This window comes from Bacteroides sp. An269, from assembly GCF_002159755.1.
In the GTDB taxonomy this organism is placed as follows: Bacteria; Bacteroidota; Bacteroidia; order Bacteroidales; family Bacteroidaceae; genus Phocaeicola; species Phocaeicola intestinalis.
The window spans coordinates 1-46,954 of the sequence record NZ_NFJG01000020.1; the positions used below are offsets into that span (position 1 = coordinate 1).

A 46,954-nucleotide genomic window follows, 5' to 3' on the forward strand; every position below is an offset into this window, starting at 1 on the left:
ACCAGAGCGGATACCTTACCATTAAGGACTATAAACCACGCCGAGGCACATTCCTGCTCGACTTCCCCAACAATGAAGTGAAGAAAGGATTTGTATCTCTGGTGGCTTCTGACTATTTCAAGCCCCAACGGGAAAATGTAAACAGTTGGATACAAGACCTTATCGATGCGCTGGAGGAAGGTGATACAGACAAGCTGCATAAGCTGTTCACCTCCTTCCTTGCCGACATCCCCTACACCATGCGTCGCAAGCAGGACGAGAGGGAAAGGGAGCGTTATTTCCACTATACGTTCTACCTGATATTCCGCCTGGTCAGCGTCTACACGGTCTATACCGAAAAGGAACAGAGCGAAGGACGGGTGGACTGCATCGTAGAGACACCCGATTACGTCTACATTTTCGAGTTCAAACTGGACGGTTCGGCAGATGAAGCCCTAAAGCAGATAGAGGAAAAAGGCTACGCACGCCCCTACGCTTCCGACAGGCGGCCTGTATATAAAATAGGTGTAAGCTTCTCCTCGCAGACCGGGACCATTGACGACTGGAAGATTCAAGGCTAATCTTCCAGACGGAACGCTGCCATTAACTGTTTTGAATTTATCGTCCAAAGTATACACGAAAACGGATACATCAAGACTAGAAAAACTTTTTATAGAAATTCAAAACTAATTTCCTGATTAAATTTATTCCACAAACATTCCATGTAGGGGCGTATCGCATACGCCCGAATGCGTTCACTTATCCACGCGGATGTCTTTAGGGCGTATGCGATATGTCCCTACAGTCAATTAGGCAAAATGCGGTATTCATTTTAAATTTCGTAAGCATTCGAGTCAATAACTTACCGACTACTGCCTTTCCGGGTAGAATCATAGCAAGGCGCAGGCGGTTGCGGAAGCCTGCGGATATAGGTGGGTCGGCAAAAACATATAGGTCCATCTGCTGTAAGATTATTAATCTTCAGGCTGCAAGATTATTAATCTTACAAGCGGAAGATTATTAATCTTACACCAGACGAAGTTTTCTGCGTGTCTTTTCCTGATTTTACTAGACACTTTTTCTTTTGATAAACTAATTCAGTAGACACTTCCTTCACTTGTGGTACTGTATAAGTAGACACTCTCCTGAAAGCTGTGCTTTTTTAGTTGCCTGATACCCCGGACATGCAGAGCCCGGCCTTGTTGTTTGGCAAAACCGGATGCCCTTCGATAGGGCATTCGATTTTTGGTCAGGTACTCCGGCATACGCTTTCGCCCTGCCCTGTCGTCTGGCTTTGCAATGATACGTCATTATTTTCATTTTTGGACGCTTTTGGGTCATATATTTTCTTCTTCCACATCTTTTTTTGTTCTCCCCGCTCCAAATGCACAAGAGCCGGGACTTTGTAACCGACACTCATGTGCGGCCGGCGGTAGTTGTAGAAATGGATATATCTGCCGATGACGCTGCGGGCATGTTCCATATCGTTGAAATGCCGCTGGTTGTAGATACGCTCCACTTTTATAATCCCATTGGCACGCTCGGCTATGGCGTTGTCCGTAGGGTTGTAGTCCTCAGTCATGCTGACGGCGATGCCATGGGCCTGCAGCATGGCCACATAATCGTCACAACAATACTGCACGCCACGGTCGGAGTGGTGGATCAGCCCTTCCAAGTTTTCGTCCCCCTTCATGTCCACCGCCTGGCTGATAGCCTGTTTCAAAGCCTGCATGGTGATGGCGGCACGAAGCGTGTCGGCGAGCACCCAGCCCACTATCTTGCGCGAATAGGCATCGGTTATCAGATGCAGGTAGCACACGTTCCCGTTGGCGAGGTCTATATATGTAATGTCAGCCACCCATATTTGGTTGGCTGCCGTAGGGACAACCCCTTTCACCAGATTCTTCCATTTGTGGTAGCGGTGGTTGGAGTTTGTCGTATGGCGGACTTTACGAGGGGGAAGCATCAGATGATGACGACGCAAGAGCGCGTAGAAACTGTCACGTCCGGGCATGAAACCGGAACCGAACAGGGCACAAAGCATGATCCAAAGCTTGTAACCGCCGATGCCGGGGTCTTCCCCGCGGATTTCCCGCACGTTTGTCTTTTGCTGATTATGGAGATACATTTATTTTGCTAAATTGGGAAAACGAACAAATGCCTTTTTTTGAAAATAAAGACATCGCTTACTTGTCATTTTCAGTAGAAGACCTCAACGAACTGGGATATAATCCACTATGCGAAACACTTGTTCCTGGAAGCAGCCACTTCGCCCTTTTATGGTTTTACCGCTTTCACCCTCATTATGAATATTATTGGAATATCGAATATGATGTGGAATTTACGGGAAACTGGCGATTGCTATTTGACGCATTTTATGATAAGAAAGCTGATTTCATTGCCAGTCACATTGAATATTTCAACGAAAATCTCCATTGGTATTGGTGGAATAGTTATCAAGGAACAACCCTGCATGTCCCTTTGCAAAAACGAATCCGCTCTTTCAATCCTATCTACCGCATATCAAGACAAGCCCTGAGCTTTATGCATTCTTTTCAAAAAGCCGGCAATTGCGGACACTATGAGCTTTTGCTTCCTACCGCATTACATTATTCAGGCTTTTCTCTCTTGGATTTTGGAGGAAAAGGTCAATTTACATTAAGAGGATACGAAGAACGGTTCTATTACGTTGACGCTTGTCCTGAAGCACCATTTCATTTAGGGACAATGCGTCATAAACCGAACTTTAAATATGATGCGTTATTAAATATTCAGAATAAATTATTTCATCCAGTCAAACGTGGGTCAGACAAATATTATGATATTTTGTAACGCTTACTTTAGATTCTTCTTTCTATATTTAGCTACCAACTCACAAATTCAGGTTGTTAATGATTGCTAAAAGCATACGGTTGCAATGACAATTACAAAAAAAAACTATATTCGCAATACAATTTTAACTATTATGGTCATGGAAAAGAAAAAATTAAAGAAAATTCAACTGATTGAAGAACCTAAGAGTGAGGAACTTTTACGTGCGGAACTTGAAGAAGCATTAGGGGGATGGAATTGTGGAACTTATAACGATGGATGGCTTTTTTAATGATGCACTATATAATAAAAGCGCAACAGTAGAAACTTTTTAAACATTTATTGCCATGAAGCAGGTTATCGAATATTCTTTTCTCATAAAGTGGAAACTATGCATTTTGTTTTTTCTCCTTCCTTCATTGGCCTTTGCTAAGGACAATGTAACGGTTACAGGGAAAGTATTGGAAAGCCAAGGTTTTCATAATCCTGTTCCTTTTGCTACAATCAGGGTTTTAAAAGCGGCCGATAGTACCGTTGTCGCCATAGTAAGTGCCGACATGTACGTATACGACCAATACGTAGAAGGAGCAAATAATCAGAAAAGATATACGGGAGAGTTCAGCATCGAATTGCCAAAAGAAGAAGGAAAATACATTTTTTCCATTAGTTCTATCGGCTACCAGCCTGCCTTTATGAATGTAGACCTGACCCAACTCGGCAAGCGTGAATACCTGTTCCAATTGGGGAGCATTTACTTGGCTATGGCTTCCCAGCAGTTGGGTGAAGTGACGGTAAAAGCCTCGAAAGTGAAATTCTATAACAAAGGAGATACCTTGGTATATAATGCCGATGCCTTCAAGCTGACGGAAGGCAGCATGCTCGATGCGTTGATTCAACAAATGCCCGGCGTGGAACTGAAAGATGACGGAGGTATCTACGTGGACGGCAAATATGTAGACGAACTGCTGCTGAACGGCAGACGCTTCTTTGATAACAACAAGCAACTGATGCTCCAGAACTTGGCCGCTTATACCGTAAAGAACATCGAAGTGTATAACAAACGGGGTATGGCAAGCGAATTGGCGGGAACGGATTTAGGAGACAGCCAATACGTGATGGACGTGAAGCTGAAAAAAGAATTCATGGCCGGAACCAGCCTGAATGTGGAAGGAGGATATGGAAGCGAAGACCGCTATTTAGGCAGGCTTTTTGCCATGATGTTCACACCTAAGGGGCAGTATGCAGCCTATTTCAATATCAATAACCTGAACGACAGCCGCAAACCCGGACAGCAGACAAGCTGGACTCCAGAGAAAATGCCCACCGGAGTAAGAAAGACCATTTCGGGAGGCTTCGATTACAATGTCAAGACGTTAGATAACCGTTGGGAAGTGAACGGAAGTATCAACGGCGAAACCTCCCGTGAGGCAGACGGTACGGATGTGGTACGTAACAACTACCTGGTCACAGGCTCTACGTATGATTACCAGTTCAACCGCTCGCGGAACAAGTCGTGGTCACTGGACACCAAGCACAAAATCTATTATAAAACACCCAAAGGATACGGCATTGCCGCCGAACCGTTCTTCAACTACCGGAATTGGGACAATTACAGCGAAGATATCAATGCCACTTTCAATGAATCGTTTAACAACGTAACGACCGATTTCATCCGGCATATCTACGATGGAAACAGCAACGGTGCATTAAAAAGTCTGATAAACCGTAACCTGACGTTGAACAGGCAGGACGGGCATGCTTTATCCGCAGGAACGAATCTTTGGCAAGGTATCCGGATGCCTGGAACCAATGACCTGTTGGTGGTAAATCTGATAGGGAAATACAATAACCGTCATGACGAGCGTTTCAACCGGTATGAAATCAATTACGGGCAAGATGTCGTTCCCGCGCAAACTGTCAACAGGTACTTCAAGAACTATCCCGATTTCAATTCCAACTTAGCTGCGGAAGTCAGCTATTCGCGGACATTGGCAAGGGGCATGGCGTTGACCCTTTCTTACCGCTATGACCGGCTCTATCAAAAAGCGGCTTCCGATCTCTTCTTATTGGAATCACTTGAATCGGCAGACGATTTCCTGTTTGGGAAGATGCCTTCTGTCTTCGATTATGAGGCTTTGTTGGACCGGAATAATAGTTACTTGCGTCGGGAAACGGACAATAACCATCGGATAACCGTAGGATACAGTTATTCTACGCAAAATCTCCATATTCAATATAACTTGCCTGTCACGTTTACGAACCAGCAATTGGATTACGAACGAGGAAAGACGGATACGGCTTTTACCCGCAAATCGGTGGTGTTCGATATAGGAGAAACATTATTGGAGTGGCGTAAGGGTAGCCATAGCCTCCGTTGGGCATGGGGACTGAAAAGCCAGACTCCGGACTTGGTGACGATGGTCAGCTTTACGGATGATACAGACCCACTCTATATCACAAGAGGAAATCCGGACTTGAAAAACGCACTGCAGTTCAACACCCGTCTCCAATACCAGTTGGCAAACAGGGAAACACGAAGCCGTATGCGGATAGAAGGACGCTACTCGGTATTGTCCAATGCCCTGTCGCAAGGCTATACTTACGACACCCGAACGGGTATCCGCGAAGCAAGCTATTACAATGTGAACGGAAACTGGAATGCGGGAGGAAGCATCAGCTATGCACGACCCATAGGCAAAAGCCTGCTTATAGGTAACCAATTTGCCGCTCGACATGCCACGAACGTTGACTTGGTAGGGCAAGACTCTCCACGGCTTACCCGAAGCAAGGTCTACAATTGGAACTTTTCCGATGAGTTTATGGCGGAATACCGTTTCGGCAAACATCAAATGGGATTGAACGTAACTGCCCAACACGACCGTTTCACCTCTAACCGGACAGACTTTTCTCAACAGAACACGTGGACGGTACAATCTGGACTGAATGCCGTGTTCGAGCTTCCAGCCAACTTCCAACTGGCTACGGATTTCACGGTTTACAACCGGAGAGGATATACTGACGCACGGCTCAATACCGACAACTTCGTATGGAACGCCCGCCTGACTTACCGTGTCTTGAAAGGCAAGCTGTTGCTGATGTTAGACGGTTATGACATCCTGCATGATTTAAGCAACGTATCCTATACCATCAATGCACAGGCAAGGACAGAAACCTACCGTACGGTATTGCCCCGTTACGTGATGTTCCATGTGCAATGGCAGTTCAATAGCCAGCCGAAAGGGAAGAAATAAAGAGGAGAATAATTAAGATGTTTCGAAAATTTCGTCTTATACGACAACACGATTCTATGCAATGCGGTGCTGCATGTCTTGCCATGATTTGTTGTTATTATGGAAAAGTGTTGTCGTTGGAAGAAACAGAAGCATTTTGTCCAATAAGTAAACGTGGCGTTTCTTTATTAGGCATTTCCGAGGGAGGACAAGATTTAGGTTTCCATACTCGTGCGGCACGGTTTACAGTTAAACAGATTTGTGAGATAGGAGCTCCTTGTATTTTATAGTAGAACAAAATTGATTTGCGAAAAAATTCTTGATGTATTGTCATCCTGAACGAACGTGAAGGATCTCGTAGACATCCACGTGGGCGCATCCGAGATGCTTCACTTCGTTACCAATGACGAATTTACAATTTGTCATAATCGAATGGATTTTCCGCAGGAAATAGGCACTCAGCATGACAAATGATTTTTCGCATTTTATTTCTGATTGACTATAACAACCAGTTTTTAAATCATCTGAGTATGATAAAATACAGTTTTGTAATGCGTACCGAACGGGACGGAGACAACATGTTGGAACTGTGGTATCAATAGAATGCACAAATTCATGCTGCACACATTATAATATTCTTTCATCAAAAATGCTTAGTTCTTTACTATTTATGCTTAGTTTTTATGCTTACTATTGCTTGTAAGACTTGTATGCAGTTTTTTCAGGTGAGCTTCTAGAAAGCGATATTGATGAATTTCTTTCTTTTTTGACTAATTTTTCTATTTTATTTTTTAAATTAAACTATTATATTTGCGCCATTCGATTAAGTAAAAAACACTTAATGGGATAAATAAGTATTTATATAATAAATATGTTTAACTTAAATCTGAAAAACAAATGAGAGATTCGTTTATCAACAATCGAAAAGCCTTGTTTGCTTTACTGGTGTGTGCAGGTTTTATTGCTGGTCATCCTTTGACGGCAATGGCTGAACCGGCTGCTGCCGTAAGCCAACAGCAAACGAACGAAGTGAGCGGTATCGTTCGGGACGCAACAGGAGAAGCTGTCATCGGTGCAAGTGTAGTAGAAAAAGGTACAAATAATGGTATCATTACCGATTTGGACGGAAAGTTTACTTTGAAAGTAAAAAGCGGCGCTGTATTGGAAATATCTTTTATAGGATATAAGACACAGACCGTAGAGGCTGTTCCGGGCAAAACACTTCAAATCACGTTGCAGGAAGATTCTGAAACATTGGAAGAAGTGGTGGTAGTAGGTTACGGTTCGATGCGCAAGAAAGACTTGACCGGTTCGGTGGTGCAAATTAATCCGACCAAGCTTGCCGACCAGAACCCGAATACCGTGCAGGATGTATTGCGCGGCACACCGGGTCTGCAAATCGGCTATGATGCTTCGGCAAAGAGTAGCCCAAGTATCCAGTTGCGTGGACAGAACTCATTGGGTACCAATGCCAGCCCGATGATTGTATTGGACGGTATGCCGTTTTATGGCGAACTTTCGGAAATCAATCCGGATGATATCGGTCAGATCGATGTGTTGAAGGATGCTTCTTCGGCTGCTATCTACGGTGCACAGGCAGCGGCAGGTGTCATCATTATCACTACCAAGAAAGGTAAAATAGGCAAACCGGTTATCAATGTCAGTGCCAACCTTGCCGTTAATAAAAAGTCGGCTTACCGTGACTATTTTGATGCGGCCGGTTACTTGAAATACCATCAGGATTATCGTAAGATGGTCAATACGTATGGTCAGGGAGAGGACGGACTTTATGGGTATTACCAAGCAAAAGACGAAAACGACAACCTGCTTTATCCACAAGGATATTATGATGACCCTCGCCTGATGAGTGATGCAGACCAACAGGCTTGGATGATGAATACGGGTGTGAGTGGTATCGGTCCGACTACGGGAGAGTCGGCACTGAGTCTTTTTGCCCGCCGTTTGGAATTCAATAATTCTCCGTTGGTATTGCAGAATTTCTTGAACGGACAGGTTACAGACTGGAATGACGCTACGTTCCGCACCGGTTTGAATCAGGATTATAATGCCAGCATTTCGGGGGCTACCGAAAGAGTAAATTATTATATGTCGCTTGGTTATATGAAAAATGAAGGTGCCGTAAGAGGTAATGACTATGATGCTTACCGTGCCAACATGAAAGTAAACGCCAAGATTACCGACTGGCTGGAAATCGGTGCCAACGTCAACTTCCAGGACCGTTCGGACGGTGATATGCAGGTCTCTTTAGGAAGCAATTATTGGGACAACAACATGCTTCGCAACTCTCCATACGCTTCGATGTATGATGAAGAAACTGGTGGATACGAGCAATATCCGATGTCTGGGTTGCCTACCAATGGCGGATATAACTATTATTTCGACCGCCAGTACTATGATTTGGAAAAAGGGTATACCGTATTGAATACCATCTTCAATGCCAAAGTGACTCTTCCGTTCGGCATTACTTACCAATTCAATATTGCGCCCCGTTACCAGTGGTTCTATAACCGCTACTGGATGTCGGCAGACTTACCAAACGCATCAGCTCCCAGTCGGGGTGTTGACCGAGAATGGAGCAAGAACTTCGACTGGAACCTGAACAACACCCTGACATGGGATAAGACATTCGGTGACCATCATGTGACGTTGACCTTGGTACAGGAAGCCGAAGAGCACCGCTACTGGCAAGACCGTATCGAAGCACGCAATATCACACCGAGTGATGCACTTGGTTTCCATTATACTTCTGGTGCCAACAAGACACAGAGTAACTTCAGTACCAACGATACGCATTACACAGCAGCTTCTTATCTGGGACGTCTGTTCTATAGCTACAAAGACCGTTACATGATTACCGGTTCGTTCCGCCGGGATGGATATGCAGGTTTCGGTGCCAACAATCCTTGGGGTAACTTCGGTTCGGTAGGTGCCAGCTGGATTTTTACGGAAGAAAAATTCATGGAAGATACGAAAGAATGGTGGGACATGGGTAAGCTCCGTCTTTCCTGGGGTACCAACGGTAACCGTGAATTTGGAGATGTATATTCTACATTGGCAAACCTTGCCCTGGCTGGCGGTGAAATGGTGTATTACCAAAACGGTAATTCGAATGTTGTAAATCCGCTTTATATGAGCCGTCTGGCTGCGCCCAATCTGGAATGGGAGAAAACAAAGGCATGGAACGTCGGACTTGACCTTTCGTTCTTTGGAGGCCGGCTGACTGCCAACATGGATTACTATTTTAAGAAAACTACGGATATGATTATGAGCCAACGCCTGCCAAGTTTCTCCGGGTTCGGCAGCATTATGGCAAACTTGGGTGAAGTGCAGAACCAAGGTTTCGAAATCGCCGTCAATTCTACAAACATCGAAAACGACAAGTTCGTTTGGAACACTTCGGTAGGTTTCTCCATCAACAAGAATAAGATTAACCACTTGTATTATGACTATGACGAGAATGGCAACGAACTTAGCGATACATCCAATGGCTGGTATATCGGACAGCCTATCGGTACCATCTGGTATTATGAAACCGACGGTGTATGGCAGAATACGCCCGAAGACATTGCCGCCGCGGCTTTGGTGGGTCAGAAACCTGGTGACCCGAAAGTAATCAACCACTATACGGAAGACGACCAGATAGCGGAAGACGGTACCCGTATCCCGGTGTACAACGATAACGATAAGGTATATTTGGGCACTACCGCTCCTCCTATTTACTGGAATTTCCGCAACGACTTTACCCTGTGGAAAGACCTGACTCTCTCTATCTCATTTTATTCGTACATGGGTCATAAGAGTACGAGCGGCAATTGGCTGAATATCGATAACGGCGGTTCGCAGGTAACCAATGGCTTCAATATGCCGGAAAAGGAATATTGGACTCCGGAAAACCCGACCAATGACTATTGCCGCCTGAATGCAGCAGGTCCGAATACGGGTCTGGCAAGTGGTGTCGATAAACTTTATAACCGTAGTTTTGTACGTTTGGATGACATCACCATCGGTTATACCATTCCGAAGAAATGGACCCGCAAGTTCATGGTAGACCGTATCCGTGTAACGGCAAGCTGCAAGAACGTCTGCACTATCAGCGGATGGGAATATGGTGATCCGGAAACAGGTGGTCTGGCTACACGTACCTTTAACTTTGGTATCAATGTAACACTTTAATCTTTAAATGGAAAACAGTTATGAAAAAAAGAAATTCGATATTTGCAAAGGGATGTATGGTGCTGGCATCTGCCGCCCTGCTGAACACCGGATGCTCTGACGACTTTTTGGCACAAGACCCGTTGTCGTTCTACAATCCGGAAAATACTTATACGACGGAATCCGGTCTGCAAGCCGCTATGGCGATGTGTGACTATGGGCTGAAAGAAATGCTGATGGACGGGAATGGTAATGTTTTGCCGATGGCCTCGCTTTATTTTATGACTGATATTGGTCTGTATGCAAAGACTGATGCAGGTGATATGCAGGATGATTTTGCCAATAAAATCACCCCGACATCGGGTATGAAAGGCGGTGGGGACGAAAACGCCATGCAACGTTTTTGGGACCGTACGTGGAACAGTGTGACTTTTGCCAATACCATCATTTCAAATGTAGATAATGTGGAAGGATTGGATCCGACCCTGCGTGACGAATATTTAGGGCGCGCCTATTTCCATCGTGCGTATGCTTACTATCACGGTGTATTGTTGTTTGGCGATATACCTTTGATTACCAAATTGATTGAGGTGCCTAAACAAAACTATAAGTCGACCAGCAAGGAAGCCATCTTCCAGATGTTGGTACACGACCTGGAATTTGCCGTAGAGCACGTGCCGCCACAGAGCGAAATCGGTTATATTGGTACCGTCAACCAGGAAGCCTGCATGCAATTGCTTATCAAGTGCTACTTGGTGGTAGGTGAATACCAGAAGGCAGAACAGATGGCTACGGACCTGATTGACAATCATGGTCTGCAACTGATGACCGAATCTTTTGGCACCAATGTACCTTCGGGCAATCCGGATACTTGGCCGGTAGAACGGAATGTGATGTGGGATTTGCATCGTGGCGTGAACATTACAGATGCTTCCAACAAAGAACTGATTATGCCTATCCTGAATTATTATGCAGAAGGTTTTATCTCTTATCCGCTTATGCGTGCCATGTGTGTACATTGGAGTAATGGTATCATCAGAGACCCGCATAACCTTGGCTCGCCAACTTACAATTATGCACGTAATGCAGGTGAATATGATTCACAGTTGGATTGGGTACGTGCTATGGGACGTGGCATCGGATGTTTCCGTACTTCTTACCATTATAACCAGACCATTTGGAACTATGATGGCGAAACGGACTGGCAGGATTTGCGCCATAACCGTCAGGTAGGTAACTGGATTGAAATGACCGACCTGAAATACAATAATCCCGAATCGGACTTCTATGGTCAAAACATGATGCTTTATGCGCCTGAAGATTATATTGACTCGATAAGTGGTGAAGTAATCGTAAGAAAAGGTGACTTGCTTTGTTCAGATACCATCCGCAGTTGGTTCCCTACTCCTTTGTATAAAGTCTATATACTCGACCAAAGCGCAGAAGAGAATATGGGTGCCAACCAGTTTAACGGTGCGACAAATGGTAATACCACTTCGAATGGCAATTTATATTTGTTCCGTCTGGCAGAAACTTACCTGCTCCGTGCAGAAGCTAAGTTTTATCAGGGACGTGCAGCTGAAGCGGCTGAAGATGTAAATATCATCCGTCAGCGTGCCCATGCACAGAAGATGTTCACTACCGTTACCATTGGTGACATTGCCGATGAACGTGCCCGTGAACTTTATCTGGAAGAATGGCGTCAGCCAGAGCTGACCCGTATCTCGTGGTGCCTTGCCCGCAGCGGACAACCGGATGAATGGGGTGAGACTTACGACCTCAACACTTGGGACAAACAGAGCGGAACTGACCTGAACGGTGGAAGTTACTGGTACAAACGTTGTACACGCTACAACATCTTTAATCACGGTACGATTGTTTCAGGTAGGGAATTGAATTACCGGGTAGACAAACGTAACTTGTTCTGGCCTGTCCCGAACTCGGCTATTACTGCCAACATTGGTGCTCCGTTGCGTCAAAACTACGGTTATGACGGTTATGACGATTCGGTTCCGATGTTTACCAACTGGGAAGAGGCGGTTGCCGATGAAGAAACGACAAATTAAACAGTTTCTCAAAATATCAATATCACAACGAGTTTTCAGTAGGTAAAATGTGGGGCAATCACTGGTCTTTTTCAATCGGTTGGTTGTCCCGCATCTTTGTGATAATCATGCGATTCAGGTGTGCTTTTTTATGGATACTCCGCAAACTTGGATAATACACATTTTGTACAGAAATCGGTTTATTATGATAAGACGTATCGTTGCACTTATATTACTGTCTGGGCTAATAGGTTCGTTGTCAGTTTCGGCTCAGCGTGAATTTACATTCAAACGCTTGAATGCTGCCAATGGCATATCGAGCAATTACGTGGTCGATCTGGCGCAAGACAAAGCAGGTAATATCTGGATTGCTTCCGAATCGGGACTAAGCCGGTTCGATGGAAGCCAGTTTACACAATATAATACTTCCAATTCGGACATAACCAGCAATGAACTGAATGCCATTTACTACAATGCATACGATAATACGCTTTGGGTAGGGACCCAACGCGACGGATTGTGTGTATTTGACTGCCTGCAGCAACGGTTTACGCATTTCTATGATGCCAATAACATGATAACCAATGACGTGACCAATATCGTTCCTGCTACCGATGGAGGATTATGGATTGTACACTATCATTTGGGAGTAGATTATTATGATAATCGGAAACAGTCTTTTACATCTTTTCGCACCAAAGATGTAAAGGGATTGGAAGGCAATTTCTGGTGCGCAGCCGATAATGGGAAAGGTCAGTTGCTGGTAGGACAACATGCAGATGGGTTGAGTGTGATTGACCTGAAAACACGTACTTGTAAAAACTACCGTCACAATCCGGATGACCCGAACAGCCTGCCGGGCAATACGGTGAAATGTATCTATATTGATAAGGGGAAAAACATTTGGGTAGGCACCACGCAAGGGCTTGCCTTGTTTAACATGGAACAGGAACGTTTCATTTCGTTCCGTCACGATGAGAATAACCCGCATTCGCTTATCTCCAACCAAATCAATAGCATAGGGGAAGACTTGGACGGGAATATCTGGATTTGTACTCATATGGGGGGTGTCAGCATGCTGAATATGCATGCCAACACCTTTACTTCGCCCGAGAATATGACATTTTGCAACATTGGTGTGACCGGTGACTTGCATGGACTTTCTTCACCCAATGCCAGTTGTTTCCTGCAAGACTGCTTCGGGAATATCTGGATTGGAAATTATCGGGGAGGGCTGGATTTCCTGAGTTATAAGCGTCCCGATTTCCAGATGCTGGCGTTTGATACTTCCCGCGACGGAAAGGCGGTTGGCAAACAGGTCTGGGGAATTGCCTTTGATAATCGTGGCAGGCTTTGGGTTGGAGGCGAAAACGAAGTGGCTATATTTCAGAATCGCAGCCTTTGGAAGGTAATCCCGCTGGAAAAAGGAATCATGCCTTATACGCATGTATCTGTTATTTATAAAGACAGGAGCGGAATGCTGTGGTTCGGCATGTACCGTGACGGAGTGTTGAGGTGTGACCCGAATACAGGTATGGTTACGCGTATACCGATAAATGAGCCTTATGCCGAGATATGTACTTTTTACGAAGATGCTGACAAGCTTTGGATAGGCACTCAAAACGGATTGTTCTCGTGCCAGAATGATAAAATCCGGCGGGAGGACCGTATCAACGGGCAGCTTGTTGACCCTATGGTGCATGGCATTTTAAGAGACCGGCAAGGAAAACTTTGGGTAGGTACTTTCGGAAAGGGCTTTTTCATATTTAATGCTGAAAATAAACTGGTAAAGCGGATAGATACCTCCGGCGGACTGACTTCTAATGCCGTAAATTATCTTTATCAGGCTTCTGAGGGGGATATATGGGCTGCTACGCGTGGCGGATTGGTACATATTACCGATACAAAGACTTACAGCTTTCAAGTATTCGGTACCTCCCAGGGATTGCCGGACAACAATGTAAGAAGCATCATAGAAGATGATGCAGGACAAATCTGGTTAAGTACGAATAAGGGAATCTCGGTGTGGAAAAACGACAGGGGGCAATTCTGTAACTATACTTACACGCAAGGGGTGCCCCAGGGTGATTTTATGGATGGTGCTGTGGGCAAAGATAAGGATGGAAATCTTTATTTCGGTTCACAGAACGGCATTTGCTATTTCCATCCGTCCTTGATTGAAGACAATGAACAAATCGCTTCTATCAAGATAACGGGCGTACGAAGCTATGGCGACAATGCCCAAAACGAACAAAACGCTACTTTTGAACCCATTGAAGACAATGAAGTGAGAATTCCTTATAACAGCAATACCCTCACTCTGTCGTTTAATGTGATGGACTTTACCCAAAGCCAGCAGGTGGAATATGCTTACCTGATGGAAGGGCTTAACAAAACATGGTTTGAGACACATAGCCAGAACAGCATTACATTCCATAGCCTCTTGCCTGGTGAATATGTGTTTAAAGTTAAGGCGCGTCTTCCCAATCAACCTTTTGGAGATGATTTTGCTGCGGTGAAGATTGTGGTAACTCCTCCGTTCTGGCTGACCTGGTATGCCAAGTTATTATATGTTGTTCTTGTGGGGTGTTTCTGTTATTGGCTGATGCGTTCATACAAGCGGAAACTTACTCTTGAGAGCAGGCTCAGCCTGGAGCATCATCAGCATGAAAATGACAAGAAGCTGAATAACGAACGATTGCGGTTTTATACCAACATAACCCATGAGCTGCGTACACCACTTACACTGATTCTCGGGCCGCTGGAAGACTTGCTTGCCGACAAGACGCTTCCGGCTGGAGTTGTCAATAAAATCAGTATTATTCACGATAATGCCAACCGTCTTTTGAATCTTATCAATCAGATTCTGGAATTCCGGAAAACGGAAACAGAGAACCGGAAGTTGAAAGTGGCACAGGATGATTTGGGCAAACTGGTCCAGGAAATAGGCATCAAGTATAAAGAATTGAATCGTAATCCGAATGTCGGCATCAATATCCGGATTACGGCTGACAATACAGTGATTTATTATGATAGTGAAATTATCACAATTATTATAGATAACTTGATGTCGAACGCTTTGAAATATACTCCTAAAGGAGAAATTACTTTGTCACTCGATGCAAGCGAGGAAAACGGTGTGCGCTATACGGAGATTACGGTGGCTGATACCGGGCATGGCATTTCGAAGGAATCACTGAATCATATATTCGAACGTTATTACCAAGGAGAGGGAAAATACCAGGCTTCCGGCTCGGGTATTGGGCTTTCGCTCGTCAAGTCGCTTGCTGATTTACATCAGGCAACTGTCGATGTACAAAGTGAAGTGGATAAAGGAAGCCGGTTTACCCTCAGGCTGTTGACCGAAAACACGTATCCTAATACCAGTCATCGAAGTATCGTGACCCGAAACAGAAACGAACAGACAGAGTTGGCGGATGCACGAAGTGAGACAAAACCCATTATTCTGCTGGTAGAAGACAACCGGGATATCTGTGAATACATCCGCAGTTCGTTTGGTGAGAAATATGAGGTGTTGGTTGCTAACGATGGAAAAGAGGGATGGGATATTGCTTCGAACCGGATACCCAATATCATTGTGTCTGACATTATGATGCCGGTGATGGATGGCATCGAGCTTTGTAAGGCAGTGAAAGAAGATATGCGTACCAGCCATATACCGGTTATTTTGCTGACGGCAAAAGATACGATTCAGGATAAAGAGGAAGGATATGCAGCCGGTGCCGATTCATTTATCACCAAACCGTTTAGCGCCCGTTTGCTCAACAGCCGTATAGACAATATCCTGGATAACCGTAAGAAACTGGCAAAGGTTATCATTGCTGGATTGAAAACAGAAGATGAACCGGAAAATGCTGGAGAATCAGAACAAAAGCTGAGTAATCTGGATAAAGAGTTTCTGCAAAAAGTTACGGCTATCGTGGAAGAACACTTGAATATGGAAAAAATGGATTTGGCTTTCATTGCGGATAAGATGTGTATGAGCCATTCTACTCTTTATCGGAAAATCAAAGGTCTGACCGAAATGTCTGCCAATGAATTTGTCCGCAAAATCAAGATACGGAAAAGTCTGGAACTTATCAGTGATGGAGGATATTCCATCGCTGAAATAGCAGATTTGACCGGATTTAGTAGTGTGGCTTATTTCCGTCAATGCTTCAAGGACGAATATGGAGTGACTCCTACCGAATACTTAAAGCAGGACAAGAGATAAAACCGTTTCAGAAAGCCGGCATTTAGCCATCAATGAGTTAAAAGGGAGTTAGAAATATTGGCTCTAACTCCCTATAATTCCTGATTCACATGATTCAGGTTTTGCAGGTTAATGGCGGTTGAGCAATTATAAATAATCGGGAATCTGGCTCAATTTCATGCTGTTGGAACCTTTTATTAAAATGGTGTATCCTTCGGGCTTTTCCTGCTTCAAGGTTTCGATAAGTTGGTATACATCTTGATAATGTTCGTATCCGGAAGGTATAGCCGCAAATTCAGGACCCACCAGTACGATTCGCTCGAAAGGACATGTCTTTAAATAGGTTATTACTTTTTGATGTTCCTCAATACTGGATTTGCCCAACTCTTTCATATCGCCCAAAATAACCATCCTGTGGGGAACCTGCATCTGCCGGAAATTTTCCAGTGCAGCGTGCATGCTGGTAGGGTTGGCATTATAGGCATCAATGATGAGGCGGTTTGAAGCGGTTTCTTTCAGTTCTGAACGGTTGTTTTGGGGAAGATAAGAGGCGATAGCCTTGCAAATATCTGTATCGGGAACTCCGAAATAACGTCCTATTGCTACTGCTGCCAATGCATTGTCCAGGTTATAGCTACCTATTAAATGGGTTTGTACTTCGTGTGAAATACCTTCCGATGTCCAGCAGAAGGAAAGATACGGAGAACACCCTGTTGTCTTTCCGCTTACAAACAGACCTGGGGCCTGTCCGTAACGTATGCAATGCAGTTGGCTGGCAATGTTGTTCAGATAAGGGTTCTCGTTTTGGATGAAGATGGTCGACCCGCTTTTCCCGCGTAAATAATCGTATAATTCTCCTTTTGTACGGATAACCCCTTCGAATGAGCCAAACCCCAATAAATGTGCCTTGCCTACATTGGTAATCAGTCCGTAGTCGGGTTCGGCTATATGTACCAAGGTCTTGATTTCTCCCGGATGATTGGCTCCCATCTCTACTACTGCCATTTCATGTTGGGGAGTAAGGCGCAATAAAGTCAGCGGAACTCCGATATGATTGTTCAGGTTTCCTTGAGTGAACAGGGTGTTGTATTTGCAACTCAGTACAGCAGATACCAATTCCTTGGTTGTGGTCTTTCCGTTTGTTCCGGTGATACCGAGTATCGGCGTTTTGAGTTGACGGCGGTGGTAGGTAGCCAAGCGTTGCAAGGTTGTCAGGCAATTGTCTACCAGGATACAATGTTCGCCTGCATATTCCGGTTCGTCTACTACGGCATAGCGGCACCCTTGTGCCAATGCCTGCGCTGCAAAGGCATTGCCGTTGAATGTTTCTCCTTTCAGGGCTACGAACATACTTCCTTGTGGGCAATGACGGCTGTCTGTCGTAATTCCTTTGCATGTCAGAAAAAGGCTATACAATTCTTCCAGTTCCATTTTTCTTTGTAATTAGATAATTTGATATCCGCATTTAGTCCAATTTGCTGTAGGAGCGTATTGCGGATATTCATTTAGATAATGTGGGCACAAATATATACATAATGAATGGGAAATAGGCAAGAACATTAAGAAACTGTTTCGGATTTCCATAAAAAATGTTCTTGGCGTGGTGTCTGATGGAACGCAGCTTCTAACTCTTGAATCGAATAAAAATAAATGAAGATTCATAAACAGCCAATGTAGGGACGTATCGCATACGCCCGAATGCACCAACTTATCCATGTAGAGCTTTTTCAGAGCGTATGCGATATGCCCCCTGCAATCAATTTGAAAATATTCCTTTTACTCTTGTTTGTATCAATTCATTTATATATATTTGTGATATTAAAATAATATCAACTTTAATGTTATGTTTATGGAAACAAAAGAAATGATTTTCAAAGGATTCAGGCTGAATGGATTTGCAATGTTATTCGTGCATCTGATTATCGTAAGTGCTGCTATTGTAGGCTGTTTTGTACAGGTATCCGAAGCGGGATATGCTATCGGCGTATTGCTTTTCCTTGTATGGTGTGTGCTGTTTGCCGGTTATATGCAATTGGAGCCTAATGAAGCGCGTGCTATGGTGTTTTTCGGTAAATATAAAGGTACGTTTAAAGAAACCGGATTTTTCTGGGTCAATCCGTTTCTTGCCAAGAAAAAACTCTCGCTCCGTGCACGTAATCTCGATGTGGAACCCATTAAGGTCAATGATAAGATAGGGAATCCCATTCTTATCGGACTGGTGCTGGTATGGAAGCTGAAGGATACGTACAAGGCTATGTTTGAAATTGATTCGCAAACGATGGCGGCAAGTGGAAAAGAAGCTGCAGCCAATGCCGGCAATGCCATAGCCGGACGGATGAATGCTTTTGAGAATTTTGTGAAAATACAGAGTGATGCTGCATTGCGTCAGGTGGCGGGACAATATGCTTATGATGACAATGAAGGCGAGACAGGTGAACTGACTCTTCGTTCGGGAGGAGATGAAATCAACGAACAATTGGAACAGAAACTGAACGAACGGCTTGCAATGGCGGGTATGGAGGTTGTGGAAGCACGTATCAATTACCTTGCATATGCACCCGAAATTGCTGCCGTAATGCTTCGTCGCCAACAGGCTTCGGCAATTATCAGCGCACGCGAGAAGATAGTAGAAGGTGCTGTATCAATGGTTCATATGGCACTCGACAAGTTGGAAAAAGACCAGATAGTAGAACTGGACGATGACAAGAAGGCCGCTATGGTGAGTAATTTGCTGGTAGTGCTTTGTGCCGATGAGTCTGCCCAACCTGTTCTGAATACGGGTACGTTGAATCATTAATCCTATGGCAAAGAAAGAGAGTACAACCAAAAGTTTCGTCTTGAGATTGGATGCGGATACAATGGAGGCTGTCGAGAAATGGGCTGCCGATGAGTTTCGTAGTACCAACGGGCAACTTCAGTGGATTATTACCGAAGCGTTGCGGAAGAGCGGCAGGTTGAAAAAAAGAAAACGTAGTGTGCAGCAGGAAGAAAATACAGCATCCGGAACCGCTGAGATATAGAAACTGTTTCAGTCTTCCTAAACATTAGAGATGATGTGCAATCGTCTCTACTATGATAAAGGGGACATGCCATGTCCGTAGGCATGCCCCTTTCAGACTTGTGCATATAGTTGCCTTCGCCGTTCATTCTAAGTGCAAATACACCTTCAGCGTATTGACGTACTCCTCAAAAGCGGCCCTTCCTTCGGGGGTGATGCGGCATGTGGTGCGTGGGCGTTTCCCTTCAAAGCCTTTTTCGATGGTGATATAACTTGCTCCCGCCAGCTTGTCGAGCTGTACGCTCAAATTGCCGGCGGTGGATTCGGTCTTCTCTTTCAGGTATACAAAGTCTGCCTCCTCTTTTACCATCAGGATAGACATCACGCCAAGTCTTAGCTGGGAATGCAGCAACGGATTCAGTTCTTTCGGCATAGCTTCTTGGCTTTACGGTTAATGATATGTCCGGGGATAATCATCATCAAGATAAAACAAAGGATGTACAAAGGTATCGCCCAAGTGATATAAATCGGTATGTCGCAGATGGCGCAGCTTGCCACGACTCCTCCCGCGGCTATACTGAACAACCCTCCGAATGTCAGACTTTGTTCACGGATGATAATCCCTTGCGCTATGCTTCCGAATCCGATAATGATGAAAGCGTATGCAAACATCAGTACCCAGCAGTTGTATCCGCAAAACATAAAAGCCATGCAAATAGCTGCAAACAAGCAGGCAATAATGCCTACGCTCTTCCAGATTCCGGCGGAAACCTTATCAACGTAGCTGGACGAATGTGGCTTTACGTTGGCTTCTTTCCTTTTTTGTTTTTGCGTAACCCCATACCCGATGAGGGGAATCAGGAACCAAAGCCAGTTGACTTGTGGGGTTTGAACCCATAAAAGCAGGGCATAGACAAGTATAGCCGTGCATACCGACACATATCCCCATAGTAACAACATATTCCCGTCGCCTACTTCCAATTTGTTTTTCGTCTCCTGAATCATGCGTGTGATGATTTCCAGGCTTTCTTTTTCGTTTAATGTCTTTTCTTCCATAGTCTTAATAAAATGGTTTATGTTATAAACTTTATGCGGAAAAATAAAAGCAAGAAAACGAGGACTTGCTTTTGCTTGCAAATATAAAACGGTTTCATCAATCTGCCAAACGGTTCCGCTGGGAAAATTTGCCTTTTTCCACTTCCGTCTTTTTCGCTTGTTTCCCTTTTCCGAAGTTCCATGCGATTCCTATTTTCCATGTCCTCCCTTGCGAAGCTGTGTGGATATGTATGTCTCTCTCGTAGTCTTCCGTATGGCATGCATAGCCGGAAGAACGGTCGAACAGATTGTCTATGCCCAGCGTGAGTATCCATTTCCCTTGATTGAATTTTTTCTGCAAGCGGATGTCTGCCGTGTGATAGGGATTGATTTCGCTATTCCCCGAATGTAAGCGTGAAGTTCCGCTGTATTTCATTTCAAGTGAAAGATCCCAAGGCAGGAAGCATTCGGCTTGGGCGCGGATGAAATAAAGCCAATGGCTTTGCCGTTCCTCTTCGGGATTCATATAGATGTCTTGCCTGGATCCGATAAAGTTGGCGGTAAGGTTTAGCCAGCCTGTGGGTTGCCAAGGAGCGGAAATTGCAACGAACCAATGATTTTCCCGATGGTGGTTTTCGTAAGTGACGTATGCGATGTCCGGATTTGCTTCGTCTTGCTTGGTAAACTCGCGAATCAGGTTTTTATGCAGATTGCCTCCTATGGTTAAGGTGTAGCGGTATTTGTAGATTAGCGTCAGGCTGAAGCGGTTGATGTAAGTAGGCTTCAGCCAAGGGTTTCCTATCTGGTAGCTATAGTCGGAGGTTTGTGTCCGGTTCGGGTTTAGTGCCGCGAATGCCGGGCGTTCGATGTACTTGCCATATTGTCCTGCCAGCATCCAGTGTTGGAGAGGATCGAACGCATAGCTGACATCCATGTGCGGAAACCAGTCGAAATACCGTTGGTTTACGTTATTTTCCCGGTTAGAGGTATGGGTATATTCCAACCGGAGTCCGGCTTTTACCGACCATTTCCTTCGGGTAAATGTGTATTGTGCATACCAGGCGGCTATCTGTTCCCGGTAATCCCGTGTGTAACCGAAATCGGGCAGGGGCGTCCACGTGGTTCCGCTACGGAATCCTTCGTATGCCGAAGTGTTATCGGTATAGGTTTGTGTGTATTTGGCACCTGTTTGGAAAGATTTGCTATTCCATGACACATCTGCGTTGATAATCCGGTAATCGGCTTTTGTTTGCGACCGGTATAAAGTATCCTTTTTGTAATCCTCGGCTTGGCGCAGGATGTTGTAGCGGTTTTTTCCTTTTGCATGTTTGCCGGTATAGTCTGCCAATATTTTTAATGTCGAACAGGAATGTGACAGGCGGTGCTGGTAGCTGAAATTAACGGATGTCATGTCGTAATCAGATTTTTGGTGGTAATTCCCATGGCTATAGACCGTTTCATGTCTGTTGCTTATTGCGTCACGGCTATGCGACGGGTTATCGGATGAATGGCGGAAGTATTCCACTTCCAGTCCGAACGTATTCAGCGTGTCGGGCGAGAAGATGATGCCCGAGCGGAACGTCTCATAATCTGATGTTTGCTTTCGTGCTCCTGTGCTTTGAAACTGTTTGCCTGTTTGGCGATAGATGCGGTCTTCGTTCCAATCGCTTGCATCTTCCGGTTTCCAGGTTATGGAAGCGGAAGCGTACCAGTCCCATTTGTCCCAATGTGCATGCCAACTTCCGTTAGGCTGATATTGCTGGGCGGAATGTTCTGTTGTGGACATCAGCGAGAAATGCCCTTGCCAACCTTTCTGCTTGGGTTTTCTTAACAGGATATAGACAGCACCGCCTTGAGCGTTTGCATCTTTTTCAGCTCCGGAGAAGGGAAGTATCTCGATGCGCTGGATGTCTGCTGATTGCAAGGATTGCAGGCGGAAGTACAGAAGTTCTCCTTCCAGCCTCACTTCCTGTCCGTTGATATAGACTTTGGCTCCAGACGCTCCGTTGATGGAAATCCCTTTGTCGGAAAGCCATACACCGGGTGCTTCTTTCAACAATTCAATTCCGTTTTTTCCCGAGGATGGTGTCACTTGCATGATAAACCGGTCGGCATTCCGCTTGATTTTACTGCTTCTCACCGTTATCTCTGGCAGGTCGTAGGTTTTCAATGTAGCATGGATGCTGTCCGTCAATGCCTGTGGGGCGATAGGCATCGCATGTAGAAGTGCAATGCCTCCTGTATATAATAGGTAGAGAAAGACCAGGCGTTTCATCGTTCTAAAGGATTATCGAAATAAAACAATTTCAACTTACATGCATCTTCTTTTTTCTTCGGATGATGCTTTTCCCGTGCAAAACCTTCTACAGGTTTTCCCTGTTCGTCTGTATCTATTTGCCAATTCTCGTTTTCATCGTGAAAGACAGAAATGGTAAAGTGCTCCCAAGTCACTTCTTCTATTGTGATGGTCACCTCTCCCTTTTGTGCTTTTGCCATTCCGTAAACAGGTTTGTTTTGTCCGTCCGCTTGAAGCATGACCAAGATATTCCCGTTATCATTGCGGATATTGCCGATGGAGATAGAAAATCCTTTGGCTGAAGCAGATACAGACAAGCTTAACAGCGCGATTATAAAGCAGATTGTTTTCATAATTATTTATTGTTTTAAGTTGATAAATAAGTTTATGGCATAAACCAAATACGTTAAATAAAAGCAAGAGTGCGCGCTTTCCCTTGCTTTTGTTTTGCAAATATAGAATAGTTTATTTTATAAACCAATAAAAGGAAATAATTTAACTTCTTTTTTTATTAGAGTCTTGCTTACATTATTTTATATGAACATCGGTATTTAGAAGAAACTGTTTTGAATTTCTACAAATAGTTTTTTGGGTTTGATGTGTTCGTTTCATGTGTTCACATGACTGCCTTGTTTGTAAGATTATTAATCTTCATGCCGAAAGATTATTAATCTTCACGCTGTAAGATTATTAATCTTACAAACGGTGCAGCTATATTGTGGTAGAACTGTTCGATTTTATCGAACGGGATTTTTCGCTGAATTAACGTGAGTGTGCTTTCTCGCCGTGGACAAGCAATACGGCATTGCGGATTTCACCGGCGTACGTCAGAATCGGCATGTTGAGGAACGAAAGTGAAGAAGTCTGATTCCATCCACTGTTCGAGTTGAGCGAACGTTTGTGGTAGCCGCGTTTGGTTTTGTAGTAAGTCTTGCTGTGGTCTACCTTGTCGCTCTGTGGGAATACTTTGTCCCACGTTTGTGTTAAAGTCAGTTTTTCTTCTATAAAGCTATTAGAATTGATGGGATTATTCATAAGGCTGGAGGTGGCAAATAAGCCTGCCAGCAGGGTTGTATAAAGTCTTTTCAGTGGATGTTTCATGGTTAAGGCCTGCTTGGGTTTGTAGTGTCAATGACGTTATAGCGCAACCAGGCGGAGTTTTCACCGATGCGTTCCATACTTTTCAGTTTCAGAAGGGTGGTGGGGTAATTTTTATCATCAATGCCATCGAATACGGCGGTCATTCCTTTCCTTCCATCGATTCCGGCACCGATTACCAGGCTTACTTCGTCCAGCAGTCCGGCTTTCAGAAAGGCTCCGTTGATGTGTCCTCCTCCTACGATGGCAAGACGTTCTACGCCAAAATGTTCATTCAGCATCTTTACGGCTTGGGTCAAGTCAACTTTTTCTTTTCCGGTTGTTATCCACGAAATGTTTTGTCTGCATAAGGTGTCAAGATAGGTTTGCGCCACTTGTTCACTTGCGATGACGAGCATTGGTTTTCCGTCAATATTGTTGCCAGGCCATTTCAGCTTGCCTTTCGAGTCGAGTACGATGGAATATCCTTTTGCTTCTGTTGCCTTGTAAAACGAAGATTGGTTTGCCGGTTTCGGATTGTCGGTGTGAGAAGGTTCGGGTAAGGCAATGTGCATGGCCGCCGTTATACGTCCTGATAAATCGGAGTCGCAAGCCAGTTGCTCCAGTGCTTCGTAATATTCGTTTCCGCCAATGCGTTCCGTCATATCGCAGTCAATGCGTCCGTCTATGGATGCCATCATGTGGCAAATGATGTAAGGTTTCATGATGTTGATTCATTTTTTATGATTACAAAGACAAAGATAGGGCAGAACTTATTTAGTCTGATTGCTGAAAGGCTCAATTTATATTGTTGAAAAGTTCAAAATGAAAGATATGCTTTTTATAATATGATTGTCCGCATTTCACTAATAAGAAGTTATTTCAGGGAGTTAAAGGGAGTTAGAAGCCAATGCATTTACTAATGGAAATCCTAACAGAACTATTGTCCTTTAACTCCTGTGGGCGAAGCGAGCATAACTTCTTCTAACTCCTTTCATACCATTGACATTTTGCGGACATTCATTTTTTTATAGTGTGGCAATGTTGCACAGATTGTGGATTTTTTCTACAATAATATCTGCCGATTTGATTTCCTTCTTTATTTTTTGCAATGGTAAAATGTTGTTGTTTAATGTGTTTTGATGAATCGGACGTGAAAAGCCGGTGTTTGGTATTTGTTTTGCAAAGGAAGTAGTGTATAGGCAAAAATTTATAACTTATGTCAAGAGAGAAAGTATTGTTTATTTTCATTGCCTTGTTTTTAGTGGGGCAGACGGTTGTCGCTCAAAACCGTACATTGCAAGGCATTATCACTTCGGCTGAAGACGGCGAACCCTTGATTGGGGCTGTCATCGCCATTAAAGGAAACGAAGCTCAAGGTACGATTACTGATATCAACGGGCATTATACGCTTGATGTGCCTTCTGAGACTCAGGCTTTGATTGTTTCGTATGTAGGTATGAAAACTCAGGAAGTCCGTATCCCTCATGGGCGTGACAAGTTGAATATCATTTTGCAGCCTGATAATCAGATGTTGCAGGAAGTCGTAGTGACGGGATATGGTAATTTTACCAAGTCGTCATTTACCGGTTCTGCCAATACCTTGCGGGCGGATATGATGAAAGACATTCCTGTTATGAATGTGGAGCAGAAACTGGAAGGGATGACTACCGGTGTGAACATTACCGGAAGTTCGGGGCAACCGGGTGCCAATCAAAGCATCCGTATCCGTGGTATGGGATCGTTTAACGCGTCGCAAGAACCCTTGTTCGTAATTGACGGCGTGCCGGTTACTTCCGGAAATTTAAGTACAGGAGGCTTTGACGCATCGTATATGAATAATTCGAAAACAAATATCATGAGCACGCTGAACCCTTCTGATATTGAAAACATAACGGTGATTAAAGATGCGGCTGCAGCTTCGCTTTACGGTTCGCGCGCGGCTAACGGCGTTATCTTGATTACCACCAAACGGGGGAAATTAGGCAGGACGCAAGTCACGCTGAATGTGTCGGGAGGATTCTCGAACTCTGCTGTCGATTTCCGGCCGACACTGAACGGTGACCAACGGCGTGAATTATTGTATGAGGGCTTGGTGAATTATGCTACAGACCAGGGGATGGAATCGCCCACGGAATATGCCGACGGGCTGATAGACAATTATGCTTCCATTCCTTCGATGGGATATACGGACTGGCGTAAGGAATTGCTTCGTACGGCTTCCCAGCAGCGCTATGAGGCATCGGTTTCGGGAGGAAGCGAACGCACGACATATTATGCTTCGTTGGGGTATGACAAGCAGGAAGGGCTTGCCAAGAACTCAAGCCTGAAACGTTATTCTGCCCGTCTGAACCTGACTCAAAAGGTTGGCAGGTATGGTGAAGTGGGAGCTAACATGATGTTCTCGCAGATGAACCAGGAATTGAACGAGGAACGTACTTCTGCCATAAATCCTTTCTTTGATGTGGCTGTGACGATGAATCCCTCAATGACTGTACGCGATGAGGAAGGCAATTATACGGGAGCTTATCCGGGGTCTTCATTGAATCCGTTGCGGGATATCTTGACCGACTACAACCGTACCCGCATGACTCGTATGTTCAGTACGGGATATGCCCAGATAGAACCCCTAAAGGGACTGAAGCTGAAGGAAACGTTGAGTTACGATTACAATATCCAGAAGGATGCCCGTTATTACAATCCGCTCAGTTCGGCGGGACCCAAAAGCGGGAGCGATGCCCGTACGGCGAAAGGGTTTATCGAATATGGACGGCTGAACTCGTCTACCTCTATTAATTATGTGCATACATTTGCAGACAAGCATAATCTGGATGTTCTGGCAGCTTATGAAGTAGAAAGTTATGAGACCGACCATGCCGTAGGCGAGGCGTTCGGTTTGCCTTCCGGAATATTGACAGAACCGGACAATGCCGCCTCATTGAGCGACTTTATGTCATCGACGCAAGCTTATCGGATGATTTCGTATTTGTCGCGCCTGAATTATAATTATGATGACCGCTACTATGTGGCAGGGAGTTTCCGCCGGGACGGAAGCTCGCGCCTTTCGCCGGATAACCGTTGGGGGAATTTCTGGTCTGTGTCGGGCATGTGGAACATCGGCAACGAATCGTTCATGCAGCCTGTGCGCCATATTTTGAGTGACTTGAAAATACGTGCATCCTATGGTGTGAACGGAAACCAGCCGAATTCGTTATACGGATATATGGGTTTGTATTCGTATGGGCAGAACTATATCGGCAATGCGGGCTCGTATGAATCGTCCCAGCCGAATTCGAACTTGAAGTGGGAAAAGAACTATAACTTGAATATCGGATTGGATTTGTCTTTCATTAACCGTATCTTTATCAGTCTGGAATATTATAACCGCGACACGAAAGACTTGCTGTATAATTTGCCAATCAGTTCTACAACCGGTTTTACCAGTTATCTTGCCAATGTGGGGCAATTGAACAATAAAGGGGTGGAATTGGAATTGCGTACCTTGAACTTTTCTTCGAACGGTTTTAACTGGACTACCATTTTCAACTTGAGCCATAACCGGAATAAGATTGTATCGCTGAACGGCGAGCTGGAGCAGTCTATCGAAGGCACGTGGTTCATTCATAAGGTAGGGTTGCCGTATCATACGTTTTATGTAAAGGAGTACGCCGGTGTGGATCCGCAGACCGGACAGGCGCAATATTACTTGAATACCACCAATGAAGACGGAAGCCTGAACCGTTCGCTTACGACGGATGCAAATGCAGCTCAAGCCATCGCTTATAAGGGAGCGGAGCCGAAGGTGTCGGGCGGTTTGACCAACCAATTCCGTTATCGGGACTTTGATTTGAGCTTTACCTTGACTTATTCGTTGGGAGGATATTCTTTCGATAAAGCCGGAACTTATATTGAAAACGGGACAACTGGAATTTATGGGAACGAAACCGGAAGTACGGGTTATAATTTGTCCGTTTATACGCTCAACCGTTGGACGAAGCCCGGTGATGTGACCGATGTGCCGCGTTTTGTCTATGGAGAAGCGGCTGGACCGCAAAACTCTTCACGTTATATTCACAGTACCGACCATTTGCGGTTGAAGAGCTTGACTTTCGGTTATACTTTGCCCGAACGTTGGACACAAAAGGTATTGCTGCAGAATGCGCGTGTTTATTTTTCCGGAAGCAATTTGCTGACATGGGCGAAATGGAAATATTACGATCCGGAAACTCCGGTGAATGGCGAAGTGTTCTGTGAAGCTCCGACTATGCGCACATTCAGTTTTGGTGTACAATTAACTTTCTAATTCAATGGATAGAAACAACAGTATGAAACGAGTTACTTTATATATAGGAATGATGGCGGCTTCGTTGGCGGCAACTTCTTGTTCAGATAGTTGGCTTGATTTGAATCCGTCTACTTCGGTCACGACAGACCAGGCTTTGTCTACACTGACTGATATTGAAACTGCTTTGAACGGAGTCTATCGTGAGACTTCCTTGCATAGCTATTATGGCGACAATTACTGGTATTACGGAGATTGCCGTGCCATGGATGTACAGGCGCGGGTTACCAAAGGAGACGGACGGCGTGTGTCTCCTTATTACGAGTACAATGTCCAGGCTACCGATAACCTGAACATTACTCTGCCTTGGCAACAGCCTTATATTGTCATCCGTCAGGCGAACAATATTCTTCAGCGTATTGAGGAAGGAGGCATTGAAGGAGCTGCCGATGAAGATTTGGCAAGCATCAAGGCTGAAGCATTGGTCTTGCGTGGGTTGGCATTGTTCAATTTGACACGTTTCTTCGGCATGCCTTATATGTATGATAACGGTGCGTCTCTGGGCGTACCTATTGTTACGTCTCCTACTGATCCGACTTCGGCTCCTGCCCGTAATACGGTTGCTGAATGTTACGGACAGGTTGTAGCGGATTTTACGGAGGCTTTGCCTGACCTGACGCGTGAGAAAGCGGACGGATATGTCAATTATTGGGCGGCACAGGCTTTGCTTTCACGTGTTTATCTGGATATGGGAGAGTATCAGGCGGCATGGGATGCTGCGACGGATGTCATCGAGAATAATGGAGGGCTTTATCAGCTTTATACGCAGAGTGAATATGCTGCTGTATGGGGACAGGATTTCCAGTCCGAATCACTTTTCGAACTGTATATAACGATGACCGAACCTGCAGGAGGAACAGGAGGTGAAGGCGCTCCGATGGTTTATGCCAATGAAGCGACTTTCGACTGGAACAACTTGATATTGAGTGAAGACTACTTAGACTTGCTGGAACAGGACCCTGACGATGTGCGTCATAGCGTGACAGTTGCTTCCGTTACGCCTGACAATGGAGGATTGCCTGAAGCGGCACGCGACCGGAAAGTGTTTCTTACGAAGTTTCCCGGAAAGACCGGCAATCCGCAAGACAATGACATCTGTATCATCCGTCTTTCCGAAGTCTATCTGAATGCTGCAGAGGCTGGCTTCCATTTAGGAGGCTCGTATGCAGAAACGGGGCGTACTTACCTGAATGATTTAATCAGCCAGCGTACGCCGAATACCGGTATGCAGGTCTCGACTGCAGGTTTTACCATTGACCGCATCTTGGAAGAAGTGCGCCGGGAACTGGTAGGTGAAGGGCAAGTGTTCTTTGATTTCCTGCGCAACGGCAAGCCTATTGTGCGCAACAAGGGCTGGCACTTGGTGACGTTGGATACTTCTGATGCATGGACTATCCAGCCCAATGACCTTCGTATTGCTTTGCCTATCCCGCAAACCGAAATAGATGCCAATCCGAATATGGTGCAGAATCCCCGTTAAAGGGCGTACGGTTACAAAGCCGTAGGGGATACGCCATACATTTTCTTGAAAGCAGACGAAAAATGAGACTGGTTCTTGAAGCCGACCTCCGTATATACATCGGCTATTTTTCGTCTGCCTTCTTTCATTAAGTCGTATGCTGCTTCCAGCCGTTTCCGTATCAGCCATTTCTCCGGAGTAAGGTTACTCACTTTCTTAAAGTCACGTTTAAAGGTGGCAAGGCTTCTGCCTGTATAATGTGCCAGTTCTTCCATCGTGAACTCGTACATATAGTTTTTGTTCATGAAATCAAGAATGTCTATTTTCCAGGGCTCATTGAAATCGAAAAGTGTAGGAGCAAAACGCTTGTCGATATGGAGCAAGGCAAGCAATCCTTCCTGCAGTTTGAGTTGCATAAGGTCGTCTTGCGGTTTTACATCGGGGTCGAAATAAGGAGTCATGGAGGCGAAAAGGCTGGTGATTTCCGCTGTTTTGGGCAGTTTGATGACTCCCGAATCTAATTTAGGAGTATTTGCCGGCGCTTTGTATTGTTCGGATTTGGTGTACATCTCTTTTAAAAAGTTGCGGGTAAACATCAGGAAAATACCGCAATATTTTTCGCCATTGGCTGTCCGTTTATACATTGTGATATGATGGTCGCGAGGGATAAATACGCATTCGCCTTTGCTCACGTGTATTTGTTCTTTGCCGTTATCGAGCAACATTTCCCCCGAATAAACATAATTCATGGCAAATTCACGGGAGCGGTGAATGCATCCGCTGGTATCATCGTAGAAGAAGCTGAAGAAAATGTTGTTGTAGTTGAATATCATTTTCATCGGGCCGGTAAGGTCTTCCGTTTGATTTTGTTGTTTCATGTCACTTAGTCTTTTGTATATATATTGTTATAATATAAGGTGTACGATTTGCGGATTGTGGTCGGACAGGAATTTGCTTCCCGGTGCCGCTTCTTTCGGAATGAAACTGTCGAGTACTTTTATTTGCGGAGTGACAAAGATAAAGTCTATTTTCTCGCATTGCTCCGAAGGAATTTGCCCGAAGTTGTGGAAAGTGTAATCCACTCCCGTCTGTTTGCCGGCAATCTTAGCCGCATCTTTCAGTACGAATGCGTTGGAAGTAATGGTGCGGTAAGCTTCCGATTGGTCGTTTACGTTGAAGTCGCCCGTCAGTACCGCGGGGCGGTCGCCTACTATTTCTTTTATTTTCCGGATAATCAGCAAGGCGCCTTCCCGTCGGGCAGTAACACCGACATGGTCAAAATGTGTGTTGACTGCCATAAAGATTTTTCCGCTTTGCTTGTCTTTCATTTTCGCCCAGGTTGCAATGCGTGTGCAGGCTCCGTCCCATCCGATAAACCCTATGCTGTCAGGATATTGTGAAAGCCAGAATGTGTTGCTGTCTAATACTTCGAATCTGTCTTCCTTATATAATATAGGAGCATATTCGCCTTTGGTTTTCCCGTCATCGCGTCCTACTCCGATAGATTTATAGCCAGGAAGGCGCTGCAGCAGGTCTTCCAATTGGTTGTGCAGCACTTCTTGCATGCCTACGATGTCCATGTCTTGTGCCTGGATGAACCGTGTGACGGTGTCTTTGCGGAATTGCCAGTTGTTCGATTGGTCGGCAGGGTTATCATACCGGATGTTGAATGTCGCCCAAGTAATCGTTTGTGCCTGGCAGGGTAAGGAGAAAAATGCCGATGTGATAACGGCAATGGCTAAAAAAAGTCTTTTCATAATCTTTATAATGGTTTGATAGGTTGGTTTTATACGGGATGTTCCTTATATCCGGCTAAGATACGAAATATATGGAAAAAACTTTCTATCTTTGTAACAAAAATATTTTTATGAGTCATATACGGTTAGGAAAATACAATCAGTTAGAGGTTGTGAAGGAGGTAGATTTCGGTGTGTATCTGGATGGTGGGGAAGACGGGGAAATCTTGTTGCCAAAACGCTATGTTCCACAAGGTTGCGTTCCAGGTGATGTCTTGAATGTTTTCATTTATCTGGATATGGAAGAGCGGCTGGTAGCTACCACACTCCAACCTTATGTACAGGTAGGAGAGTTTGCTTGCCTGGAAGTGGCCTGGGTCAATCAGTTTGGTGCTTTTTTGGACTGGGGGTTGATGAAAGACCTGTTTGTCCCTTATCGGGAACAGAAGACAAAGATGGTGAAGGGTGGTAAGTATATTGTTTATGTATACATAGATGAGGAAAGTTACCGTATTGCTGCTTCTGCCAAAGTGGAGCATTTCTTGTCGAAAGAACATCCGGTATATGAAGCCGGTGAAGAAGTGGATGCGTTGGTATGGCAACGTACGGATTTAGGTTATAAAGTCATTGTGGATAATAAATTCAGCGGGATGTTATATCACAACGAGGTGTTCCAGCCATTGAGTCCGGGAAAACGTGTCCTGGCTTATATCAGGCAGGTACGTGAAGACGGAAAGATTGATTTGGCTTTGCAGAAAGCAGGATTTGAAAAGATAGACGACTTTGCGGAGACCTTGCTTCAATATATTGAGGCACAAGGCGGATTTACACCGATGAACGATAAAACCGATGCCGCTGTGATTTACAATACATTCGGGGTAAGTAAGAAAACATTTAAAAAGGCGGTCGGCGATTTATACAAGAAACGTCTGATTGTCTTGGAAAAAGAAGGCATTCGTCTTGTTCCTCAGGACTGATTATGAAATTGCCTCAAAACAGAAAGATAACTGTATGAATAAGATAACGTTATTTTCTGTTTTGAGTCAATTCTTTATTGTGTTAAGCCTTAGATGGACAATTCATGCAATACATTGACTAATTCACGGTCAATGGGCTTGTCGTTTTTAATGGCTTTGCTGAACGGCACATATACGATTTGGTCGTTTTCGATACCGATCATTACATTGCGCTGGCCTTCCATGAGCGCTTGGATGCTGGCTACTCCCATACGGCTGGCGATGATACGGTCATGTGCCGTGGGGCTTCCTCCGCGTTGCAAGTGCCCTAAGATAGTGACACGTACGTCATATTGCGGATATTCGTTCTTTACGCGTTCGGCATAATGCATGGCTCCGCCAGTGATTTCACTCTCTGCAACGAGCACAATGGAACTGCTCTTTGACTTGCGGAATCCGTTTTTGATGAATTCCTCCAGTTGGTCGACTTCTGTATTGAATTCGGGGATGATTGCAGCTTCAGCTCCTGCGGCAATAGCGCCATTCAAGGCAAGGAATCCGGCATCACGTCCCATTACTTCTACGAAGAAGAGACGTTCGTGTGAGGTGGCTGTATCACGAATCTTATCCACTGCATCCAGAATGGTGTTCAGTGCGGTGTCATAACCGATGGTTGTATCTGTGCCATACAGGTCATTGTCGATGGTTCCGGGCAGGCCGATACACGGAATGTCGTATTCTTGGGCCAGCAAGCGTGCTCCCGTCAGCGAACCGTCCCCTCCGATGACAATCAAGGCATCGATTTCTTCACGTTGCATCGTTTCGTATGCAATCTTACGTCCTTCCGGGGTCTTGAATTCCTGGCAACGTGCTGTTTTCAGGATTGTTCCTCCCTGTTGGATGATGTTGCTTACGTTTTGCGTTTTGAATTCTTGAATTTCTCCTGTAATCAATCCCTTGTATCCTCTGTAAATGCCTTTTACTCTCAAGCCGTTATAGATAGCAGAGCGTGTTACGGCACGGATGGCTGCGTTCATACCTGGGGCGTCTCCTCCCGAAGTCAGAATACCAATACATTTAATAGTTCCCATAAAATTGTTATTCGTTATATAGTGATACTGCAAAGGTATCAAAAAACTAGTTTACAAGCAAATAAATATTTCCATTTTTTGACATTATCCGGGCTGTCGGTTGAGTGACAAAATGGTTTCTTTACAGGCTTCCATCAGCCACTTAGGGGTAGAGGTCGCTCCACAAATGCCGATTGAACGTGCCTGTTGTAACAAGTTGCGGTCTATTTCTTCAGGTTGGTCTATCTGGTAAGAGTTGGGGTTTACTTTGCGGCATTCTTGGTAAAGTATTTTTCCATTCGAGCTTTTATGTCCGCAAACGAAAAATACCAAGTCGTGGGCTGCAGCAAAACGGCGTATTTCTGGCATGCGGTTTGCTACTTGCCGGCAGATGGTATCGTAAAACTGGAACGTGACATGAGGGGCAATATGTGCTTGGATATAAGCAACGATTTCTCTGAATTCGTCCAGGGATTTTGTAGTTTGTGAATAGAGCCGGATGTCTTTGTTGAAATCCAGTTGTTTGGCTTCTTCCAGATTCTCAATTACGATAGCTTCACCATTGGTTTGTCCTACCAGTCCTAAAACTTCCGCGTGTCCGTTTTTCCCGAAAATGACTATTTGTTTTTTTCGTCCTTCAGGGGCAGGGGTGTCATATTCTTGCTTGATACGCTTCTGAAGCCGTAATACGACGGGGCAGGTGGCATCGATGATTTCGATGTGTTTTCGCCGAGCCAGTTCGTATGTAGAGGGAGGTTCGCCGTGTGCCCGTAGTAAGACTTTTACTTCTTCCAGTGTGCCGAATTTCTCATGGTCTATGGTAAGGAGCCCGAGCCTTTTCAGGCGTTCGCATTCTTGTCCGTTGTGGACGATGTCTCCCAGGCAATACAGAGGAGCACCTTTAGACAATTCTTCTTCGGCTTTCTGGATAGCAGTAGTCACACCGAAACAGAAGCCTGAACTTTCGTCTATTTCTATTTGGGGGGATGTCTTGTTATTCATAGACTACACGTTTGAATTGATCCAACAACCAGTTTTTCTGTTCGCTGAGTGTCAGATTGCTGTTGTCCAGTAAGATAGCATCTTCAGCTTTTCGTAAGGGGCTTACGGTACGGGTCTGGTCAATACGGTCGCGTTCTTCTACATTGTGCAGGATATCTTCGAATGAAGCTTTCTGTCCTTTGGCGCACAACTCATCGTAGCGGCGTTTGGCACGGATTTGGGGTGAAGCTGTGACAAAAATCTTCAGTTCGGCATCGGGGAATACGGCGGTGCCGATATCGCGTCCGTCCATTACAATGCCTTTGTCTTTGCCCATGTCTTGCTGTTGGCGCACCAAAGCATGGCGCACGAAATCAAGTGCTGACACAGGGCTGACTTTTGAGGACACTTCAAGTGTACGTATCTGTTCTTCTACATCTTTTCCGTTTAAGAAGGTGTGCAGGCGCTGGGTGGCTGTGTCTATGCGAAACGTAATGTGTATCTCGTCCATGTGTTGTCTGAGGGCTTCGGTCCGGATGTTTCCGTCCGGGTCGAATAAGTCATGTTCGATGCAATATAGGGTTACGGCACGATACATGGCACCGCTGTCGATATAGATATAGCCGATTTCTTTTGCCAAGTCTTTTGCCATAGTGCTTTTTCCGCACGACGAAAAACCGTCGATGGCGATGACTATTTTTTTCATACGTTGTTTCGTTTTTATGGTTTGCGCTTCAAAGATACACATTTTTGTTAGATTTCTTTTCTTTCTTGACAACCCTTTAAAGATTTCTGTTATATTTGCAGTACGGAGTATTCCGGAGCATTATTTATACCAAAGAATTATGAAACAATTGACCACGAAAGAAATGCAAGGGCTTTTCCATGTGTATATGGAAAAACTGGCTTATATGCGCGACCCGAAAGGTTTGTACGAACCGATAGAATATGTACTTGCCATTGGCGGAAAACGTATCCGTCCATTGTTGTTGCTATTGGCATACAACTTATATAAGGAAGATGTGGAGGCTGTATTTTCGCAGGCTGCTGCACTGGAGACATATCATAATTTTACTCTTTTGCATGATGATTTGATGGATAAGGCAGACAAGCGGAGAGGGAAGCCGACGGTACATAAGCGTTGGAATGAAAATACGGCAATTCTCTCGGGCGATGCCATGATTATCTTGGCTTATCAGTTCTTGATGAAAGATTGTCCTACGCAGTATGTCAAACCGATAATGGAAGTATTTTCACAAACGGCGCTGGAAGTTTGCGAGGGGCAGCAATGGGATATGGAATTCGAGCACCGTAATGATGTGTCGGTAGATGAATACATTGAGATGATACGCTTGAAGACTTCGGTGTTGTTGGCGGGTTCGTTGAAGATAGGGGCGATTTTAGGAGGTGCATCCGAGGAAGATGCCCGGAAGTTGTATGACTTCGGCATCCAGATCGGCTTGGCTTTCCAATTGCAGGATGACTATTTGGATGTGTATGGCGATCCGAAAGTCTTTGGTAAGAATATCGGGGGAGACATTCTTTGCAACAAGAAAACCTTTATGCTGATTACGGCTTTCGAGCAAGCTGATGCCGGAACCCGTACCGAACTGATGCACTGGATTACTGCCGGAGATTATATGCCTGAACAAAAGATAGCTGCTGTGACGGCTATATATAATAAGGAGAAAATCGGAGAACTGTGCCAGAAGAAGATAGAAGATTATTACGGGCAAGGGATGCGTTTATTGGAACAGGTGCAGGTTCCGCAGGAGAACAAGCGGCATCTGTTGGATTTTGTAGTCGGTCTGATGCACCGTAACCTGTAACTGGATAAATGAAAGGAGGGGTTATGGTTCATTTGATAGATACACACACACACTTGTTTGTCGAAGAGTTTGACGGAGACCGCGAACTGGCATTGATTCGTGCCCGTGAAGCAGGAGTGACACGTTTGTTTATGCCCAACATTGATGATGCATCGGTAGAGCAGATGCTGGCTTTGTGCGACGAACATGAAGGATGTTATCCGATGATTGGATTGCATCCCACATCGGTAGATGCTGATTGGAAAATCCGTCTGGAGCGTGTAGAACGGTGGTTGCATTCAGACAGGAGGTTTTATGGTATCGGAGAGGTGGGGCTTGACTTGTATTGGGACAAGACTTACCTGAAAGAGCAGGTAGAGGTGTTGCACAGACAGATAGAATGGGCATTGACGTATGGTTTGCCGTTGGTCATCCATTGCCGTGCCGCCTGTTCCGAATTGTTGGAAGTGCTTTCGCGGTATGACAAAAAGAGTCTGACAGGTATTTTCCATAGTTTTACAGGTACAGAGGAAGAGGCGCTCCGCTTGTTGGATTATCCCGGTTTTATGTTGGGGATAAATGGTGTTGTGACATTCAAGAAGAGTACCTTACCGGCTGTATTGGCATCATCGGTGCCATTAGAGCGTTTGGTGCTGGAGACCGACTCGCCTTATTTGGCTCCGGTGCCTTATCGGGGAAAGCGGAACGAAAGTGCATTTATTGTGAAAGTAGCAGAGAGGTTGTCTGAGATTTATGGAGTCCCGATGGCTGGAATAGCCTCTGTGACATCAGCAAACGCACTGAAAGTTTTTAAAATATATTAAATTCATCTTTGCTGGAAGACTTTTGTACGCCAAATCTTAGGCAAAACCAAAAATAAAGAATACTTTTGCACACGAATTTCTAAGATACGGTCATAAGAGTCAAGGAGAGATGCTCGAGTGGTTGAAGAGGCACGCCTGGAAAGCGTGTATACGTCAAAAGCGTATCACGGGTTCGAATCCCGTTCTCTCCGCAGCAAGGTAAGATTTATCAGGTCTTATATGAATCTTTAAACAAATCCAAGATGAAGAAGTTTTTTGCATTTTTCGCGGTGGCAGGTATTCTGTCATTGGGAATGGTTTATTCTGCAAGGGCTCAAGATGCAGATATTAGCAAGGGATTCGAACAAGCGGAAGAGTATGAGGTGATGGACAAGGACACAGTTGAGACCGCTGGGCAAAGAGGTGTGCCCGGAGTTCTGACCTCAGGATGGAAAGAAGGAGATTCTGGCTTGATGTCATTGGTCGGCATTGCTTTCGTATTAGGCTTGGCTTGTTGCGTAGAGCGTATCCTGTCGTTGGGCTTGGCGGATATCGATATCCGGAAATTGATGGAAAAAGTAGCGTCTGCATTGGAAAAAGGTGATGTGGAAGGAGCTACGAATCTTTGTCATAACACGCGTGGACCAGTAGCGGCTGTTTGTTATCACGGCTTGTCGAGAATCGATGAGGACTCGGATGTGGTAGAACGGATGGTCGTTTCTTATCGGGAAGTACAATCGGGTAATCTGAAGAAAAGGTGCTTGTGGATAAGGATGTTTATTGTCACGACGTTGTCGTTAGGCGTATTGGGCACAGTAATTGGTATGGCTATGGCTTTTGATTCTCTTTGCTATGCCGGTGGATTTTCGGTATCGGATATGGCGGGGAATATACGTACGGCTCTGTTTCCTATGATATTTGCTTTGGTTGCGGCCATTGTGCTTTATGTGTTTTACATTTACATCCAGAATCGGATTGCAACAATGGAGAACCGGATGAAGGAAGCCTCTTTGACATTCCTTGACTTGGTGATGAAATACAACTGGAAGTATAAAAGATGATATGGGCGGATATAGGTCCGTATGCTTATGAACCTATGTTCATCAGCGGGCGAAGATAAGTTCGTGGGCTGATGAACATAGGTTCATTTCTTTTGCAAAGGTTATTTTACTTTCGAGGCCTCTTCGGTCTTCACTTTCCGAAGCAGGTCGGAAGCAAAGATGAAATTGTTCAGCCGTTCGTTTGTGGCACTGAATACCTGGTCTTTGTTGCCTTCCCATTCCTTGTGCCCTTGGTAAATGTAAAGGATGCTATCGCCGATACCTAATACCGAGTTCATGTCATGGGTGTTGATGATGGTGGTCATATTGTATTCTGTGGTAATGTCGTGTACCAGCTCGTCAATTACCAGTGATGTCTTCGGGTCCAGTCCGGAGTTGGGTTCGTCACAAAACAGGTATTGGGGCTGAAGAGCAATGGCACGGGCGATTGCCACACGTTTCTGCATACCTCCACTTATTTCGCCGGGATATTTCTTTTGGGCATCAAGCAGGTTGACCCGGTCCAGACAAAACTGGGCACGTTTGACCCGCTCGTTGTAATTCTTGTTGGAAAACATGTCAAGGGGAAACATCACGTTTTCCAGTACGGTGAGCGAATCGAACAAAGCTGCACTTTGGAAAATCATCCCCATTTCTCTGCGCAATGATTTTTTTTCTTTCTTGTCCATTGTGAGAAAGTTACGCCCGTCGTATAATACTTCACCTTTATTGGGAGCGAGCAGTCCTACCAGGCATTTCATCAGCACGGTTTTTCCCGAGCCACTCTGTCCGATAATCAGGTTGGTTTTCCCGTTTTCGAAAGTGAAGCTGATGTCTTCCAGCACATTCTTGTCTTCGAAAGATTTGTATATTGATTTTATTTCTATCATGATTGGTTTCGCTTTAGCTGAGTAATTGGGTTAGAATCAGGTCGGAAAACAGAATCAGTACGCTGCTCGATACTACAGCGTCGGTACTTGCTTTACCCACTGCTATGGAACCGCCTTCGACTGTATATCCAAAGAAAGCCGAAACGCTGGCGATGATGAAAGCAAAGAACAACGACTTGATGAAACTGCACCACACATACCATTCCACGAAACTGTACTGGATACCATATTCCAGGTCGGTGGCATTCATGATGCCGGCAAACCAGGCAGTACAGAAGGCTCCGATAATGCCCGCAAAGATGCTGAATACCACCAGAAGGGGAATCATGGTCATCAGTCCGATTATTTTAGGGAGAATCAGGTACGATGCCGAATTTACGCCCATGATGTCGAGTGCATCTATCTGTTGGGTGACGCGCATGGTTCCCAGTTCGGATGCAATGTTCGAGCCCACCTTTCCGGCAAGAATCAAACACATGATGGAGGAGGAAAATTCCAGCAACAAGATTTCACGGGTCGTATAGCCGACCACGAAACGTGGCATCCAAGGGCTTTCTATATTGAGCTTGATTTGGATGCAGATGACTGCGCCGATGAAAAAGGAAATCAGCAGGACGATTCCGATGGAATTGATGCCCAGCTGTGCCATTTCGTTGACGTATTGTTTGAAATACATCCTGAACCGTTCAGGACGGGCGAATACCCTGCCCATAAGCATGATGTATTTCCCGAAGTTTGAAATTGGCTTTACCATATCTTATTCAAGTCTGATTTTAGTGCAAAAGTACGGTTTTTTAGCTATATTATAATAAAAGGGAAGAGGAAATTAGGGCGAATGACCACATAACCCAAGTTTTTTACTACTTTTGCCGAAGATTTTTATCACGCAAACGAATTTTAGAGCAATATGGCAGAACAGGAAAACCAGCAACAGGCTACAGGCAATTTCGAGCTTCCGGCTGACGGACGTATGGTGCTTCGTACTGAGAATTTGGTGAAGAAGTATGGCAAGCGTACCGTGGTGAGCCACGTTTCCATTAATGTGAAGCAAGGGGAAATCGTGGGGCTTCTGGGGCCGAACGGGGCAGGGAAGACCACTTCTTTTTATATGACGACGGGACTGATTGTGCCCAATGAGGGACATATTTACTTGAACGACCAGGATATAACCAGCTATCCGGTGTACAAGCGTGCGCAGAACGGTATCGGTTATCTGGCGCAGGAAGCTTCCGTATTCAGGAAGATGAGCGTGGAAGACAATATCGCTTCAGTATTGGAGCTGACCAAGACTTCGAAAGAGTATCAGAAGGAAAAGCTGGAAAGTCTTATAGCCGAATTTCGTCTGCAGAAGGTCCGGAAGAACTTGGGGGACCAGTTGTCAGGGGGAGAGCGTCGGCGTACGGAAATAGCCCGATGCTTAGCCATCGACCCTAAGTTTATCATGTTGGACGAGCCTTTTGCCGGAGTCGACCCTATTGCTGTAGAAGACATCCAGCATATTGTATGGAGATTGAAAGATAAGAACATCGGCATTCTGATTACCGACCATAATGTGCAGGAAACATTGAGCATTACTGACCGGGCTTACCTGTTGTTCGAAGGTAAAATCTTGTTTCAAGGCACACCCGAAGAACTGGCGGCCAACAAGATTGTGCGTGAGAAATATTTGAGTAACAGTTTTGTGCTCCGCCGGAAAGATTTTCAGATGAGAGATATACGCGAATAGCATTATCTGCCAGGTGTTTTGTGAAATTTTACGTTGACTTTTTGGTTATTGTAAGATTAAACACTATTTTTGCAACCTCAAAAATTGAATAGGAAATATAGTAGTAATTAAAACAATAAGTCGGAAATGAATATTTCATTGCAAAATGTAGACAAGGTGAGCGCGGTGCTTACCGTTCAGATTGAAAAAGCTGACTATCAGGAAAAAGTAGAAAAAACATTGAAAAAGCTCCGTCAGAACGTGAATATGCCGGGATTTCGCAAAGGCATGGTTCCGATGACATTGCTCAAGAAGCAGTATGGTACGTCAGTATTGGTAGAGGAAGTTGACAAATTGATGCAGGAAAAGGTGAACGAATATATTCGTGAAAATAAAGTGGATATGTTGGGCGCTCCGCTTCCCAAAGAAAGCAATGTAGATTTTGCCAATGACGAAAACTTTGAATTCTCTTTCGATATTGCCTTGGCTCCCGAATTTACAGTAGATTTGTCGGCTGCTGATACCATTGATTATTACGACATCAATGTCACAGACGAGATGGTAGACCAACAGGTGAAGTTGTATACTCAGCGTACGGCCAAATATGAAAAGGTGGAAGACTATCAGGACAATGATTTGTTGAAAGGTTTGCTTGCCGAATTGGATGAAAACGGAAATACCAAAGAAGGCGGCATTCAGGTAGAAGGTGCAGTAATGATGCCTACTTATATGAAGAATGATGACCAGAAGGCTGTATTCAACGGTGCGAAGGTGAATACTGTGTTGGTGTTCAACCCGTCTGTTGCTTTCGACAACAATGAAGCCGAATTGTCGTCACTTTTGAAAATCAAGAAAGAAGAAGTGGGTGCACATACCGGCAATTTCAGCTTCCAGATAGAAGAGATTACACGTATGATTCCGGGAGACTTGAATCAGGAACTGTTCGATCAGGTTTTGGGTGAAGGCAAGGCGCATAGTGAAGAGGAATTCCGTGCACAAATCAAGGAAACCATTGCCAAGCAATACGAAGCAGACAGTGATTATAAATTCTTGATTGATGTGCGCTCGTATGTATCCGGAAAAATCGGAAAATTGCAGTTCGCTGATGAGTTGATGAAGCGCATCATGCTGGAAAACAACAAGGATAAAGGCGAAGAGTTCGTTTCAGAACACTATGAGAAGAGTCTGGAAGAACTGACTTGGCACCTGATTAAGGAAAAACTGGTGGCTGCCAACGGAATTAAAATAGAACAGGCAGATATTAACGAAATGGCCAAGGAAGCTACTCGTGCTCAATTTGCCCAGTATGGCATGATCAATGTTCCGGATGAACTGCTGGATAACTATTCGAAGGAAATGTTGAAGAAACGCGAAAGTGTGGAAGCTTTGGTAAACCGTGCTGTGGAAAGCAAGCTGGCAGAAGCATTGAAAGCACAGGTTACATTAAACCACAAGGCCGTTTCGGCAGAAGAATTCAATAAGATGTTTGAGTGATTTCCTTCCTGTGGTGAAGGCGAATTGCTAAAACTTGCTAAAAGAGGAGCTTTTAATTTGGCATTCCGTTAAGTGAGTGGAAGTTTTTGTACTTTTGCCCAAGCGGAAAGAAGAGGCCAGTTTAAAAGCTTCTCTTTTTATTCAGATTAAAACACAATTAAAAACTTAATAGACGAATGGATGATTTTAGAAAATATGCTGTCAAGCATTTAGGCATGAACAGCATGGTGCTTGATGACGTAATCAAGTCGCAGGCAGGTTATTTGAATCCTTATATTTTGGAAGAACGTCAGCTGAATGTGACGCAGCTTGATGTGTTCTCGCGTTTGATGATGGACCGCATCATTTTCCTCGGAACCCAGATTGATGATTATACAGCCAATACCTTGCAGGCGCAGCTGCTGTATCTGGATTCAGTAGATTCGGGTAAAGACATTTCTATTTATATCAATTCTCCGGGCGGGTCGGTATATGCCGGTCTGGGTATTTATGACACAATGCAGTTTATCGGTAGTGATGTGGCTACCATTTGTACCGGTATGGCTGCTTCGATGGCTGCGGTGTTGCTGGTGGCTGGCAAGGAAGGCAAGCGGTCTGCGTTGACGCATTCACGGGTGATGATTCATCAGCCGATGGGAGGAGCACAGGGTCAGGCATCCGACATTGAGATTACGGCACGTGAAATACAGAAATTGAAGAAAGAATTGTACACGATTATCGCCGAACATTCGCATACCGATTTCGATAAGGTATGGGCAGACTCGGACCGTGATTACTGGATGACAGCACAAGAGGCCAAGGAATATGGTATGATTGACGAAGTGTTGTCGCGTAAACCGGTATTGTAGTATTAACGAGTAAACAAAGTATCAGATAACAAGTTGGCAAAGACCTGAATGGTAATTAAGAAGTCTTGCCAGCTTGTTGACTTTTCAACTAAAAAACAAGAAAATTGGAAGATAAAACGAATCAAAGAGGCAAACGGCGTTGCAGCTTTTGTGGACGGTCGGAAAATGAAGTGGGCTTTTTGATAACGGGGGTCAACGGATGTATTTGCGACAGTTGTGCCGAACAGGCGCATGAAATCGTACAGGAAGCTGTTCGCCAGAAAGGAAACGGTTTGAATCTGAATTTGCAGGATTTACCGAAACCGAAAGAAATCAAGGAGTTTCTTGACCAATACGTCATCGGGCAAGATAGTGCCAAGCGTTACCTTTCGGTGGCTGTTTACAATCATTACAAGCGTTTGTTGCAGCCCGAGAGCAAAGATGATGTGGAAATCGAGAAGTCGAATATCATAATGGTAGGAAGCACAGGAACTGGAAAGACATTGCTGGCGCGCACCATAGCCAAGTTGCTGCACGTACCTTTTACCATTGTCGATGCTACGGTCTTGACCGAAGCCGGTTATGTGGGCGAAGATATCGAAAGCATCCTCACCCGCCTGTTGCAGGTAGCAGACTACAATGTTGCCGAGGCAGAACGAGGTATTGTGTTTATTGATGAAATAGACAAGATAGCCCGTAAGGGGGATAATCCTTCTATTACCCGTGACGTCAGTGGTGAAGGGGTTCAGCAAGGTTTGCTGAAGCTCTTGGAAGGGTCTATCGTCAATGTGCCTCCCCAGGGCGGACGTAAGCATCCGGAGCAGAAGCTTATTCCGGTAAATACAAAGAACATCTTGTTTATTTGTGGAGGGGCGTTCGATGGGATAGAACGTAAGATTGCCCAGCGCCTGAATACGCACGTGGTAGGATATGGTGCAGCAAAGAATACGGTGAATATCGACCGCAAGAACTTGATGCAGTATATTGCACCTCAAGACTTGAAGTCATTCGGCCTGATTCCTGAAATTATCGGACGTTTGCCGATACTGACTTATCTGAACCCGTTGGACCGTACGGCATTGCGCAACATTCTGACCGAACCCAAGAATTCCATTATCAGGCAATATATCAAATTGTTCGAAATGGATGGCGTGAAATTGGAGTTCGAGCCGGAGGTGTTCGAATATATTGTCGATAAGGCTATCGAGTATAAGTTGGGAGCCCGCGGCTTGCGCTCCATCGTGGAAACCATTATGATGGACACGATGTTCGAGGTTCCTTCGCACAAGGTGGATACCTTTGTCGTGACGCTCGATTATGCGAAAGAACAGATGGGAAAAGCGAACATCTCGCGTCTTCAAATGGCTTAAAAACATGGAAAGTGATGAAAAAAGTAGTTTTTTCTTGAATTTATTCCTAAGAAATTTGCATAATATCAAAACTTGTTTATAACTTTGTTAAGAGGAAAAAGGAATTATTCTCTTGAAAAACTTGAATACTAACATCACTTAAAATGAAGAGACAATGGCGGAAAACATCAATTTAGCAGCACAATTGAAAAAGTATTTCGGTTTCGATACATTTAAGGGAAACCAGGAAGCTATTATTCGTAACCTGCTGGCAGGCAAAGATACATTTGTGTTAATGCCTACCGGTGGAGGGAAATCTTTGTGTTATCAGTTGCCTTCCTTATTGATGGAAGGTACGGCTATCGTGATATCTCCGCTCATTGCTCTGATGAAAAATCAGGTAGATGCGATGCGCAACTACAGCGAAGAAGATGGAGTAGCGCATTTCATTAATTCTTCACTCACGAAATCAGCGATTGATCAGGTGAAGTCGGACATCTTGGCTGGAAAAACCAAGTTGTTGTATGTGGCTCCCGAATCATTGACGAAAGAAGAAAATGTTGATTTCCTGAAGCATGTAAAAATCTCTTTTTATGCAATTGATGAGGCGCACTGCATTTCTGAATGGGGACATGACTTCCGTCCGGAATACCGCCGTATTCGGCCGATTATCAATGAAATCGGAAAAGCTCCGGTGATAGCATTGACGGCAACGGCTACACCTAAAGTAAAAATGGATATCCAGAAAAATTTAGGGATGGTGGATGCAACTGAGTTCAAGTCTTCTTTCAATCGTCCGAACTTGTATTATGAGGTACGTCCTAAGACCAATAATATAGACAAGGATATTATCCGTTTCATTAAGCAGAATCCGGAAAAATCAGGTATCATTTATTGTTTGAGCCGGAAGAAAGTGGAGGAGCTTGCCGAAATCCTTCAGGCAAATGGCATTAAGGCGCGTCCTTATCATGCCGGTATGGATTCGGCTACACGGAATGCCAATCAGGATGCTTTTTTGAAGGAAGACGTTGATGTGATTGTTGCCACCATTGCTTTCGGTATGGGAATAGACAAGCCGGATGTCCGGTTTGTAATTCATTATGATATGCCGAAAAGCCTGGAAGGGTATTATCAGGAAACTGGGCGTGCTGGACGTGACGGAGGGGAAGGCCAATGTATAACGTTCTATTCGAACAAAGACTTGCAGAAGTTGGAAAAATTTATGCAGGGAAAGCCTGTTTCCGAACAGGAAATTGGAAAGCAATTACTGTTGGAAACTGCAGCTTATGCCGAATCATCAGTGTGCCGTAGAAAGGTGTTGTTGCATTACTTCGGTGAAGAATATACAGAAGATAATTGTGGTAATTGTGATAACTGTTTAAATCCGAAGAAACAAGTGGAGGCTCAGGATTCATTGTGTGCAGTGATTGAAACAATCATTGCAGTTAAAGAAAACTTTAAACAAGATTATATTGTTGATATCCTTTTGGGAAAAGAGACAAGCGAGGTATTGGCGCACAAACACGAAGAACTGGAAGTGTTCGGTTCGGGTATGGGCGAAGAAGAAAGGTTGTGGAATGCCGTGATTCGCCAGGCGCTGATTGCCGGATATTTAAGTAAAGATGTAGAAAACTATGGCTTGCTGAAAGTGACGGCTGAGGGACGCAAGTTCTTGAAGAAGCCTAAATCGTTCAAGATTGTAGAAGATACAGATTTCGATGAAGAAGAAATCGAAGACGTGCCGATGCGCGGCGGTGCTTCGTGTGCCGTTGATCCGGTGCTGTTCTCTATGCTGAAAGATTTGCGCAAGAAGATGTCAAAGAAACTGGATGTACCGCCTTATGTCATATTTCAGGATCCGTCGTTGGAAGCAATGGCTACCATCTATCCGATAACATTGGAGGAACTGCAGAATATTCCGGGAGTGGGTGCCGGTAAGGCTAAACGTTACGGACAGGAGTTCTGCGATTTGATCAAGAAGCATTGCGAGGAGAACGAAATCGACCGTCCGGAAGATTTGCGTGTGCGTACAGTTGCCAATAAGTCGAAACTGAAAGTCTCTATTATTCAAAGTATTGACCGTAAAGTAGCGCTTGATGACATAGCTGTAGCAAAAGGAATCGAATTTAATGAATTGCTTGATGAAATCGAGGCTATAGTCTATTCTGGCACAAAACTGAATATCGATTACTTTTTGGAAGAAGTCATGGATGAAGACCACATGCTTGATATTTATGATTATTTCAAAGAGTCTACTACAGACAAGATAGACGATGCCATGAGTGAGCTGGGAGGTGATTATACGGAAGAAGAAATCCGGTTGGTGCGCATCAAGTTCATTTCAGAAATGGCTAATTGATAGTTGTAGGTCCGTTATCGGACAATGTGCGGAAATATGAGGAAGGAATCATGACGGAACATTTGTCATGGTTCCTTTTTATATGAGAAGCTGTTTTGAATTTCTCCAAAAAGTTTTTCTTGTCTTGATGTATACGTTTTCGTGTGTGCTTTGGGCGATTTTTTGGTCTTTTTCGCCCCTGTTCTTCGTCAGATAGCCCGCTATCTTCCTCATCACAGAAGCGAAAATGCCTCAAAAACTCATCCCAAATCATCGCACGATAAATTCAAAACAGCTTC

Annotated in this window: 35 protein-coding genes, 1 tRNA gene and 1 pseudogene; 21 read left to right on the forward strand and 16 right to left on the reverse strand. The window is 44.7% G+C overall.

Annotated elements, in window-relative coordinates; genetic code table 11:
- Positions 1–560: PD-(D/E)XK nuclease domain-containing protein (locus tag B5F71_RS06095; protein WP_206423825.1), on the forward strand; the 560-nt coding region annotated here is incomplete at its 5' end.
- A gap of 668 nt (positions 561–1,228) precedes the next feature.
- Here the strand turns inward: B5F71_RS06095 and B5F71_RS06100 are convergent.
- Positions 1,229–2,107, reverse strand: a complete 879-nt coding sequence (locus B5F71_RS06100; protein ID WP_087208504.1) for an IS3 family transposase — start codon at positions 2,105–2,107, stop codon at positions 1,229–1,231.
- A gap of 29 nt (positions 2,108–2,136) precedes the next feature.
- Here B5F71_RS06100 and B5F71_RS06105 point away from each other — a divergent pair, with 29 nt between their 5' ends.
- The 6 genes from B5F71_RS06105 (at position 2,137) to B5F71_RS06135 (ending at position 16,472) form a co-directional block, all read left to right on the forward strand.
- On the forward strand, positions 2,137–2,811 hold the full coding sequence (locus B5F71_RS06105) for a DUF3405 domain-containing protein (protein WP_087208506.1): 675 nt from the start codon (positions 2,137–2,139) through the stop codon (positions 2,809–2,811).
- 85 nt (positions 2,812–2,896) lie between these two features.
- The gene (locus tag B5F71_RS20160; protein WP_087208508.1) at positions 2,897–3,082 is read left to right on the forward strand and encodes a hypothetical protein; all 186 of its coding nucleotides are present in this window, start codon (positions 2,897–2,899) and stop codon (positions 3,080–3,082) included.
- Positions 3,083–3,137: 55 nt separating this feature from the next.
- On the forward strand, positions 3,138–6,041 hold the full coding sequence (locus tag B5F71_RS06115; RefSeq protein WP_087208510.1) for a hypothetical protein: 2,904 nt from the start codon (positions 3,138–3,140) through the stop codon (positions 6,039–6,041).
- Positions 6,042–6,917: 876 nt separating this feature from the next.
- Positions 6,918–10,214, forward strand: coding sequence for a SusC/RagA family TonB-linked outer membrane protein (locus B5F71_RS06125; RefSeq protein WP_087208514.1), 3,297 nt, complete (start codon positions 6,918–6,920; stop codon positions 10,212–10,214).
- A 20-nt stretch (positions 10,215–10,234) separates the two neighbouring features.
- On the forward strand, positions 10,235–12,259 hold the full coding sequence (locus tag B5F71_RS06130) for a RagB/SusD family nutrient uptake outer membrane protein (RefSeq protein ID WP_087208515.1): 2,025 nt from the start codon (positions 10,235–10,237) through the stop codon (positions 12,257–12,259).
- Positions 12,260–12,443: 184 nt separating this feature from the next.
- Positions 12,444–16,472 carry a hybrid sensor histidine kinase/response regulator transcription factor gene (locus B5F71_RS06135; protein ID WP_087208517.1) on the forward strand — a complete coding sequence of 1,343 codons (4,029 nt, stop codon included), beginning with the start codon at positions 12,444–12,446 and terminating at the stop codon, positions 16,470–16,472.
- A 126-nt stretch (positions 16,473–16,598) separates the two neighbouring features.
- On the opposite strand, the gene murF is transcribed toward B5F71_RS06135, so the two are convergent.
- The gene (murF, locus tag B5F71_RS06140; RefSeq protein ID WP_022039106.1) at positions 16,599–17,882 is read right to left on the reverse strand and encodes a UDP-N-acetylmuramoyl-tripeptide--D-alanyl-D-alanine ligase; all 1,284 of its coding nucleotides are present in this window, start codon (positions 17,880–17,882) and stop codon (positions 16,599–16,601) included.
- Between the two features lie 418 nt (positions 17,883–18,300).
- Here murF and B5F71_RS06145 point away from each other — a divergent pair, with 418 nt between their 5' ends.
- Both B5F71_RS06145 and B5F71_RS06150 read left to right on the forward strand, forming a co-directional pair.
- The gene (locus B5F71_RS06145; protein ID WP_087208547.1) at positions 18,301–19,248 is read left to right on the forward strand and encodes an SPFH domain-containing protein; all 948 of its coding nucleotides are present in this window, start codon (positions 18,301–18,303) and stop codon (positions 19,246–19,248) included.
- A gap of 4 nt (positions 19,249–19,252) precedes the next feature.
- Positions 19,253–19,471 (forward strand): Arc family DNA-binding protein, encoded by a 219-nt coding sequence (locus B5F71_RS06150; RefSeq protein ID WP_087208519.1) that lies wholly within the window; start codon positions 19,253–19,255, stop codon positions 19,469–19,471.
- A gap of 123 nt (positions 19,472–19,594) precedes the next feature.
- Here B5F71_RS06150 and B5F71_RS06155 read toward each other — a convergent pair whose 3' ends face one another.
- The 6 genes and pseudogenes from B5F71_RS06155 to B5F71_RS06180 all read right to left on the reverse strand — a co-directional run bounded on the left by B5F71_RS06155 (position 19,595) and on the right by B5F71_RS06180 (position 24,582).
- Positions 19,595–19,882 (reverse strand): transcriptional regulator, encoded by a 288-nt coding sequence (locus B5F71_RS06155; protein ID WP_087208521.1) that lies wholly within the window; start codon positions 19,880–19,882, stop codon positions 19,595–19,597.
- Positions 19,867–20,505 (reverse strand): hypothetical protein, encoded by a 639-nt coding sequence (locus B5F71_RS06160; RefSeq protein ID WP_022039110.1) that lies wholly within the window; start codon positions 20,503–20,505, stop codon positions 19,867–19,869. Before B5F71_RS06160 ends, B5F71_RS06155 begins: the two co-directional genes overlap by 16 nt.
- A 97-nt stretch (positions 20,506–20,602) precedes the next feature.
- Positions 20,603–22,759 carry an outer membrane beta-barrel family protein gene (locus B5F71_RS06165; protein ID WP_087208525.1) on the reverse strand — a complete coding sequence of 719 codons (2,157 nt, stop codon included), beginning with the start codon at positions 22,757–22,759 and terminating at the stop codon, positions 20,603–20,605.
- Positions 22,756–23,133 (reverse strand): DUF2141 domain-containing protein, encoded by a 378-nt coding sequence (locus B5F71_RS06170; protein ID WP_225226387.1) that lies wholly within the window; start codon positions 23,131–23,133, stop codon positions 22,756–22,758. Before B5F71_RS06170 ends, B5F71_RS06165 begins: the two co-directional genes overlap by 4 nt.
- 409 nt (positions 23,134–23,542) lie before the next feature.
- Positions 23,543–23,707 (reverse strand): annotated as a pseudogene (locus B5F71_RS20975) (alpha/beta hydrolase); the annotation flags it as partial.
- A gap of 176 nt (positions 23,708–23,883) precedes the next feature.
- Positions 23,884–24,582: a dihydrofolate reductase family protein gene (locus B5F71_RS06180; RefSeq protein ID WP_162609932.1), complete on the reverse strand. Its 699-nt coding sequence runs from the start codon at positions 24,580–24,582 to the stop codon at positions 23,884–23,886.
- A 494-nt stretch (positions 24,583–25,076) separates the two neighbouring features.
- Between B5F71_RS06180 and B5F71_RS06185 the strand changes: the two genes are divergently transcribed.
- Complete coding sequence (locus tag B5F71_RS06185; RefSeq protein ID WP_087208531.1) at positions 25,077–28,160, forward strand: TonB-dependent receptor; 3,084 nt, start codon at positions 25,077–25,079, stop codon at positions 28,158–28,160.
- A 22-nt stretch (positions 28,161–28,182) separates the two neighbouring features.
- Positions 28,183–29,679, forward strand: a complete 1,497-nt coding sequence (locus tag B5F71_RS06190) for a RagB/SusD family nutrient uptake outer membrane protein (RefSeq protein ID WP_087208533.1) — start codon at positions 28,183–28,185, stop codon at positions 29,677–29,679.
- An 11-nt stretch (positions 29,680–29,690) separates the two neighbouring features.
- Here the strand turns inward: B5F71_RS06190 and B5F71_RS06195 are convergent, their stop codons facing one another.
- Together B5F71_RS06195 and B5F71_RS06200 are read right to left on the reverse strand one after the other, a co-directional pair.
- On the reverse strand, positions 29,691–30,497 hold the full coding sequence (locus B5F71_RS06195) for an AraC family transcriptional regulator (protein ID WP_087208549.1): 807 nt from the start codon (positions 30,495–30,497) through the stop codon (positions 29,691–29,693).
- A gap of 66 nt (positions 30,498–30,563) precedes the next feature.
- Complete coding sequence (locus tag B5F71_RS06200) at positions 30,564–31,415, reverse strand: endonuclease/exonuclease/phosphatase family protein (RefSeq protein WP_140400064.1); 852 nt, start codon at positions 31,413–31,415, stop codon at positions 30,564–30,566.
- Positions 31,416–31,525: 110 nt separating this feature from the next.
- Here B5F71_RS06200 and B5F71_RS06205 point away from each other — a divergent pair, with 110 nt between their 5' ends.
- Positions 31,526–32,371: a S1-like domain-containing RNA-binding protein gene (locus B5F71_RS06205; RefSeq protein ID WP_087208535.1), complete on the forward strand. Its 846-nt coding sequence runs from the start codon at positions 31,526–31,528 to the stop codon at positions 32,369–32,371.
- 89 nt (positions 32,372–32,460) lie between these two features.
- Here the strand turns inward: B5F71_RS06205 and pfkA are convergent, their stop codons facing one another.
- The 3 genes from pfkA to cmk form a co-directional block, all read right to left on the reverse strand.
- Entirely contained in the window at positions 32,461–33,441 is a 981-nt protein-coding gene (pfkA, locus tag B5F71_RS06210) for a 6-phosphofructokinase (protein WP_013619221.1), read from the reverse strand.
- A gap of 84 nt (positions 33,442–33,525) precedes the next feature.
- Positions 33,526–34,422: a 4-hydroxy-3-methylbut-2-enyl diphosphate reductase gene (locus B5F71_RS06215; RefSeq protein ID WP_087208537.1), complete on the reverse strand. Its 897-nt coding sequence runs from the start codon at positions 34,420–34,422 to the stop codon at positions 33,526–33,528.
- Entirely contained in the window at positions 34,415–35,107 is a 693-nt protein-coding gene (cmk, locus tag B5F71_RS06220; protein ID WP_087208553.1) for a (d)CMP kinase, read from the reverse strand. Before cmk ends, B5F71_RS06215 begins: the two co-directional genes overlap by 8 nt.
- A 139-nt stretch (positions 35,108–35,246) precedes the next feature.
- On the opposite strand from cmk, the gene B5F71_RS06225 reads away from it, so the two are divergent.
- The 4 genes from B5F71_RS06225 (at position 35,247) to B5F71_RS06240 (ending at position 38,073) form a co-directional block, all read left to right on the forward strand.
- Complete coding sequence (locus B5F71_RS06225) at positions 35,247–36,230, forward strand: polyprenyl synthetase family protein (protein ID WP_087208539.1); 984 nt, start codon at positions 35,247–35,249, stop codon at positions 36,228–36,230.
- A 23-nt stretch (positions 36,231–36,253) separates the two neighbouring features.
- Positions 36,254–37,033 (forward strand): TatD family hydrolase, encoded by a 780-nt coding sequence (locus B5F71_RS06230; RefSeq protein ID WP_087208541.1) that lies wholly within the window; start codon positions 36,254–36,256, stop codon positions 37,031–37,033.
- A gap of 103 nt (positions 37,034–37,136) precedes the next feature.
- Positions 37,137–37,224: transfer RNA gene (locus B5F71_RS06235), tRNA-Ser, on the forward strand.
- A 51-nt stretch (positions 37,225–37,275) separates the two neighbouring features.
- Positions 37,276–38,073: a MotA/TolQ/ExbB proton channel family protein gene (locus B5F71_RS06240; RefSeq protein ID WP_087208543.1), complete on the forward strand. Its 798-nt coding sequence runs from the start codon at positions 37,276–37,278 to the stop codon at positions 38,071–38,073.
- A gap of 101 nt (positions 38,074–38,174) precedes the next feature.
- Here the strand turns inward: B5F71_RS06240 and B5F71_RS06245 are convergent, their stop codons facing one another.
- Positions 38,175–38,942, reverse strand: coding sequence for an ABC transporter ATP-binding protein (locus tag B5F71_RS06245; protein ID WP_022040082.1), 768 nt, complete (start codon positions 38,940–38,942; stop codon positions 38,175–38,177).
- Between the two features lie 13 nt (positions 38,943–38,955).
- On the reverse strand, positions 38,956–39,696 hold the full coding sequence (locus B5F71_RS06250; RefSeq protein ID WP_022040081.1) for an ABC transporter permease: 741 nt from the start codon (positions 39,694–39,696) through the stop codon (positions 38,956–38,958).
- A 153-nt stretch (positions 39,697–39,849) separates the two neighbouring features.
- On the opposite strand from B5F71_RS06250, the gene lptB reads away from it, so the two are divergent.
- The 5 genes from lptB to recQ all read left to right on the forward strand — a co-directional run bounded on the left by lptB (position 39,850) and on the right by recQ (position 46,676).
- On the forward strand, positions 39,850–40,668 hold the full coding sequence (gene lptB / locus B5F71_RS06255; RefSeq protein ID WP_022040080.1) for an LPS export ABC transporter ATP-binding protein: 819 nt from the start codon (positions 39,850–39,852) through the stop codon (positions 40,666–40,668).
- 126 nt (positions 40,669–40,794) lie between these two features.
- The gene (tig, locus tag B5F71_RS06260) at positions 40,795–42,141 is read left to right on the forward strand and encodes a trigger factor (protein ID WP_022040079.1); all 1,347 of its coding nucleotides are present in this window, start codon (positions 40,795–40,797) and stop codon (positions 42,139–42,141) included.
- Between the two features lie 176 nt (positions 42,142–42,317).
- Positions 42,318–42,989, forward strand: a complete 672-nt coding sequence (clpP, locus tag B5F71_RS06265; protein WP_022040078.1) for an ATP-dependent Clp endopeptidase proteolytic subunit ClpP — start codon at positions 42,318–42,320, stop codon at positions 42,987–42,989.
- Between the two features lie 104 nt (positions 42,990–43,093).
- A complete protein-coding gene (gene clpX / locus B5F71_RS06270) occupies positions 43,094–44,338 on the forward strand; it encodes an ATP-dependent Clp protease ATP-binding subunit ClpX (RefSeq protein ID WP_022040077.1) in 1,245 nt (414 codons plus the stop codon).
- A 154-nt stretch (positions 44,339–44,492) separates the two neighbouring features.
- Positions 44,493–46,676, forward strand: a complete 2,184-nt coding sequence (gene recQ / locus B5F71_RS06275) for a DNA helicase RecQ (RefSeq protein ID WP_087208545.1) — start codon at positions 44,493–44,495, stop codon at positions 46,674–46,676.
- On the opposite strand, the gene B5F71_RS20165 is transcribed toward recQ, so the two are convergent.
- Positions 46,669–46,929 (reverse strand): hypothetical protein, encoded by a 261-nt coding sequence (locus tag B5F71_RS20165; protein WP_158098046.1) that lies wholly within the window; start codon positions 46,927–46,929, stop codon positions 46,669–46,671. The genes recQ and B5F71_RS20165 overlap by 8 nt on opposite strands.
- Positions 46,930–46,954 lie beyond the last annotated feature (25 nt).

Coding starts and splice junctions, on each gene's coding strand:
- B5F71_RS06155 (WP_087208521.1), bottom strand. CDS start 19,882: ATGCCGAAAGAACTGAATCCGTTGCTGCATTCCCAGCTAAGACTTGGC.
- B5F71_RS06200 (WP_140400064.1), bottom strand. CDS start 31,415: ATGAAAAGACTTTTTTTAGCCATTGCCGTTATCACATCGGCATTTTTC.
- B5F71_RS06230 (WP_087208541.1), top strand. CDS start 36,254: ATGGTTCATTTGATAGATACACACACACACTTGTTTGTCGAAGAGTTT.
- B5F71_RS06115 (WP_087208510.1), top strand. CDS start 3,138: ATGAAGCAGGTTATCGAATATTCTTTTCTCATAAAGTGGAAACTATGC.
- B5F71_RS06135 (WP_087208517.1), top strand. CDS start 12,444: ATGATAAGACGTATCGTTGCACTTATATTACTGTCTGGGCTAATAGGT.
- B5F71_RS06215 (WP_087208537.1), bottom strand. CDS start 34,422: ATGAATAACAAGACATCCCCCCAAATAGAAATAGACGAAAGTTCAGGC.
- B5F71_RS06185 (WP_087208531.1), top strand. CDS start 25,077: ATGTCAAGAGAGAAAGTATTGTTTATTTTCATTGCCTTGTTTTTAGTG.
- B5F71_RS06145 (WP_087208547.1), top strand. CDS start 18,301: ATGGAAACAAAAGAAATGATTTTCAAAGGATTCAGGCTGAATGGATTT.
- B5F71_RS06130 (WP_087208515.1), top strand. CDS start 10,235: ATGAAAAAAAGAAATTCGATATTTGCAAAGGGATGTATGGTGCTGGCA.
- B5F71_RS06190 (WP_087208533.1), top strand. CDS start 28,183: ATGAAACGAGTTACTTTATATATAGGAATGATGGCGGCTTCGTTGGCG.
- cmk (WP_087208553.1), bottom strand. CDS start 35,107: ATGAAAAAAATAGTCATCGCCATCGACGGTTTTTCGTCGTGCGGAAAA.
- B5F71_RS06100 (WP_087208504.1), bottom strand. CDS start 2,107: ATGTATCTCCATAATCAGCAAAAGACAAACGTGCGGGAAATCCGCGGG.
- B5F71_RS06250 (WP_022040081.1), bottom strand. CDS start 39,696: ATGGTAAAGCCAATTTCAAACTTCGGGAAATACATCATGCTTATGGGC.
- B5F71_RS06105 (WP_087208506.1), top strand. CDS start 2,137: ATGCCTTTTTTTGAAAATAAAGACATCGCTTACTTGTCATTTTCAGTA.
- B5F71_RS06180 (WP_162609932.1), bottom strand. CDS start 24,582: ATGAAACCTTACATCATTTGCCACATGATGGCATCCATAGACGGACGC.
- clpP (WP_022040078.1), top strand. CDS start 42,318: ATGGATGATTTTAGAAAATATGCTGTCAAGCATTTAGGCATGAACAGC.
- tig (WP_022040079.1), top strand. CDS start 40,795: ATGAATATTTCATTGCAAAATGTAGACAAGGTGAGCGCGGTGCTTACC.
- lptB (WP_022040080.1), top strand. CDS start 39,850: ATGGCAGAACAGGAAAACCAGCAACAGGCTACAGGCAATTTCGAGCTT.
- B5F71_RS06240 (WP_087208543.1), top strand. CDS start 37,276: ATGAAGAAGTTTTTTGCATTTTTCGCGGTGGCAGGTATTCTGTCATTG.
- B5F71_RS06160 (WP_022039110.1), bottom strand. CDS start 20,505: ATGGAAGAAAAGACATTAAACGAAAAAGAAAGCCTGGAAATCATCACA.
- B5F71_RS06150 (WP_087208519.1), top strand. CDS start 19,253: ATGGCAAAGAAAGAGAGTACAACCAAAAGTTTCGTCTTGAGATTGGAT.
- pfkA (WP_013619221.1), bottom strand. CDS start 33,441: ATGGGAACTATTAAATGTATTGGTATTCTGACTTCGGGAGGAGACGCC.
- B5F71_RS06225 (WP_087208539.1), top strand. CDS start 35,247: ATGAAACAATTGACCACGAAAGAAATGCAAGGGCTTTTCCATGTGTAT.
- B5F71_RS06165 (WP_087208525.1), bottom strand. CDS start 22,759: ATGAAACGCCTGGTCTTTCTCTACCTATTATATACAGGAGGCATTGCA.
- B5F71_RS20165 (WP_158098046.1), bottom strand. CDS start 46,929: ATGATTTGGGATGAGTTTTTGAGGCATTTTCGCTTCTGTGATGAGGAA.
- B5F71_RS06195 (WP_087208549.1), bottom strand. CDS start 30,497: ATGAAAATGATATTCAACTACAACAACATTTTCTTCAGCTTCTTCTAC.
- B5F71_RS20160 (WP_087208508.1), top strand. CDS start 2,897: ATGACAATTACAAAAAAAAACTATATTCGCAATACAATTTTAACTATT.
- B5F71_RS06245 (WP_022040082.1), bottom strand. CDS start 38,942: ATGATAGAAATAAAATCAATATACAAATCTTTCGAAGACAAGAATGTG.
- B5F71_RS06205 (WP_087208535.1), top strand. CDS start 31,526: ATGAGTCATATACGGTTAGGAAAATACAATCAGTTAGAGGTTGTGAAG.
- murF (WP_022039106.1), bottom strand. CDS start 17,882: ATGGAACTGGAAGAATTGTATAGCCTTTTTCTGACATGCAAAGGAATT.
- B5F71_RS06125 (WP_087208514.1), top strand. CDS start 6,918: ATGAGAGATTCGTTTATCAACAATCGAAAAGCCTTGTTTGCTTTACTG.
- B5F71_RS06170 (WP_225226387.1), bottom strand. CDS start 23,133: ATGAAAACAATCTGCTTTATAATCGCGCTGTTAAGCTTGTCTGTATCT.
- recQ (WP_087208545.1), top strand. CDS start 44,493: ATGGCGGAAAACATCAATTTAGCAGCACAATTGAAAAAGTATTTCGGT.